This is a genomic window from Streptomyces sp. NPDC027189 (genome assembly GCF_055566975.1).
In genome coordinates, this window is record NZ_JBVHRI010000033.1 from 1 (window position 1) to 55,808 (window position 55,808).

Genomic DNA, 55,808 nt, shown 5'->3' on the forward strand with positions numbered 1-55,808 from the left:
CCTGGTAACAGGCACGGCGGGTTCGGCGAGAGGTCCGGGGAAACGGACCGGGAGCAATCCCGGCACCGCGCCCCGGGCCTACTCAGCGACGAGGCGGGGTTCACCCGGAGGCCGCCGACCGGACGTACTTGGGGACGGCGCGGCATCACCCCGGTCGTGAAGGTGAACGGCCGGGGTTCCGGGCGGGTCTCGGTCGCCGGGCTGATCGCAATGCGTCCGGGCTCGCGGACCCGGCTGTGCCACCGTCTGCGACGCCACACCGGACGCAAGGGCGAGCGCCGCAGCTTGTCCGAGCGCGACTGCATCGCCCTCGTCGACGGCGTGCACCAACTGGTCAAGGCGCCGATCGTGCTCGTGTGGGACCGCCTGAACACCCACGTTTCCCACAAGATGCGCGACCTGATCGACGTACGCGCCTGGCTGACGGTGTTCACCCTGCCCGCCTACGCACCCGAACTGAACGCGGTCGAGTACCTATGGGCCCACGTGAAACACAGCCTCGCAAACTTCGCCAGCGTTGCCCTCGACCGACTCGCCGCGCTCGTGCGCAACCGACTCAAGCGCTTCCAGTACCGCCCCGACGTCCTCGACGGCTTCCTCGCCGGGACCGGACTCGCCATCGACCTCCCGCCACCATCACCCTGAACACTTGGTCAGTTAATTGGTTGCACGCCACCGAGACGGGGTGTCTGATCCCGGCTATGACGATTGTGCTGAGTACGCCGACGGCCGACGGAGTGCGCGAGGCTATTGCGGCGCTGCGGGAGTGGCAGCACGACGAAGCGCCGATGCAGCTGCATCCCGGGGACATCGGCTGGAACTACCGGTTCGGAACGGCCGAGACGGCCGCGGTGGTCCGGACCTGGAGCCGGGACGGACGGATCCTCGCTGTCGGGATGCTGGATTCGCCGACGGTGGTGCGGATGACGGTCGCTCCCGACGCTTTCCATGACGAGGACTTGGCGCGGCGGCTCATCGAGGACTTCTCGCTGCCCGAGCGCGGCGTGCTGCCGGAAGGAGCGGTATCCATCGAGGCGCCGCAGGGCCTGCTGCTCCACGACCTGTTGACCAAGGAGGGCTGGGGCGTCGACGAGCCGTGGACGCCGCTCTTCCGCGACCTCGCCAAAGCGGTGGAGGACCCCGGCGTGCGGATCAAGGAGATCGGCCTGGAGCAGGCACAGGACTTCGCCGACGTCCTGCGGTCCGCGTTCAACACCACGAGGCCCACGCGCGAGTACCGGCACAAGATGTCCGCGGCACCGTTCTACGCCGACGCCCGATGCCTGGGTGCTTACGACGACCAGGGCAACCCCGCGGCGGTGGTGACGGTCTGGTCGGCCAGCCCGGAGAAGCCGGGACTGGTCGAGCCGATGGGCGTCCACGCAGACCACCGCGGCCGCGGCTATGGCCGGGCGATCACCGTCGCCGGGGCGGCCGCACTGCGGGAGATGGGCTCGTCAAGCGTGCGCGTGTGCACGCCGAGCTCCAACGTCGGCGGCGTCGCCACATACAAGGCGGCCGGGTTCGCGGCGCGGCCGGAGATCGCCGACCGGATCCGGAAGGTCTGACGTCGGGGTCTCCGGACCTTCTCACCATGCCGCAGCGCCTCGTACGGCGGCCGTACGAGGTGCTCTGCTCTCGGCTCGATCGGACATCCACTGCTCCAACTCCGAGGGAGTCCGGCCGACGAGGGCGGTTCCATCCGTCATCCGCACAAACCAGCCAACCACCTCGATGCGCCGAAGTCAGTAACGGGCTGGTTGGTCGGCCATTGACGGCTAGTGGCGGTCGGGTGTGGTCGTGGCCACCAATGTGGAAGCAGCCCTCCACACCCGCCAGACCACCACCCGCCCCGATCAGTACCTGGACCCGATCTCGCTCGGCTGGTGGTAGACGTTGGCCATGCCGGGCCGGTTGTTGAGGTCCTGGCTCGCTAGGCGGGATCGCCACTGTGCCCGAAGGCCATCGCCGCACGGCAGATCTCGAGATGGTCAGCGCAACCGAAGTACCAGGGCCCCGGGGAGAGTCCTGATCGTCCATTTTGATCACGGGATTCCGTGGAGGGCAAGGATGGCTTCGGGCTGGGTGTGGGCGCGTCGGCCGCAGGCGATGTTGGCCCAGCCGGCCCGGTGAAGGGCACCACGGGCGAGGTCGCGTAGTGCGCTCATGACGGCGGGGGTGTGATGGCGGCGGACCTGGCTGGCGTCCTCGGCGAAGGTGACGTCCTTGGTCCAGTGGACGGTGTTTTCGATGATCCAGTGGCCGCGGGCCCAGGCCGCGATCTCGGCCGCGCTTGCCTGGTGCGCGGGCAGGTCGGTGACGGCGTAGACGGTCTCGGTCTGCCATTTCGTCGTTCCGATGCGGCACCGCTTGCGGTGGATCCGCACGACTTGGCGGGCGTGGGGGAACAGCAGCCCGTCGACACTGCAGACCTTCACCTCGCGGACGTCTTCCCGGCCGTGTCCGCGGTCGCGGGAGTGGTGAAGCACGGGTACGTCCTTCCAGGGCAGCTCCCTCAACTGCCCTGCCAGCGTGGGCTGGTTGTTCTTCACCGACAGCAGGTAGTGGGCGCCTCGGTCCTCGACGAGGTAGCGGGCGTGCTCCTTCTGCGCGTGCAGGGCGTCCACCGTGACGACGGCATCGGCCAGGTCCGCGTCGTCCATGGCATCCAGCAGCGGGGCGAACTCGGGGATTTCGTTCGTCTTGGCGCCGATCTCGCGCAGAGCGGCGGTGAGGGCGTCGCCATGGCGGACGGCGGTGATGACGAAGGCCCGGCTGCCGTCGGTGCGGACGGCACCGCGCAGGCACTTGCCGTCCACCGCGAACGCCTGGCGGCGCGGTGGTGGCTGCTCGCCCGTGCGGTTGGCCACCCGATGGGCGCGGCGCTGTTCCCGCTCGGGGACGCCATCAGGGTCGAGTACGCCGGCAGACGTGCCGGTCAGTGCCGTCAGGTGGGCGAATCCGGCCGCGGTCAGTGCGCCCGGGTCCACCCGGGCGAACAGGTCGCGCAGGGTCCGTTCCCCCGGCGCCCGGAAGCAGCGCGCGAAAGGATCGAACGGGCTGCCCAGACGGGCGAGTACGTCCTGGTCCAGGCGGCGGACCCACTCGGCAATCGCCGTCAGCGAGTTGTGCCCCGCGCACGTCATGGCACACACGCCCACGGCGAGCAGTGTCACCAGTTTGAAGCGCACCCCGCGCCGATCGCGCGGATCGGGAACCCGGGCCAGCGCATCGAGCAGCCCCGGCGGCACCACCGCCTCGGCCGGAGAGAGTGAGGGCGCCGCGTTCAGCGCAGGAGGCGTAGGCGATGGTGGGATAGCGAGCACGGCCTTGCGGATCTTGAAGCAACGACAGCCAACGGGCGAGTGGTATCAGCTTCACGCCTTCGCACAGCCGGGCTGGATCAGTAACCACACGTGATCAGGGTCCTTCTGTCGGCAACAGTCCACGCAGATCAGTCGCCGTTTCTTCTAGCGAGGAGAGCTCATCCGCCAGATACCTCCCGTCACGCGTTGTTGGGAGTTCAAGCGGACGCGTAAGACATGTTGCCAAGTACGTCGCCTTCCCTTCCAGTTCACGGTCGAGGAGAATTAGCATATGCTGCACATCCGTTTGAAGTAATGGCGGCCAATTGCTCGCCTTCTTCAAACGCTTCACATGGCGGACTCCGACAATCAGTCCTCGCTCACACCACTCCAGCGGTTCAGGGCAGCCTGAAGCGTGAACATAGTCAAGCGCCGAATCACGCGCCTGATGGATAGCCATCGGGAGTGCAATCGCATTAGCCGAGTATCGACCACGCCGCTCCCAGTTCCGTTTCGCACCCCCTCTGTAGGCCGAGCGAAGTTGCCGAACTTCAGGCATAAGCCAGCCAGCCAAGCCCCCCAGCATATTGAGGATGGCCAGATAAGTGCCAGCCAGGATGGGACTGTCCGAAAAAGCCGGAACCCCAAAATCGGCAGTAGTCACCATGATAGAGGAAGCCAGAAACGGCAGTAATTCTCGAGTGGATCTGAGCACCCCTCGCGCCACAGCCCATAGGGATCGCCCCTCGGGGGCGTAATTGATTTCCCGCCTAGCTGTTCTGATGAGTTCATCGACGCCTTGCCGGGCGGCCTCCACCGGGACTCGCCGCCGCAGTGCCCCACGGCGGCCAGCAGCCATCACAGCGTCCGCAGCGTCAGCCACCAGTGCCTCCAATGGTGGTGGAGGATGGTATCCACTGTAAGTAAACATTGCCGGGAGGATCAACCACAGTGCGGTCTGCATCTCAGCTTTCTGCTTTTTGCCGAGCTGATACTTCCCCCTTTCCCGGGAGGCCAAATTTTCCCACACCCCGGTTCGCTCAATAATCTTTTCCACACCCTCAAGGACAATCAGAGATTGCTCTCTCACTATGGGAGATAGCTCACCGGATACGGATTCACCTTCAATCGTCGCACGATCGAGGCCCTCCTGTGAATTGACCAGCTCACTAAATAGCCTCCAAAGCTGGTCCCATTCGTGGTGTTGATCGGATCCAAATCCGGCATCGTTCATTCCCCACCCCCAGTTGCACTGCCCAGTGTGATACCCGCGCGTGGGATGCGCCAAGGAACAGCGCGACGACCACTGGTTGAACACGCTTGAAAGTACGCTTATCCGCCCATCGTTTTGCCACCCTTGGCGTAGACCCTTCAGCTGTAGATCATGGCAGCTGTGGCAGTTCGGTGATCTCCTTCCGGGGGCAATACTGCTAACCTTAAGATCATTTGTCTGTTTTCTGTGAGGATTTCGGTGTCTGTGTGCGTAGAGTTCCGTCGTGGCCATGGATGCTGACGGGGCGTCATCGGGTTCGCTGCAGGAGTTCATGTCGTTCGGGGTGCTGCCCCAGGACCCGGGGAGAGCCGCGTTCGCCCGGTTTGATCGCGTAGAGCGCGGAGGGGCGCGGATATGAGACGAGCACGACACTTGTGGATCATGGAGTTGTCTACGCTTCAAGATCCGCAAGGCCGTGCTCGCTATCCCACCATCGCCTACGCCTCCTGCGCTGAACGCGGCGCCCTCACTCTCTCCGGCCGAGGCGGTGGTGCCGCCGGGGCTGCTCGATGCGCTGGCCCGGGTTCCCGATCCGCGCGATCGGCGCGGGGTGCGCTTCAAACTGGCTGACTTTGAGTTGGAGCAGCGACCTGATGCACGGTTCTCCGGACCGGCGGTGACCGTGTACTGCGGTCGGTCAATCGGCCTGGCAGGCCGTGCGGTCAACGCCCTGCGCGGCCCGCAGGTGGAAGCGCAGCTGCGAAGGGCCATGGAGGCCATGGGCCCGCCGCGGCTCTTCACACTCGGACCTGACGGCTCGCTGATCGAGCGCGACGGCCTTTAGCTCACGACCTCTTCGTCCCGAAGCAACTTGGGCGTGCGATTGGCCTCGGGCTGACGCGCCTCTCACCTGCTGGGATGGTCCGCAGACGTGCGCGGTTGTCTGCCGCTGTTCGTCGGCGTTGTCACGCAGTTAGACACTCACGCGCCCCCTCGATGCGAACTACGGGCGGGACGGTCGCTGAGGTCTCCTCGGCTGGTCAGCCAGGCACCGGCGGCTGGTACCGGTCGGCTGCGGTCACGGCGGTTGCTGTACTTTCCTGCTGTACGTGGCTCGGGCCGAGGGGAGGCGGGCGTGTGGGCGTTGGGCTTCGTCTTCGTCGTCGTGCCGTGTTTCGCGATCATCGGCTTCACCTGCTTCGCGGCGTGCCGCGCCCAGCGACACAAGGTGCTCAGGGCCGCGGCCTACGCCTTTCTGGCCTTCGGCCTGGTCTCGGCTCTTACCCCCATTGGGGTCGTGGTGTGGCTTCTCACCCTCTGAGGACGCTTCGGTCCGCTGGACGCTGCCGCCAGGGCACCAGTTTGGAAGATCGCGTAACCGGACCCGGGCTGACCTGGTGGAGTGCTGACCTGGACGTTCCCGCCCCGCTTGCTGAGGTTCCCCGTTGTTCCCCGCCGCTTGCTGCTCGTTCGGGCACGTAGGGGGAGTGTGGCTCTCTGCCGGGTTCTCGGCCTTTCCGCGTCCCAATCCCACCCCGGGCCTTGGTCGGCTCCCACGCGGCCTGTGAGCCCGTGACAGGGGCTGGCGGGGGCTCGTGCTTCCCGCAGCCGCCCGTGCCGCATGATGTCCAGCATGTCACTGACCTTTGGCCCGGACCGGCAGACCCGCGAGTTTCAGTGTGACTGCTGCCAAGCTCCCATTGAACGAGCGTGGAACTTCATCTACGCCGACGGTGCCGCGTATGCCACCTACTTCGCGAACTGCTACCACCACAAGGACAAGGACCACGATGCGTGGATAGACGTGATCTTCGGTACGTGGGGCTCTGGCTCTGAGCAGTGGACCGATCACGTCGCGTTCGCCTGTCGCGTCGGCCCAGTGGCTGGGCAGAACACCCCGGCTTCGACCCTGGTGACTGCCGGGCTCGCGTTTCCGGACGGTCCGCTGTTCGGCACCAAGCTCGATCGCGATGCCGCTCTTCAGCACCCGAAGCTGTCCGAGTTCTGGGACGTGTCCGACTTCATCCTGGAGCACGACCCGCTAGTACGTGGTCATGTCTACGGGCACTGACCCGCGAAGGTCGGCGGAACGACTTTGGCCGGGAGCTGCTTTGGCGCGAGTGATCATGGCCCCGTAAGCTTCCGGCGCGTCGGGCAGTTTGTGGACCTGCCCGGTAAAGCACGACGTTGGGGCCATGATCTGCGAGGCTCGCGCCAAAGTGGCTGGCTAAAGTCGCTACGCCGACCGCCCCAGCCACAGCGGGTTTCTCTCGTCCGCCCGCAGCACGTAGCGCGCCGCAGGGCGGGGCCGCCGCTGGCGAAGACAGGGCGGCGGCCCCGCCGACAAGGCGGCGCGCGCCCGCGCCGTGCGCGGGCCTTGATGAATGTAGGGAAAGTTTGGCCGCATGGCGCCCTTGTACAGGGGCATCGTCGGCTGCTGCCATGAGTGCTGGGGACAAATGCGCACTTGGGGGGGGCGGAGCCGATGGCAGACCTCACGGTGAATCCGTGGAAGCGACACGGCAAGGACAGGCTCTACGTGAACCTGCCGGACGGCACGCCCGTCGCGTGGGCGGACCGGGATTCCAAGGTCATCACCGTCAAGGTCACCGAGCACCGGCATGAAGCTGTCGCCCTACTCCGTCAACGCCTCGGCGATCCGGTGACCGTGCGCACCGACCGCCCAGACGCCTCGCCTTCTCGTCGGCCTCGGCCGGCCCAGCCTCCTCAGCAGCCTTCACCCCCGGCGACGCTCCGAGATGATCGACGTCCACTGTCTCTGCCCGAACTCACCGTTGCCGATGACTTGGCGAAGAACCCTCCCGGTGCAGCACTCCTCAGCGACATGGCCGTTCGTGGCCCCTCGGTTGTTGCGCGAGCCTGGTCCAAGCTGCTGAAACGCCCCTCGGGCTGGGAGTCGTGGCTTGACGGCCTCGAAGGGGAAAAGAGGGTGGGCCGTGAGCTGGAACGTCTCACCGTTCATGGCTGGCGAGTCCTGCACGGCATCCCCAAGGGCAATGGCGGGGACATCGATCACCTGCTGATCGGTCCCGGCGGGGTGTTCGTCGTCAACACGAAGCGGCACCCCGGTGCTTCGGTCTGGGTCGGCGACGAGGTGGCCAAGGTCAACGGTTCCCCGCACCCGTACCCCGCAGCGAGCAAGGCGGAAGCCGCTTATGTGCGAAGGGTGTTGGAACGCTACGCCGACTTCGCTCCCGACGTGGTGCCCGTCCTCGCCTTCGTCGATGTCGCCTCAGTGGTCCGCGCACCGACGCAGCACACCGTGCGGACCTACCAGGAACGGGAGGTCTCCGCCCTGGCGCCGTTGACTGGTCAACTCACCCTGGAACAGGTCGATTCGCTGTTCGCGGTGGCCCGGCACAAGCGCGCGTGGCTTCGCACGGACCCGCCTTCGGCACCCGGTCAGGCTTCGGGGGCTGGGGAGACGTAACAGACAGCGTCGATCTCCTGCCCTTCGCCGTACGCGTGCCTGGCGGTCCCGATGCGCTGCATCCCTATCCGCTCGTAGAGCCGGATGGCTGCCTTGTCCTTGGTCATCACGTCGAGAACGACCCGTAGTCCGTGGTCCCGGGCGTAGTCGAACGCGGTCCGGATCAGCCGCTCGCCGAGCCCTTCGCCGCGCGCCTCGGGTGCGATGAACAGACGGGCGCCTACGGCTACGTGGTCCGCGGTGTCGCCACTCTGCTTGAGCCACATCTCCACGGCGTCCTCGCCCTGCGGCCGGCTGAGCATGGCATGCCCGACGATCTTGCCGCCCCCCTCCGCCACCCACGCCTGAAGAACGCCCGCGGGGCTTAGCCATTCCAATGGGGCGTCGACACCTTCCACCGGGTATCCGTCAGCGGCGTGAACGGTGACAAGGGCCGCCGCCGCTCCCGGTAGGTCTGCTTCAGTGCGGGGGCGGATGGTTGTGGTCTGCCCGGCTGCGTCGCTACGACCCCCGCCGGCCTGGGCGACAACGGAACTCCTGGCCGACTCGATCCAGGCCGCCGCGGTCCACCAGTACGCCTCCGTGTCCGTGGCCCCCGCTGGGGACCAGCCGGCACGCACCTTCCAGTGGGGCAGGCAGCTCGACATCCGCCCCGTGCGGGCTTTCGGCGACGGCTCCGCGCTCACGGAACAGGCGGTCGCCTCCTGCGTCGCCAAGTACGCGACCAAAGCGGCAGAGACGACCGGCACTCTCGACCGCCCGGTGAGCAACCGCGAAGCTGCCATCCTCTTCTTGCGGGCCATCATGAACACGGCCGTGGATGACGGGCTGATCGAGCGCAATCCGTGCCGGGTCAAGAGTGCGGGAACGGTCACCCACACCGAGCGTCCGTTCCTCTCCGTGCCCGAGGTGTACCGGCTCGCCGACGCGGTCCCGCCGCACTGCCGCGCCCTGGTGCTCCTGGCCGCGTTCGCCGCGCTCCGCTTCGGTGAGCTGGCCGCTCTCCAGCGCCGGGACATCGACCTGGAAGCTCGCACCGTGTCTGTCCGCCGCTCGTACGCCGAAACCCGAACCGAAGGCCTCACGGTCAAGGCGCCCAAGAGCGCGGCGGGTGTCCGCACCGTGGCGTTCCCGGCCTCGCTCGTGCGCGAGCTGGCGCACCACCTGGCGGAGCATTCGGAGGCCGGCCGGACTGGGCTCGTCTTCGTCGGCGCCCGCGGTGGTGTCCTGCGGCGGAACAACTTCCGGCGGCTCTGGCTCCGCGCCCTCGCCGCGACCGGTCTCGGTGACGTCCGCTTCCACGATCTCCGGCACACCGGCAACACGCTCGCTGCCACCGGTGGCGCCACCACCCGCGAGCTGATGCACCGCATGGGCCACTCGTCGGTGCGGGCCGCGCTGATCTATCAGCACCTCGTCAACAGTCGCGACCACCAGATCGCCGACTACGTCGACGGTCAGATCAAGAAGGTGAAGCGGCCTCCGCGCGGTCCATCTGGCACGTGAGTGGCACGGCGGCCCCCACCGGCCGGAAACGACAGAGGCCCAGATCACCGGATTCATACCGGCTGACCTGGGCCTTGTTCGTGTCCTGAGACTGGTGGGCGCGGACGGTTTCGAACCGCCGACATCCGCCTTGTAAGTTCGCTCGCTGTGCGGTGCGGCGTGCCGGAACGGGGCCTGCTGGTCGCTCACCGATCCGGCTGTGGCCGCTTCGGTGCACCATCGTTCGCCGCCGTTGATGTCAGCTGGTGATGTCAGACCGACGGGCTATGCGCTGACGGCCAACTCCCGTGCTCGTTGACGGGCTTGGGATCTCAGTTCCTTGAGGCGGCCGTGGAACGGGTTGTGCCGGTTCTGGTCGAGGTTCAGAGGCAGGTCGAGTTGAGAGATGAGCTCCGACTCCATGGTCCACGGTTCGTCATGCTCGATCCAGCACACTCGGGCGTTCTCCGCCATCCACTGACTGAGGGCGGCTTCCCCGGTCTTGCCGAAGGTCATGCGCTTCCCGCTGCCTACGCGGCGCAGCTCAAGCCCGAGCAGGCAGCCGAGGGTGCGGCGAAGCGTCGATCCGGCCGCACTACCCCGGTAGTGATACCGCACGCGCTTGCGCAGGTTCTGCGTGCTGGTTCGGTTCGCCATGTGTCGCGGGGCTATGCCGACGTAGAGCAGGCGCCCGGCAGCGAGATCTGCACAGGGAGCCTTCTCGAAGTACCACCCGTAGACCCCGGCCGCCGCCGGCACGGGACTGGGACGCAACAGAACCTCCTGTGCCGACCACAGCCGATCCGGTTCGGTGAGAGCAGCACGGGCCACGGAGCCTCCAAGATCGGCGGGCTGTTGGCCGCAGAGTACTGGCTGACCACATGAGCCACGGCTGCAGACCGGGCACCGCGGCCTCGTAAGGGCGGCTGTACGAGCCAGCGAAGGCGCGCAGGTCGCCCAGCGTTCAGCGAGGCCCAGACCAGCGGTGCATCTCGACTGCGGCGAACCGTCGTTGACCGTGACTGACCGCATGATGTGGCACGCCTGTGGCACGCGGCCTTCCGGACCGTAGCTCCAGGGAAGGCTCTCGGGGCCGTGGGCGCTCAGCCTCTGCTTCCCCTTCACGAAACCAAAGACGAATCCAACGACACGGCGGCTGGGGCGGGCGGAGCTTGCAGTCCGCGGCGGCGGCCGTCAGGGACAGCAGCCCCTCGCAGCCACGGTCTGGCTCCGCACATGATCCGAGAAACAGTGTCTAGTGGGCGACGTCAAGCGCTGCCGGGTGCGATCAGTAGCCGAAGAAGTGAAGGGCCGGGTCTCTGACCTGCGGCCGTGCATTCGATCAACGCTGCGACCTGCGACTTGACTGTCGACGGTTGTCAGCGTTGGTCGTCGTTGAGCAGCCTCGCACGGCCCAGGGGCGGCCCGAGCGGGGGTGCTGCGGTGTGCCAATACGCAGCTCGTGTGGTCAGAGTTTTCACTGATGCGCCCGAGGGCAGACAACCCTCTGACTTCAGGCAAGAGTCTGGACATCGGAAGATCTTGTCCATCATGCTTATATGCCTCAGTGTGCCGTCTAGGCTGCATGTCCGGGGGGACTTGGTGAGCTCAACTGCTACACGCCTGACCTGTTTCGCCATCCTTTCTGCTGTTGAAGAGGACTTGCGGAATGCGATTCTAGATGTTTCCTCGGATGAGGACGACGCCAAGTCGTTGCTTAAGGGTGAGCGGTACGAGAAGGCCCTTTCGCGGCGTAGTCGCGACATTGGAGAAACGGCGAAGAAGACTCTCGGCTCGCTCGTCCCATATTTGGATTTTTCTGACGCCTACTAAGTGTTGGCCACTCTTAAGCACAGGCTTCCAGAAGATGCACAGGACGCGCTGTCGAAGTTCGCTCCACGGATCGCAAAACTAACGCAAGTTCGTAACAGGGTGGCACACACGCGCCCGATGGAAGTGGACGATCTGGCCGCCGTTTACGACGCCATTGAGGAGGCGTGTGAGTCATCCACTGAACTGTGGACCAACGCTGGTGTGGCGCTGCGGCGAATTGAAGAGGATCCAGCGTCCGTCCTAGGGCTCACTATTAGCCTAGTAGCGGATCCAGACAATGCGCCCCAGCATAACCTGCCTGCGCCAGAATTCGATGAGACAGGCTTCTTTGGGCGCCGCAAAGAAGTTGATCGCATCAAGAAGGCGATTAAGGGTGCATACCCTGTGGTGTCGATCCTTGGCGATGGAGGAATCGGCAAAACATCGATCGCACTGAAAGCCGCATACGAGCTTCTCGACGACCCAAAGAACACGTTCGATGCTTTTGTGTGGGTGTCGGCGAAGGCTACGATTCTGACAGTCAATGAGATTCAGCGCATCAGTGACGCTATTGAGAGTTCACTCGGGCTGTTTGCCTCAGCGGCCGAGCAGTTGGGGGGCAAGAAGGCGGCATCCGCCAGCGACCCGATGGAGGAGGTCCTTGAATATCTTGCACATTTCCGCGTCTTGTTGATTTTGGACAACTTGGAAACTGTCCTGGACCAAAGGCTTCGTGACTTCTTGCTTGACCTTCCAATGGGAAGTAAGGTGATGATCACTAGCCGTATCGGGCTCGGCATTGAAAACCCTGTCTCTCTCTCGGCCTTGTCAGATCATGAAGCCACCCGTCTTCTATACGCGTTGGCAAGGATTCGTGATGTGAAGGCACTTCAAGGGCTCCCGGCGCCAGCTGTCACAAAGATGGTGCAAGCCATGAAGGGGCACCCCGCCTACATCCGGTGGTTTGTTGCTGGCGTTCAGGCCGGCAAGAGGCCGGAAGAGCTACTTCAGGGAAATGAGCTACTCCTCGACTTCTGCATGTCCAACGTGTACGGGTATCTATCCGATGCGGCGCGTTCAGTGCTTCGCTCTATGCAGGTACTCCCCGGGCGTCGGAGTCAGGCGGAGTTGGCATTCATCAACGATTACTCCGCAAGCGCAATACAGTCGAGTCTCCTGGAACTGATGAGGACCAACTTTGTGCAGATGCAAGGCGCGTCTATGGGGGATACATCAGAGACCACCTACCATCTATCAGATTTTGGGAAGCAGTACCTCGACACTAGGCATGCGGTCAAATCTGAGCAGCGCTTGTGGTTTGAAACTAGAAGCAAAGAACTGACGGAACTCGGCGTCGCCTTGCAAGCCGAAAGTACGGCTTCCCCGTATGACCCGAGGACCATTGACGTGAAAGGCCCCGGGGACTTCAGTGTTGCTCGAATCCTACGGGAGGCTTTGCGCGAGTACGACCGAGGTGAATACGACGCAGCCCTCATCACCTGTCGTGAAGCACAAACGCTGGCGCCCGTCTACCACGAATCGTGGCGCGTTGAGGCTTTCGTCCGCACTGGAACCCGTGATACCGGAGCGGCTCGCGCGGCTTTCGAGCGCGCAATTGAGCTAGCGCCTGACTCGCCAACGTTGAATTATTTCTATGGATCGTTCTTGGTCAATGATGGGATTGATCCACAACTTGGACTAGGGCTGTTGCAGAAATCAGCGATGCTTGCAGATGTGCCGCCGTCGGTGATTCTGGAAATCACTTGGGCTCACATCCAACTCACTGATTTCGACTCGGCGGTTACCAGCGCTGCTCACGCCATGTCGCTTAGGCCCTCCACGGAGGACGCATCAGTCGCACTGACAATGGGCGGCCGGGCAGCCGTGTATGGTTCCCGCAAGCAGAGTAATGAACTCGCTTTCGATAAAGTAGCCGAGCTCATCGAAGCGTTGGTTGAGCTCGCGGAAGGTTCACGTGTCGAGACGCTGAACGGAGAAGGTGCAGACCGTCTCATTCAGCTATCTGCAATCTGCGACGAGCTGCGCGAGAAGGTCGATGACGATTTCCTGGCGGGAAGTTTTGACAATTTTGCGGCTCGCTTGAGGGACAGGATCCGAGCAGTCGATCCGGATCTACTAGGCCGTAGAATCGGTACGGTCAAGAACAAGAATCCAGAGCGAATGTTCGGATTTATTCGTTCATGGAGATCCGACTACTTCTTTCATCTGAGCAATTTGTGCTCGCAGGAGCAGTGGGGCTACTTGATCGAAGGAGTCTCAGTTGCTTTCGACCCAGCCGATGATGGACCACGCGGTGAACGCGCTATCCGCGTGCGTTGGCTGGGGTGATGTTGCCGCTTGAGGCTTGCCGCTGCCGTGAGGTCGGTGGAGTCTCAATAGGCGAGTTAAGCGGTACACGATCTTGAAAACCGTCGTGGCGCGAGTCACCGTGGGTTCAAATCCCACACCCACCGCAGGTGAAAGGCCCCTGACCAGGTAAATCAGTCAGGGGCCGTTCTCGTGAGCGTTGTCCGCCAGCGACCGTGACTCCCCGCTGTTTCCCGACCGAACGGGCACGGGAGGGGCACGTCGTCCGGTGATCTCTAGACGGCGAGCAGCCCGGCGAGCAGCACAGCCGCTACTGCGGAGAAGACCCGTGGCTTCCTCCAGCCCGGTCCCGAGGCTTGGCGGTTCAGCTCCCACATGAACACCAGACCGCCGACAAGGCCCAGCGCGCTCCGCAGCAGGAAAACGGTGGTGTGCACAGGGATCCTCCAGAGACCTTCGAATGGACGGGAAGGCTACATCCCGGTGGGGTCGCGTGGATGGCCGGCCGGTCTGCGGTCGACGACGCTGAGAGGTTGGCTCCGAGACTTTGGGCTGGAGCTGCCATGGGGCGAGTGATCATGGCCCCGTAAGCTTCCGGCGAGTCGGGCAGTCTGTGGACCTGCCCGTAAAGCACGACGTTGGGGCCATGATCTTCGAGGCTCGCCCCATGGTGGCTGCCTAAAGTCTCGGAGTCAACCGGCCCATCAGCGTGCTTACCGTTCTCCACTCAGGCCCGCACTCGCTGCGGCCCAGGGCTTGGCCCCGGCGCCGAAGGCGCAGAGGGGCCAAAGCCCAAGGGCCAGCCCGCGCTCGCGCGGGCACTTGATCCCTGGAGCCTGGACGAGACGCTCGACTTCCTCACTGCCGCTCGGACTGATCCGCTCTACCCCGCTTTCGTGCTCTCCATCGCCCTCGGTCTCCGTCGTGGGGAGGTCATCGGGCTCCGATGGCAGGACGTCGACCTCGACAAGCGCGAGGTCAGGGTCCGAAAGCAGCGGCAACGGGTCGGCGGTGAGGCATACGAGGACGACCCCAAGGGCCGACGCCGTAGGCAGGTACTGCCACTGCCGGCCATCTGCGTGGCCCCACTGAGGTACCAGCGCATGCGGCAAGCCGCGATGCGTGAACGTGCGGGTGATCGCTGGGAGGAGAGCGGCTACGTCTTCACCACGCGGACGGGGCGACCGATCGAGCCGCGCAACGTCTACCGCTCCTTCACCCGGGTCGCCAAGAACGCAGACCTACGGGTCATCCGACTGCATGACGCTCGGCACGGCTGCGCGACCCTGCTCACCGCGGCCGGGGTGGCGCCACGCGTCGTGATGGAGATCCTGGGCCACAGCCAGATCGCCGTCACGATGAACGTCTACACCCACGTGGTCCAGGACACTCAGCGCGAGGCAGTCAGCCACATGGACCGGCTCCTCACGCGGCGCCTACAGCGCGAGTAGACCCGGCGCTGATGTCAGACCTGGATGTCAAAGACCCCCAGCCATGATCGGCTGGGGGTCTTTGGCCTGGTGGGCGCGGACGGTTTCGAACCGCCGACATCCGCCTTGTAAGGGCGGCGCTCTACCGCTGAGCTACGCGCCCAGGACGAGTCGACAGCCTACATTGCCCGAGGGGATGCCCCGCAAACCCGTATCCGGGGGGATGCCCCGCAAACCCGTATCCGGGGAGTGCGGGCGGACGGGCCGGGGCGGGGGTTATCCCCACCTTCGATCCGGGAGCCGCCCGGATCCCCCTGCGGACCCCGGATCCGTACGGTCGAGGAGACTTCGCAGCCAGTCCTTCTCAGGGGGAATCACCATGGCCCGTACCGTTCCTGCCCGCGCGGCCGCCGTCGCCGGCGTCGTCGTGGTCCTCGTCGCGGGCGCTACCGCCTGTGGCGCGTCCGCGGGGGACGACAAGAGTCCCGATCACCGGTCCTTCGCGCTGCACGGGCGCACACTCACCGTCGACTCGGACGACTCCGCGCTCGATCTCGTGGTCTCGGACTCCGCCAAGGCGGACAAGGTCGAGGTCACCCGGTGGTTCCGTGGGCGGGTCGTCGTCGGTGGGGATCCCAGGGTGACCTGGGCGATGGAGGACGGCGATCGGCTCGTGCTGCGGATGAAGTGTTCGGGAGTGGTGGCCGACTGTTCGGCCAGGCACCGGATCGTGGTGCCGCGCGGCATCGCCGTCACCGTGCGGGACGGGGACGGAAGCGTGCGCGCGCAGGGCTTCAAGGAGGCCCTGAGCATTCGTACGTCGGACGGTTCCGTGCGGGTGACGGATTCCTCGGGGCCGCTGGACCTGCACAGCAGCGACGGGTCCATCCGTGCGCTCGGCGTCGACTCGCGCCAGGTGCGCGCCCGTACGCAGGACGGTTCCGTACAGCTCGAACTCGGCGCCGTGCCCGACCTGGTGGACTCCCGCTCACAGGACGGTTCCGTCACCATCGCGCTGCCCCGGGACAGCTACCGCGTGACGACCGGGAGCGGTGACGGCTCAGTGAATGTGTCCGTACCCCGCGACCCGGCCAGCTCCCATGTGGTGTCCGCCCACACGAACGACGGGAAGATCACGGTACGAACCGCGAACTAACCGGCCCGTGTGTTCGTCCTTAACCGGTGGGAGAATGACAGCCGGGCAAGGCGGATGACAGCACGGGAGAGGGATGTGACGGCGACACCTTCGCAGCCGTATTCGCCGTTTGTGCCATGCGCACAGCAAGCGCCTCGTCGCCCCTCGACCGCTCGGCGGTACCGGGCCCGCCGCGCCCTCGGAATCTCGCGCGCCACCCGTGACGCGCTCACCCTCATGACCGTGCCGCTGCTCGCCGTGCTCGTGCTGCCCGCCGCCTTCGCCGGTGGCGGCACCCGGCGGTGGTTCGGCGGTCGCTCCGAGAGTCAGCGGGCCGAGGCGCAGGCCGCCAAGGACGCCGCCGCGGCCGCCTTCTACGAACTCGACACCGCGCAGCGCGATCTGCGGATCTCCATCGAGACGATCACGGCCGTCGACGACTCGCCCGCGGCCCGCCGCGCGGTCTCCGACTTCGAGGCGCTGGGGCGGCGCATCGACGAGGCCAGTCATCAGTACATCACCGCCGTCGACGCCCACGATCTCGACCGCGACGACCTGGAGGCGTCGGTCGCCGTTCGGGCCCGCACCGAGCTGACCGCCGCCAAGGACGAGCTGGGCCGGGTCAAGGGGGATCTGGACCGGTTCGAGCGGGGGCTCGGGCCGCTGCTCGGCAAGGCCGAGACGCAGCTCGCCCGGCTCGCCCCTGCCGTCGAGCGCGCCCGCCAGGCCTTGCTCGCCGCGTCGAATGCGTTGGACGGCGTACGGGGCTCGGGGCTCACGGCCAATGACCTCGCCGCCCGGCTCGCCGCCCTCGGGCCCGAGCTGACCAAGCTCAACCAGGGGGCCGGACAGCACGGCGTACCGGAGACGCTGGAGCGCGCCGAGCGGGTCTCGCGGGAGGCCGGAGCGGTGCGCGCGGAGGCGGAGCGGCTGCCCGAGCGGGCCGCCGAGATCGACCACCGGCTGGTCTCGCTGCGCACCCGCGCGCAGGCTCTGACCACCCGGTCCGGGCAGGTGGAGCCGATCCTGAGCGAGCTGCGGCGGCGCTTCTCGGCCGCGTGCTGGCAGGACCTGCAGCACGTGCCGGAGCAGGCCGCGGAGAACGTACGGCAGGCCGAGCTCAAGCTGAAGGAGGCGCAGGCCGCGCGCGACGCGCAGCGCTGGCCGGACGCGACCTCGCTGCTGTCCACCGTGCGGGCGCTGCTGAACAACACCGACGAGGCCGTCTCGGCGGCCGGCGACCGGCTGCGGCGGCTGAACGCGGTGGCGAAGAACCCTCAGCAGGAGATCGACCGCACCCGGTTCGCCATCCGTGACGCCCAGCGGCTGGCCATGGCGGGCCGCAGCACCCCCGACCAGCGACACGCCCGCCCGCTGGACGACTCCGTCGCCCGTCTCGACCGCGCCATCGCCACGCTGGAGGGGCGCCACCCCGACTACTGGCACTTCCTGACCGAGACCGAGGCGGTACGGCAGACGGTGGCGCGGGTGGTCTCCCAGATCCGTGAGGAGCGGGGCGGCGGAGCCTGAAGTCTCCGCGCTCCGGTGTAGGGGGCCCGAAGTCTCCCGCGCTCCGGTGTTGGGGGTTCCGGGCCTCCCGGGCTCCCGTGTCGGACGTCCGAAGTCTCGCGGGCTCCCGTGTCGGACGTCCGAAGCCTCCCGGGCTCCCGTGTCGGACGTCCGAAGTCTCGCGGGCTCCCGCTTCGGAGATCCGAAGCCTCCGGGCTCCCGTATCGGGAGCCCGAACTCTCCCGCGCTCCGATGTTGGCGGCCCACCACCCCCAGGCGGATGCTGAAAGAACGCACGGCCCCCGCCGACCGGAAAGCACGGCCCCCGCCGACGCGAAAGCACGTCTCCGCCGACTGCCCCACGACAACCCGTACTGGAAGGCCCGCCATCCCAAGCGGATCGAGCAGGAGCAGCGACTGCGCGCCAAGGCCCACGCGCTGGCCCTCCAGCGGGCCAGGGAGCGCGAGCTGCCCGGGCGACCCTCGTCGGCGGCGCGGGGCGCCCGCTAATCTGGGCCTCATGCCTCGCTACGAGTACCGCTGCCGGACCTGCGGCGACACCTTCGAACTGAGCCGACCGATGGCGGAGTCCTCCGCCCCCGCGGACTGCCCCGCCGGACACGACGACACGGTGAAGCTGCTGTCGACGGTCTCCGTGGGCGGAACGTCGTCCGCCGCGCCCGCTCCGGCGCCCCGCGCGGGTGGCGGTGGCGGCTGCTGCGGCGGGGGCTGCTGCGGCTGATCCCCGGACCCCGGACCCCGGGGGGGCGCTCCCCCCGCTATCGCCGCCGCGCCAACGTCATCCCGTCCGCCACCGCCAGCATCACGCTGTCCACGCGGTCGTCCGCCTTCACGTGCTCGTTGAACTCCTTGATCGCCGCGGCGAGGCCGGTCGCCCCGGGGTCGGTGACGCCGCCGTGCAGGAAGACGTTGTCGACGACGAGCAGTCCGCCGGGGCGCATCCGGGGCACCAACTCGTCCCAGTACGCGATGTAGTTGTCCTTGTCCGCGTCGATGAAGGCCATGTCGATGTGCGGCTCGTCCGGCAGCCCGCGCAGCGTCTCCCGCGCGGGCGCGATCCGCAGCTCGATCCGGTCGGCGACACCCGCCTTCGCCCAGGCCTCCCGCGCGTGCTCCGTCCATTCCTCGGAGATGTCGCAGGTCAGCAGCGTCCCGTCGGGCGGCAGCGCCTGAGCCATTGACAGCGCCGACAGCCCCGTGAACGTACCGACCTCGACGATCCGGCGCGCCCCCGTCAGCCGCACGAGGAACGCGAGCAGCGCCCCCTGCTCCTCGGCCACCTGCTTGCCCGCCACCAGCGGGAGTTGGACGTGAGTGACCTCGACCAGCATGCGCTGCACGGGGTCCAGCGGCGGGTTGTGACCGAGCATGTACGCGTAGAGCTCGTCTGTCAGTGGAGTGCTGTTGCCCTTGGCCACGTGGCTCTCCTCACGTCGGCTCCCCTGCCCACGGTAACTCTCGGGCTCAGCCCGACGCCCGTCCGTCGCAGGCGTTCACGAACTCCCGCAGGATCCGCTCCCCCGCGGCGATCCCCCGCTCCGGAAGAGCCGTGATCGCGGGCGCCGTCCAGTCCGCCTCGGCCAGTTCGCCGTGGCCGGGGCGCCAGCCCCGGTCGGCGGCCAGCAGCAGGTCGGCGTCGAGGAGGGAGTCACCGGCGGCGAGGGTCAGGGTCGCGCCGGTGCGGCGGGCGAGCTCGTGCATGGCCGCGCTCTTGGTGAGCGGCTTGGGTACGGCGTAGATCTTGCGGCCCTGCAGGGACACCGTCCAGCCGCGGTTCTCCGCCCACACGGCCAGCTCCTTCACCCACTCCTCCGGGAGCAGCTCGCGCTCCACCACGAGGTAGACGAACAGGTCCTCGGCCACCCGGTGCTTGCGGACCCAGGCGGGATCGGCGGTGGCCGCCAGGTGCTCCCGCACCTCGTCCAGCGGCGCGCACTCGGTGGCGAGCCGCGCCGTCACGCTCCCGTGCCAGTCGCGGTCGGAGACGCCGTCGACGAGCAGGTGCCCGCCGTTGGCGCAGATCGCGTACTTCGGGGCCGGGCCCGGCAGGTTGATGCGCTGGTACTGCTTGCGGGTGCGGGTCGTGGTGGGCACGAAGACCGCCGTGTCACCGAGTTCGGTGAGCAGGGCGGCTGCCGTCTCCGTCATGTACGACAGCGGCTTGCTCTCGTGCACCTCGACGCACAGCAGCCGGGGTGCGCGGGCGTCCGGCATGGTCAGCGCCAGGGCCGCGGAGGAGTAGATCAGCGTACGGTCGAGGTCGCTGGCGACGAGCGTCTTGGGCGCGGACATCAGGCCGTCACCGCCTTGCCGTCGGCACCGGTCGCGCCGCGCGTGTACTTCGGGTGGATCAACCCCACGCAGGTGTACGGGAGTTCGGCGACCTCCTCGACGGGTACTCCGCGCTGCTCGGCGAGCAGGCGTACGTGGTCGAGGTCGGCGCCCGCCCCGGCGCGCGCGAGGATCTTCCAGGGAACGCGGCGCAGCAGCACCCGGGTGGTCTCGCCGACGCCCGGCTTGACGAGGTTCACGTCGTGGATCTCGTGCTCCTCGCTGATCCGCTCGACCGCCGCCCAGCCCTCCCAGGTGGGGGTGCGGTCGGCGGAAAGGAGCTCCTTGGCCTGGGCGCAGGCCGCGTCGGTGACCTCGGCGAAGTGCGCGGCGACGGCGTCCAGGAAGGCGACGGAGACATCGGAGCCGGCGAGTTCGCGATAGAACTTCGCGCCGTGGAAGTCGTGCTCGCCGACCAGGTCGGCACGCAGGACCGTGCGCGAAATCAGCCCGGAGACCGTCGAGTTGAGGCAGGCGGAAGGGATGAGGAAGTCCTCGCGGGTGCCGTACGTCCGCACGCACGAGCCCGGGTCGGCGAGCACCGCGATCTCCGGGTCGAAGCCGGTGATGCCCTCGGACGCCTCGAACTCCCGTATCGCGTCGGCCAGTTCGCGGGTGATCGCGCCCTTGCCGGTCCAGCCGTCGACAAAGACGACGTCCGCCGGGTCGTGGTGGGCGGCGAGCCAGCGCAGCGCGTTGGCGTCGATGCCGCGGCCGCGGACGATGGAGACGGCGTAGTGCGGCAGGTCGAGGTCGTGGCGGTGCTTGGCCCAGCGGCGCATCAGGACACCGACGGGCGTGCCCGCGCGGGCCAGGGACACAAGGACCGGGCGCGGAGAACGTTCGGCAAGCACCAGTTCGGTGACGGCGCCGACGGCCTGGGCGATGCGGGCGGCCGAAGTGTCGAGGGCCGCGTGGAACAGCTCCTGGTACTGGGCGGTCGGCTGGTACTCGACCGGAAGCGACTCCGCGTAGTGGGCGCCGCCGCTCTGGATCGCCTCCTCGCGCTCCTCGGTCGGCGCCTCCAGGCCCACGTCCGAGAGGTCCTGGAGCAGCCAGCCGACCTCATCGGCCGCGTACGAGGAGAAGGCGGGGCCGCGGAGGGGCTCGGGCAGCATGGAGGGCCTTTCGGTAATCGGCCGTGCGGGGACGTACGACGGGACGACGGCGAGCAGGACGCTCGGGGTGTGCGCCGCCAGCTGGGCCAACAGGCCGTCGGGGGCGTGCAGTTCGGGGGTGTCGGCCACCGAGTCGACGACGGCGACGACGGCGTCGAAGCCGGCGCCCGCGACGTTGTAGGCGTAGCGCTCGCCGGGGCCGTCGTCCGGGTCGTCGTGGGCGGGGAAGACGAGTCGGGTGCGGATCGCGTAGCCGGGGTCGTCGAGGGCGAGAACGGGCGAGCGGGTGGTCGTGGAGGAGCGGACCTCGGCGGTCACCACCTGCTCCAGCTCCCGGGCCAGCCTGAGCGGCGCGTACATCAGCTCCTCGAAGCCGAGCACGAGCACGCGCCGGGCGCCGTCCGGCAGCGCGTCGGCGATTCGCGCGGCCATGGCGGGCAGAGCGCCCTCCAGCCGTATTCGCTGGCCCGGCGTGAACCCGTGCCGCCCACCGTCGGGGACGCCGCGGGGCCAGCCGAGCTCGACGCGGGTGGCCTGCCGCCCGGCACGCCCGGGCGCCGCCGGGCCGGGCGCCGCCGGGCCGGGCGCCGCCGACTCGTGGGCGGCGACCAGCGCCTGCCCCTTCTCCAGGACACTCTCCGGGAACTTCACGGTCCCCGACGCCGCGGACACCAGGTCGACCCGCGCGCCGATCTCCCGGGCGAACTCCTCCAGGCGGCCCAGGTCGGCGGCCGAGCGCATGTCGACCAGCGCCACGACCACGTAGCGCTCGCGCGGATAGCGCTCATGCAGGTCACGGATCGTGTTGAGGACGGTGTTGCCGGTGGAGAACTCGTCGTCGACCAGGACCAGCGGGCCGGAGCCCGCCAGCAGACCGGGGTCCTCGGGGAGGAGCAGATGCGAGGTGGCGTGCGAGTGGGACTCCTCGAAGCCGCCCGCCCGGGCGACGCCCGTGACCGGGCGGCGGGTGGAGTGCAGGTAGGGAGCGAGGCCGACACCGTCCGCGACCGAGTGGCCGAGGCCGGTGGCCGTCTCGGCGTACCCGAGGACCACGGCCGCGCGGGCGTCCTCGGTGCCCAGCAGGTCCCGCACCCGGCGGCCGAGCGCGAACCCGTATCCGTACACCACGGACGGTGACTGCGGTACGTGTTTGCCCAGGACGTTCGACACGAGCAGATGCGCGCGCCTGGGGTTGCGGCGCAGCGCGAGCCCCAGCAGGTCGCTCAGCCTCTCGTCACCGACGAGTTCGACGCCGAGCCGCTCGGCGACCCACGTCCCGGTCCACACCGCGTCGTTCACTGCGCCGTTCACTGCGTCGTTCACTGCGTCGTTCATCAATTCCTTGTTGATCGGGTTCCGCATCACTGGTTCGCGCCGGCTCACGCCGGGAGCCCGGCGGCGAGCAGGTCCACGAAGCCGATGTCCTCGTGGGCGACGCCGAAGACCTCGGCGCGCTGGAGGGTGCGCTCGGCCCAGGCGCGATGCGGCTTCACTTCATTCATTTTGTTCGTGTACGCCGACCGGAGCACGCCGCCGCCGCGCTCGGGATTCAGGATGTCCTGCGCGTCGCTGTACTCCTCGTGACTGACGACGGACAGCGCGTGCACGGGCAGCACGTGCGAGGGATGGATGCAGGTCTTGCCGAGCAGGCCGTTGGCCTGGTCGAGGGTGATCTCACGGAGCAGGCCGTCCATGGCGTGCTCGATCAGTGCCTCGCGCAGCTCCTCCGCCTGCCCCTCCAGGAAGGGGCTGCGGCGCAGCTGCGGCTTGAACATGCGCTCCTGGACCCGGAAGTACTCCCACACCGGCCCGGTCACCGTGAAGCCGGTGCCGTCGGCCCGCCCCAGCATGTTCACCACATCGGCGATCACGGAGGCGACGACCTGGACGTCGTACGCCGTCATGTCGGGGGCCCTGCGCAGCGCGTACGAGGAGCAGAAGTCCGTCACGCCGAGACGCAGCGCGAGCACCCGGTCGCGGTACTTGCCGACGGCGCGGGAGATGCCCTCCAGGGTGTCGACGCGCGACTCCCGGTACAGCAGCTCGGGCGATTCCAGCACCGGCATGGCGAACAGACGCCGCCCGCTCGTCGCCTCGGCACCGGCGAGCGCCTCCAGGAACGGCATGCCGCGCTCCTCGGTGAACTTCGGCATCACGAATCCGGACAGCAGCCGGACGGCGGGACCGAGGCGCTGGACGAGGTCGGGGATCTGCTCGGGGAAGCGGACCCGGACGAACAGCAGCGGGGCCTCACCGGCGTCCTGGCGTGCCGCGAGGTCGGTGAACTGCCGGACCAGGTTCTCCTCGGCGTCCACGACCTCCGAGTCGTCGATCGAGTCCTCCAGGCACAGCACCATCGAGACCACACCGCGCCCGGCCTGCTTGATGATGTCGTCGGCCAGCTGCGGCCGGGTCGCCGGGCTGTACAGCGTGGCCCCGAGGGCCGCCGCGAGCACCCGGGCCGGCGAGTCGGCGGTGAAGACGCTGGGCTCCTGGAAGAAGAGGCGCTGCCGCTCTTCAGGGGCGATGTGACCGAAATGACGCATAGAACTCCCCCGTGGCGGCTAGGTGGCCCGATTCAATGTGGCCGGTAATAGTACGTATGGATCCATGTCAGGGGTTCCCACCCGGCATGAAGTTCAGGTAACTCGGCCGTGTCCAACACTCACCGGTTCCGGGGAGACCCCGCGTTGTCGTGACCAGGACCGAGAGGGCAGGATGACCGCATGACGCACGCGATGCTGAAGGGGTCGAACGTCCCGCTGGACGCCACGGCGGTGCGCGCGGTGCTGCGCTGGACGCCCGGGCAGGGTGTCCCCGATGTCGATGCCTCGGCGCTGCTCCTCGGCCCCGACGGTCGTGTGCGATCCGACGAGGACTTCGTCTTCTACAACCAGCCCCGCCACCCCTCCGGCAAGGTCTGGCGGCTCGGCAAGAAACGCGTCGCCGAGGGCCTGACCGACACGATCCAGACGGATTTGGCCGGTGTCGAGTCCGGTGTCGGACAGATTCTCCTGGTCGCATCGGCGGACGACGTCACCTTCGACCGCGTACGGGCCCTGCGCATCCTGCTGTACGACGCCACGGTCGCGGACGGCGAACCGCTGGCGTACTTCGACATCAAGCCGGAGACCGGCGCGGAGACCGCGCTGATCTGCGGCGAGCTGTACCGGCGCGGTGAGGGCTGGAAGTTCCGGGCGCTCGGGGAGGGTTACTCCGACGGTCTGGTGGGGCTCGCGACCGACTTCGGGATCTCGGTCGACGAGACGGAGGCCGCCGCCGCGCCCGTGACCGGATCCGCACCCGAGGCCGCCGCGTGGGCCGCGCCCGTCGCCGCCCCCGAGACATCGGTGCCGCTGCCGCCCGAGCAGCCCGTGCCGGTTCCGCAGCAGCCCGCGTACGGGTATCCGCAGCCGCAGACGGCTCCCGCGGCTGCCGCCCAGCCGGCGTACGGCTATCCCCAGCCCACCAGTCAGCCGGCCTACGGCTATCCGGGACCCCAGACCGCGCCCGCCGCCCAGCCCGCGTACGGCTTCCCGCAGGCTGTGGGCGCCGGCCCCGACCCGGACTTCCGGCTGCCGCCGCAGGGGCCGCAGTTCATCGGGCGTTAGGGGCGCCCCGAAAGGGCCCAAGGAACTGCGCGACCAGCCACCCACAAGCCGCAGCCGCCGCCCCCACAGCTGCGCCCCGGGCTCTTGGGCGATTACCTGTCCACCTTTGACTTGTAGCCGCGGCCCCACTGCAGCCCCCACCCGTAGAGCCGGTCGAGTTCGGCCTGGAAGCCGTAGACGAACTTCACCTCGCGGCGCACGGTCAGCTCGCCCTTGTTGTTCTGGATCATCACGACCGCGCAGGACCGGGCCTGCGGATGGCGCTCCTCGAGGCCTATCTCGATGCGCGGGCCGTTGCTCGGGTAGAGCGTGATGATGGCGTGCGTACGGTCGAAGGCTGGCGTCTGGTCGTAGATGTAGACGAAGACCAGAAGCCGTTTGATGTCGTTGCGGTGGTCGAGGTTGACGAACGCCGTCTCGCCGGACCCGGAGCCGAAGCGGTCGTCGCCGCTGAGCTTCACATACGGCGGGGCGTTGAGTTCGCCGAAGAAACTGCCGAGTGGCTGGACCACGCCCTTGGTGCCGTCCGTCAGCTCGTACATGACACCCAGGTCGAGGTCGACGTTGACCATGCTCTGGGTGTGCGCCTGGACCACTTCCGGCTTGAAGGTGCGGAAGGGGTGGCGCAGCAGGCTGCCGCGCTGCGGGCCGCCGATGTCGGAGCTGCGCATCCGCCAGGACAGGTTGATGCGCAGATTGCCGGTGGCCGCGCCCTGTTTGGTGAGCGAGACCGTGTGGTTCCGTTTGGTCAGCTCGATGGAGTTGGTGGCCGCGCTGCCGGAGTCGAAGTCCGCCGAGCGTCCGCGCCACAGGTCCTGCCAGATGCCCATTCCGCCCCCACGTTCTCGATATGCGGCGGGGCGGCCGTGAGGACTCGTCCTCGACGGCCGCCCCGCTCAGAGCGTTCCTCAACGGGGCCCGGTTCACACGCCGACGAACCGAGCCTCAGCAGAAGGGGCTGTCACACCCCGGACGAGACCTCGGCCTTCTCGTCCGAGGCCTCACCTTTTCCCTCGGCCGCTGCGAGCGCCCTGTTGCGGCGCACGGACGACCAGAAGGACCAAGCGATCAGCAGGACACCGACGAGGCCGGTGATGACCTCGTGGATCTGGTACTGGATGGTGACCATGAGGATCACGGCGAGGGCGCCGATCGCGTAGTGCGCCCCGTGCTCCAGGTAGACGTAGTCGTCCAGGGTGCCCTGGCGGACCAGGTAGACCGTGAGCGACCGGACGTACATGGCACCGATGCCGAGGCCGAGCGCCATCAGCACGATGTCGTTGGTGATGGCGAAGGCGCCGATGACGCCGTCGAAGGAGAAGGACGCGTCCAGCACTTCCAGGTACAGGAACATGAAGAACGCGGCTTGGCCGGCGAGGACGATGGCCGGTTTCTTCTTGCCGGTCCGCTCGGCCTCCTCCTCTTCCTCGTGCTCCCGCTCCTCCTCTTCCTCGAGCTTGTCCTCGAAGTAGCCGGAGAGTCCACCGACGACCATGTACGTGATCAGGCCCGCGATGCCGGCGAGCAGGACCGTCTGCGCCTTGTCGACGTGCGCGCCGCCGTGCTGGTGGGCGTGGGTCGCGAAAGTGAACGAGGTGATCAGCAGGACGACCAGGGCGATGCAGACCGCCAGCATGTCGACCTTGCCGAGCTTGGCCAGCGGACGCTCGATCCAGCGCAGCCACTGGATGTCCCGGTCCTCGAAGATGAAGTCGAGGAAGATCATCAGCAGGAACATGCCACCGAAGGCGGCGATCGCCGGGTGGGCGTCGGTCACGAGTTCCTGGTAGTGGTCCTTGTTGTTCAGCGCGAGATCGACCGCGTCGATCGGGCCGATCTTGGCGCTGATGGCGACGATCACGACGGGAAACACCAGTCGCATACCGAAGACCGCGATCAGCACGCCGACCGTGAGGAAGATCTTCTGCCAGAAGGCACTCATCTTCTTCAGGATTCCGGCGTTGACCACCGCGTTGTCGAAGGACAGCGAGATCTCCAGGACGGCCAGGATCGCCACGATGCCAAAGGCGGTCCACCCCCCGTAGAACGCCGCTGCGACCAAGCCGAGCGCGGTGACCGCAAACGACCAGCCGAAGGTTTTCAGAAGCACTGGCTACCCAATCATCGTGTGTGTACGGGTCTCCCCCGCGCCGTACTCGGCTTTACCTAACGTTGACCACGAAGTCTAGAGGGCTGCCCCTTCGGCTGGCGTGGGTGGGCCCTAGGAAACATTGACCCCGAAGTCGAGGGCGATGCCCCGCAGGCCGGACGCGTACCCCTGTCCGACCGCGCGGAACTTCCACTCCTGGTTGTAGCGGTAGACCTCGCCGAAGATCATCGCCGTTTCCGTGGAGGCGTCCTCGGAGAGGTCGTAGCGGGCGAGCTCCTGGCCGTCGGCCTGGTTGACGACGCGGATGAAGGCGTTGCTGACCTGGCCGAAGGTCTGGCCGCGGTTGTCGGCGTCATGGATGGAGACCGGGAAGACGATCTTGTCCACGTTGGCCGGCACCTTGGAGAGGTCGATCAGGATCGACTCGTCGTCGCCCTCGCCCTCACCCGTGAGGTTGTCACCGGTGTGCTCCACCGAGCCGTCCGGGCTCTTGAGCTGGTTGTAGAAGATGAACCACTCGTCCCCGAGCACCCGGCCCCCGTTGCACAGCAGCGCGCTGGCGTCGAGGTCGAAGTCGGCTCCGGTGGTGGAGCGCGCGTCCCAGCCGAGCCCGATCATCACCTGCGTGAGGTTCGGTGCGGCCTTCGAGAGGGAGACATTGCCCCCCTTGGCGAGCGTGACGCCCATGATGCTGGTCCTCCCCGAGGTCAATCTTTCAGTTGTGCAGCGGGCCCGGCACCGCACGTGAAGGTGCGGCGCCGGACCGAAGAGCCGACGGCTGTACGGCTCAGACGTTCACGCCGAAGTCCTGCGCGATGCCGCGCAGGCCCGAGGCGTAGCCCTGGCCGATGGCGCGGAACTTCCACTCCGCGCCGTGGCGGTAGAGCTCGCCGAAGACCATGGCGGTCTCCGTCGACGCGTCCTCGGAGAGGTCGTACCGTGCGATCTCCGCCTCGCCCGCCTGGTTCACCACGCGAATGAACGCGTTGCGGACCTGGCCGAACGACTGCTGACGGTTCTCGGCGTCGTAGATCGAGACCGGGAACACGATCTTCTCGACGTCGGCCGGAACGCCGACGAGGTTGATCTTGATCTGCTCGTCGTCGCCCTCACCCTCGCCGGTGATGTTGTCCCCGGTGTGCTCGACCGAGCCGTCCGGGCTCTTCAGGTTGTTGAAGAACACGAAGTTGGCGTCACTGCTGACCTTGCCCTCCGCGTTCGTCAGGATGGCGCTGGCGTCGAGGTCGAAGTCGGTGCCGGTGGTGGTGCGGACGTCCCACCCCAGACCGATGATGACCGCGGTCAGTCCCGGGGCCTCCTTCGAAAGCGATACGTTGCCGCCCTTGCTGAGGCTGACTCCCACGAGTCCTCCCAATGGTGTCCGGGGGCGGGAAGCCCCGTAGTGCGTTGGTATCGGATCAACGTCTCGATCCTAGTGACGGGTTCCCGCACCCCGCAGGGCTTGGAACCGAAGAATCACAGGGTGTCGAGCGCCTTGACGTACTCATTCAGGTCACGCGCGTCCGGCAGACCGTTGACGACGGTCCAGCGGACCACGCCCTCCTTGTCGATGATGAACGTGCCGCGCACCGCGCAGCCCTTGTCCTCGTCGAAGACGCCGTACGCGCGCGAAGTGTTGCCGTGCGGCCAGAAGTCGGACAGCAGCGGGTACTCCAGGCCCTCCTGCTCGGCGAAGACGCGCAGGGTGTGGATGGAGTCGTTGGAGACGGCCAGCAGTTGGGTGTCCCGGTCGGTGAACTGCGGCAGGTTGTCGCGCAGGGAGCACAGCTCGCCCGTGCACACGCCGGTGAAAGCGAAGGGGTAGAAGAGCAGCACCACGTTCTTCTCACCGCGGAAGTCGGACAGCTTCACGGTGGCGCCGTGGTTGTCCTTGAGCTCGAAGTCCGGGGCCTTGGTGCCGACCTCGATCGCCATAGTCACTCGCTTCCCTTCCAGGGGGCTGTTCGGGTGAGACCAGCCTACGCAGCGATCACCGCGCCCCGTACGGGAGGCCGACGCGGAAACGCCGGGCGGGCTGAGAAAACTCAGCCCGCCCGGCGTTTCGAGGACGAGGCCCTTCAGGCCGACTGCCCGGGGGGTCGGGGGCGGGAGCCCCCGGAGATCCCCAGACCGACCCAGCGGAGCGTCAGCGCTTCGACTTCGGCGTGGCCAGGCGCGTGCCCGACCACTCCTTGCCCACGGAGATGCTCTTCGTCTGGGAGAGGCCGGCGGTCTGTGCGGCATCACTGATGTCGCTGGGCTCGACGTAACCGTCCCGGCCGGTCTTCGGGGTCAGCAGCCAGATCATGCCGCCGTCCTCAAGGAGACCAATGGCGTCCACCAGGGAGTCCGTGAGATCGCCGTCCTCATCGCGGAACCACAGCAGCACGACGTCGGCGACGTCGTCGTAGTCCTCGTCGACCAGATCCTGGCCGATCTGCGATTCGATGCTTTCACGGAGCTCGTGGTCAACGTCGTCGTCGAAGCCGATCTCCTGGACCACCTGTCCGGGCTCGAACCCCAGCCTGGCGGCCGGGTTGGTCCGCTCCTCCGCGTGGTCCGCGGTCGCGCTCACGGCTTGCCTCCTGATTGTGTTTCGGTAGATGTCCAGCCACGCGCGTGCGCGAAGCATTGGCCGTAGTCCACACGGGCGGGACGGATCGCGCAAGTACCCGGCCGTCGAGACCGCCGAAACGGTGACGATCCCGGCGGTGTCGCCGCAACTCCAGGCATGGAATCGCGACGCTTCGTGACGCACACCACACCTTTCTGCCCGATTTGCGAGTTTCGGAACCCTTGGAGCGTACGAGACCCGAACGACTTTGCGGAACGCGTCATGGAGTGCAGCGTATCGTTACGTTTTGGTCGGGCCCGTCCCAACGGTCTGCAGAAATGTCTCGGTTACCACGTAGTAGAGATGACGATTCCGCCCCCTAGGTACACGATGGGGAACGGTGCAGACATAAAGCAAAGCGGCCCTCTGACAGCGAAGGAACAGCGTGGCTTCCGGATCCGATCGCAACCCGATCATCATTGGCGGCCTTCCCAGCCAGGTCCCGGACTTCGACCCTGAGGAGACTCAGGAGTGGCTCGACTCCCTCGACGCCGCCGTCGACCAGCGCGGCCGTGAGCGGGCCCGCTATCTGATGCTGCGGCTCATCGAGCGGGCCCGCGAGAAGCGCGTGGCCGTGCCGGAGATGCGCAGCACGGACTACGTCAACACGATCGCCACCAAGGACGAGCCGTTCTTCCCGGGCAACGAGGAGATCGAGCGCAAGATCCTCAACGCGACCCGCTGGAACGCGGCCGTGATGGTGTCCAGGGCCCAGCGCCCCGGCATCGGGGTCGGCGGCCACATCGCGACCTTCGCCTCCTCCGCCTCGCTCTACGACGTGGGCTTCAACCACTTCTTCCGGGGCAAGGACGAGGGCGACGGCGGCGACCAGATCTTCTTCCAGGGGCACGCGTCGCCCGGCATCTACGCCCGCGCGTTCCTCCTCGACCGGCTCTCCGAGCAGCAGCTCGACGCGTTCCGCCAGGAGAAGTCGAAGGCGCCGTACGGCCTGTCCTCGTACCCGCACCCGCGACTGATGCCGGACTTCTGGGAGTTCCCGACCGTCTCGATGGGCCTCGGCCCGCTCGGCGCGATCTTCCAGGCGCGGATGAACCGGTACATGGAGGCGCGCGGCATCGCGGACACCTCCAAGTCCCACGTGTGGGCGTTCCTCGGCGACGGCGAGATGGACGAGCCGGAGTCGCTCGGCCAGCTGTCGATCGCGGCGCGCGAGGGCCTGGACAACCTGACCTTCGTCGTCAACTGCAACCTCCAGCGCCTCGACGGCCCGGTGCGTGGCAACGGCAAGATCATCCAGGAGCTGGAGTCGCAGTTCCGGGGTGCCGGATGGAACGTCATCAAGCTGGTCTGGGACCGCAGTTGGGACCCGCTGCTCGCCCAGGACCGCGACGGCATCCTCGTCAACAAGCTGAACATCACGCCCGACGGACAGTTCCAGACGTACGCCACCGAGACCGGCGCGTACATCCGCCAGCACTTCTTCGGTGACGACCACCGGCTGCGCGCCATGGTCGAGAACATGACCGACGACCAGATCCTGCACCTGGGCCGCGGCGGCCACGACCACAAGAAGATCTACGCGGCGTTCTCGGCGGCCAAGGAGCACAAGGGCCAGCCGACGGTGATCCTGGCGCAGACGGTCAAGGGCTGGACCCTCGGCCCGAACTTCGAGGGCCGCAACGCCACGCACCAGATGAAGAAGCTGACGGTCGCCGACCTCAAGGGCTTCCGCGACCGTCTGCACCTGCCGATCACCGACAAGCAGCTGGAAGACGGCCTGCCGCCGTACTACCACCCGGGCCGCGACTCGGAGGAGATCCAGTACATGCACGACCGCCGCAAGGGGCACGGCGGGTACGTCCCGACGCGCGTCGTGCGGTCGAAGCCGCTGGCCCTTCCGGACGACAAGACGTACGCGGGCGTGAAGAAGGGCTCGGGTCAGCAGTCCATCGCCACGACCATGGCCTTTGTGCGTCTCCTCAAGGACCTCATGCGGGACAAGGAGATCGGCAAGCGCTTCGTGCTGATCGCACCCGACGAGTACCGCACCTTCGGCATGGACTCGTTCTTCCCGAGCGCGAAGATCTACAACCCGCTGGGCCAGCAGTACGAGGCCGTGGACCGCGATCTGCTCCTTGCGTACAAGGAGTCGCCGACCGGCCAGATGCTGCACGACGGCATCTCGGAGGCGGGCTGCACGGCGTCGCTGATCGCCGCGGGTTCGGCGTACGCCACGCACGGCGAGCCGCTGATCCCCGTCTACGTCTTCTACTCGATGTTCGGTTTCCAGCGCACCGGCGACCAGTTCTGGCAGATGGCCGACCAGATGGCGCGCGGTTTCGTGCTCGGCGCCACCGCCGGCCGTACGACGCTGACCGGTGAGGGCCTCCAGCACGCGGACGGGCATTCGCAGCTGCTCGCCTCGACGAACCCGGGCTGTGTCGCGTACGACCCGGCGTTCGGCTTCGAGATCGCGCACATCGTGCAGGACGGTCTGCGCCGGATGTACGGTCCGGACTCGGAAGACGTCTTCTACTACCTCACCGTCTACAACGAGCCGATCCAGCACCCGGCCGAGCCGTCGGACGTCGACGTGGACGGCATCCTGAAGGGCCTCTACCGCTTCAGCGAGGGCACGTCGGGATCGATCCCGGCGCAGATCATGGCGTCCGGTGTCGCCGTCCCGTGGGCGATCGAGGCGCAGAAGATCCTCGCGGAGGAGTGGAACGTCCGGGCGGACGTCTGGTCGGCGACCTCCTGGAACGAGCTGCGGCGCGAGGCCGTCGAGGTGGAGCGGCACAATCTGCTGCACCCCGAGGAGGAGCAGCGCGTCCCGTACGTGACGCAGAAGCTGTCCGCCGTCCAGGGTCCGTTCGTGGCCGTCTCCGACTGGATGCGATCGGTTCCCGACCAGATCTCGCGGTGGGTGCCGGGGACCTACCAGTCCCTCGGCGCGGACGGCTTCGGCTTCGCGGACACGCGTGGCGCGGCCCGGCGCTTCTTCCACATCGACGCGCAGTCGATCGCGGTCGCGGTGCTGACCGAGCTCGCGCGCGAGGGCAAGGTCGACCGGTCGGTGCTGAAGCAGGCGATCGACCGCTACCAGCTGCTCGATGTGACGGCGGCCGACCCGGGCGCGGCGGGCGGCGACGCTTAGACATACGTACGACGACGGAGGGGCGGGGGGGGCCTTGGGGCCCCCCTCCCCCCCGTCGTCGGGTCTCCGGGCACTCCGCTTTCTTTCTACGATGCGGGCATGAAGGATGAATCGGCACAGGCCCGTTGGGAGCTGCACACCCAGCGGCCTCTGCTCGCGCTCGCGGTGGCCTTCGCCCTCGCGTACGCCGTGCCGATCGTGGACAGCGACGCGAGCCGCTCGCTGACGCTGACGTGCACGGTGGTGGAGTGGACGGTGTGGGGGTCGTTCGCCGCCGACTATCTCGTACGGCTCGTACTGGCCCGGCAGCGGCGGGACTTCGTCCGCACCCACTGGCTGGACCTGTGCGCGGTGATTCTGCCGATCCTGCAGCCGCTGCGGCTGCTGCGTCTGGTCTCCACGCTGATGCTGGTGGGACGGCGGGCACGGATGGCCTCGCAGATCCGGCTGACGACGTACGTCGGGGGCGCGGTGATCGGGCTGCTGATGTTCGGCTCGCTGGCGGTGCTGTCCGTGGAGCGGGACTCACCGAACGGGAACATCAAGACGCTGGGCGACGCGGTGTGGTGGTCGTTCACGACGATGACGACGGTGGGGTACGGGGATCACGCGCCGACGACCGGTCTGGGCCGCGTGCTCGCGGTCGGGCTCATGCTCTCCGGGATCGCCCTCCTCGGTGTCGTCACCGCGAACATCGCCGCGTGGTTCATCTCCCGGTTCGAAAAGGACGACGTGGAGGAACGCCGGCAGACCGCTGCGATCGAGGCCCTCACGGAGGAGGTACGCGCACTGCGCGCGGAGGTCGCGGCGCTGTCCGGCGGGGCGCCTCCAGGAGTACCGCTCCCGGTGCCGGGCACGGCAGAGGAACACTCACGCTAGCCCCGGGTACGGTCGCACCCGCCCTGGCTGCGCGCATGCCTGCCGCCGGGGGCGGCGCCCTGGACGCCGGGCGCCGTCTCAGCCGTCGTAGCTGTGGGCGTGCGTGCCGCTAGGGGCGGCGCCCATCCCAAAGAAAGCGGCGCCCCGTACAGCGCCGGGCCGCGCGACCCACCCCCGGACCCCCAGCCCCGGTGCCGGGGACCTTTGGCGCAACGGCACGCGGCGTTGTGGCTGTGCCCACCCGTCCCGCCCTGCGGGACGATTGCCCACAGCGGTAACCGCGGCCCGGGTCGATTGCTCACAGCGGTAGCGGCTGCCGGCGGCTGCACGTGATCGCGGGCGCGTGTGCGGCCCGGGTCAGAGCCAGCCGTTGCCCGCGCCCGTTGAACCGGCCAGCCAGATGATCGCCAGGAGGGTGTCCAGCCCGCCCAGGATCAGGGCGATGAGGGCCGGCAACGGGCGGGAGCCCGTCCAGCGACGCCCCAGGGACAGCCAGCCGCAGACGATCGCCAGTGGGCCGAGGACGATGCTCAGCGTGAAGAAACCGGCGATCGCGCAGACGAGGCCGATGATGCCCAGGGTCGCGCGATCCGGCCCGGTCCGTGACCTCATACGGCCACGTGAACGGGGGTACCTGCGCGTACCGTGTCCGAAGCCCGCCATCATCAACTCCTGAACTCCCTTGACCTCTCGGTCGGTTCGGGTCGATGCGCCGGGTACCCCCGTTCCTCGCCTTCAGACCTGCACACGCGCTGCCCCCCTCCGGCAGCGCGCCGCAGCTCCGGCCGCCCTCCACGCCGTCGATGCCGTACGGAGGACTTGACCCACTGTGACCTGCGGCGCGCACCCAGCGGGAGGGTTCTTCAGCTCAGTCACCCTGATAGGCGAAAAGGCGAAACCGGAATAAAAGACGGGCCGTCAGATGTGCCCGGCCCCCGCCCCCGCGGCCTCCGCGTTGTCGCCCCGCTTGGTGAGCATCGCGACGAAGACGGCCACGACGGCGACCCCGGCGGCGACGAGGCACGCCAGGCTCATGCCGGAGATGAAGGTGTCGTGCGCGACGTCGGTGATCTGCGCGGCGATCGCGGCCGGCGTGTCCTTGGTGACCGGCGCGGCACCCACCTGGACCGCCTCGGAGGCCTGGTCGAGCTGGGCCGGGGTGAGCGGCGGCAGCTTGGCGTCCGCCCAGTTGCCCGCGAGGTCGCCGTCGACCTTGGAGGCCATGACAGCGCCCAGCACCGCCGTACCGAGGCTGCCGCCGATCTGCATGGCGGCCTGCTGGAGACCGCCGGCGACACCGGAGAGCTCCATCGGCGCGTTGCCCACGATGACCTCGGTCGCGCCGACCATGACCGGCGCGAGGCCGAGGCCGAGCATGGCGAACCAGAGCGACATGAGGCCGCTGCCCGTGTCCGTCTTCAGCGTGGACATGCCGAACATGGCGATCGCGGTGAGGGCCATGCCCCCGGCCAGCGGGATGCGCGGGCCGGACTTGGTGATCAGGGCGCCCGCGAGGGGCGAGCCGACGATCATCATGCCGGTCAGCGGCAGCAGGTGCAGACCCGCGTCGACCGGGCTCATGCCGTGCACGTTCTGCAGGTAGAAGGTGACGAAGAACAGGCCGCCCATGAAGGCGATGGCCATCAGGACCATCAGGACCACGCCCGCCGACAGCGCCACGGAGCGGAACAGCGCCAGCGGGATCAGCGGCTCCTGCACCCTCGTCTCCCAGAAGGCGAAGAGCGCGAAACCGAGCACCGAGGCGCCCAGGAAGGTCCAGGTCAGACCGTCGCCCCAGCCCCAGGTCGGGGCCTTGATGAGCGCCCAGACCAGGCAGAACATGGCGCCGGAGAGCAGCGCGATGCCGAGGATGTCGAAGGAACGGGGCGCGTTCTTGGCGCGGTGGTCGGTCAGGATCAGCACACCGAGGACCAGCGCGATGACGCCGACGGGCACGTTGATGAAGAACACCGACTGCCAGCTGACGTGCTGGACCAGCAGACCGCCCAGGATCGGGCCGCCCGCGGTGGAGGCGCCGATGACCATGCCCCAGATGCCGATCGCCATGTTCAGCTTCTCGGCCGGGAAGGTGGCTCGCAGCAGGCCGAGCGCGGCCGGCATCAGCAGCGCGCCGAACAGACCCTGGAAGACGCGGAAGGTGACCACGAGGGGGATGCTGTCGGACAGGCCGATGGCGCCGGAGGCGGCGGCGAAGCCGACCACGCCGATGAGGAAGGTCTGCCGGTGCCCGAACCGGTCGCCGAGCTTGCCCGCGGTGATCAGGGTGACCGCGAGGGCGAGGAAGTAGCCGTTGGTGATCCACTGGACGTCGGCGAAGCTCGCGCCGAGGTCCTTCTGGATGGCCGGGTTGGCGATGGCCACGATGGTGCCGTCCAGGGCCACCATCATGACCCCGACGGCCACGGTGATGAGGGTGAACCACGGATGGCCGCGGAGCCCCTTGGCGGGGGCCTGGTCCGACAGGGCGAGCGGTGTCTTGTCCCCCGAGCCCGTCGTGTCGATGGTGGTCTGACTACTCATGCTTTCGAGGTTAGTGACAGCCACTGACAGTTGACAAACCAATTCACAAGTCGGTAACTGTCACGTCACTCACGGATAGGCTGAACCGGGCGAACAGTTCGCAGGAGAGGACCCATGAACATCGCGGACACGGCGGAGGCGGCGCCACACCCGGGGCTGCGCGAACGCAAGAAGCAGCGCACCCGCGACGCGCTGCTGCGGGCCGCCCTCGAACTGTTCACCACCAAGGGGTACGAGCAGACGACCGTCGACGAGATCGCCGAGGCCGTCGACGTCTCCCAGCGCACCTTCTTCCGGTACTTCGCGGGCAAGGAGGACGTCGCCCTCTTCAGCCAGCGGATCGCGGAGTCGCACTTCCTCGCCGCCGTGTGCGAACGCCCGCCCCACGAAGCCCCGTTGGAGGCGCTGCGGCTGGCCGTCCTGGAGGGCTGGGACACCATCGGCGAGGCGGTCGACGCCGTCGTCCCGATCGAACTGCACATGCGCACCTTCCGGTTGATCGAGTCGACGCCCGCGCTGCTCGCCGTCCACCTGCGCCGCTCCGCCGAGCTGGAGGAGGAAATCGCACGGGTGATCGCCGAGCGTGAGGGCCTCGACGTGGACACCGACCCGCGACCGCGTGTCGCGGTGGCCGTGTTCGGCGGAGTGATGCGCGTCACGGGCCGGTTGTGGGGCGCGGGCGAGGACAACAGCGTCGAGGCGATCCGCGAGCTGACGGCCTCGTACCTCGATCATGTGGGGCCCGCGCTGGCGGAGAAGTGGCGTACGGAGTGATCGCCGACAGCAGCGGTGAGCACCGGGGCGGGCAGGGATAAAGCGGCGCACGGAATGATCATTGACGCACACGGAGCGTCACCATTTAACTCAAACTGAACCCGCTTTGACCCAATTACCCCGCCAGAAACGTGATACCGCTCACTCGTTTAACGGGAGGCACCTCACTTCTCCTAGGGTGTCCTCTCAGTGACTTCCTTCGACACATCCCCCCAACTCAGCGTTTGGCGCGCATTGCTCGCGCTGGCCGTGGTGTTCGTGATGCTGGCCACCGGTGGCTGGACCGCGCTGAACAGCCATCGGGCAGCGACGCCGCTCCAAGCGTCACGCTCGGCGTGGGAGCACGGCAGCCTCGGCGGGCACCGGCTCCCGGACCTCGACTCGGCGCCCGGCCGGCTGGCCCGCTTCTTCGCCACGCTCGACGCCCACCAGCGCTCCCGGCTCGCCCACCGCTACCCGCTCACGGTCGGCAACATGAACGGCGCGCCCGTGACACTGCGCTACAAGGCGAACCGCATCGCCCTGGACCAGCAGCGCAAGGTCGAGCGCAAACGCATGCACGACAACCGGCTCTCGACCCTCGGTCAGCACGAGGCGGGCCGGCGTATGCACCGCTATGAGGCGCTGCTGCACAAGGGCCGCAAGATCCTCGCCTTCGACCCCATGGGGACGGGGCGGATCGCCGAGGTCTTCGGCAGCCTCGACAAGGCCCAGCGGATCTCGGTCGTGGTGCCCGGCGTCGACACCGACCTGCTCAACTTCCAGCGGACCAACAAGCCGAACTCGGCGCCCGTCGGCATGGCGCGTTCGCTGTACGCGGCGGAGCACGCGGCGGATCCGAGCACGCGTACGGCCGTGATCGCGTGGGCTGACTACACGTCACCCAGCGGGCTCGGCATGGACGCGGCCACCGCCATGCGCGCCGAGGAGGGCGCGGTCCGGCTGAACGCGCTGCTGCGGGCGCTGCCGGGGAGCTCGCCGGTGGCGCTGTACTGCCACAGCTACGGCTCCGTCCTGTGCGGGGTCGCCGCCCATGAGCTGCCCTCCCGGGTCTCCGACATAGCGGTGGCGGGCAGCCCCGGCATGCGCGCCGAGAAGGCGTCCAACCTGCACACCTCGGCCCAGGTCTGGGCGATGCGGGACTCCGACGACTGGATCGCGGACGTACCGAATCTGGAGGTCGGGGGACTCGGACACGGTGCCGATCCGGTGTCGAAGGGATTCGGGGCGCGGGTGCTGTCGGCGAAGGACTCGAAGGGCCACACCGGCTATTTCGAGCCGGGTACGGAGAGTCTCCGCAACTTCGCGGAGATCGGCATTGGTGCGTACCGCGCGGTGACGTGCGCGCACGACGATGACGCGTGCCGGACGGGTTTGTCCGGCACCGTGTCGGGCTGACGCGCGTAGAGAACGAAAAACTGCGGTCCGCCCAGGGAGGCGACGGAGGCTTGCGTGCCGCATACGATGGCCCGCATGGGTGACGTACTGGCCGGATTTCATGCCGCCTGGGAGTTCGAGTCCGACTCCGTGCTCATCCGCTTCGAACGGGGGATCCGGACACCGAAGCTGTTCCAGGCGCTCGGCGAACGCCGCATCCCCCTGGAGGCGATCGCGGCGGTGACGCTGACGCCGGGGAAGCGTGGCACGGTCGTTCTGCGTGCCGTGCCCCGAGCGGGTGCCGATCCGCTGATGGAGGCGGCCGCGGGGCAGCTCAAGGAGGGGTGCGATCCGTATCGGCTCGTGCTGCCCGCCGAGCGCGAGACGCTCGCCGAGTACTACGCGGACGAGCTGCGCGGACAGCTCACCGAGGACGACGAGCCGGCCGAGCGCTACCTGGTGAGCCCGCCCGAGGCGCCGCTGCAGTTCAAGGCGTACGACGGGAAGGCGTCCTTCGACGGCAAGTCGGTGTCCTTCCGGTGGTTCTGGACGGGTGCCTCCTCCGCGAAGTGGAAGGCCGGCGACCAGAGTTTCCCGGTCGCCGACCTGAGCGGGGTCGAGTGGCGCTCTCCCGAGGTCTTCGAGGGCCATCTGCGGCTGCTGCGCCGTCAGCCGGCGCCCGCGCAGCCCGCCCAGGCCGATCAGGATCCGGCGGCGGTTGTCTTCGGGCTCGGCTACGGGCCGGTGCACGAGTCGCTGCCGTTCGCGGCCGCCGTCCTCTCCGCGGTGCGTGCCTCCGGCTCCGGCGCGCTGCCGTCGGCCGCCGCGCCGCGCCGCGATCCGGCCGACATCGCCGAACGGATCCGGCATCTCGGGGAGTTGCACGAGGCGGGGCTGGTGACGGACGAGGAGTTCACGTCCAAGAAGGCGGAACTCCTGGCGGAGCTGTAGGGGTTCGGCCGGTCGCCCCGACGCCGACAAGCCGGATTCGCCCCCTCCGCCCCTGCCCGTCCCGTCCCTGGGGCTCCGCCCCCGACCCCGTTCGCGCAGTTCCCCGCGCCCCTTTTCAGGGGCGCGGGGAACTGCGGGATCTTTTGGCGAGGGGGCGAAAAACGCGGTTACTCCCGGCCCGCCGACGCGAACGACATGTCCGGGTAGCGGTCACCCGCGACCTTGGCGGCGATCGGCTCCAGCAGGCCCAGCTCGTCATCCGTCAACACGATGCGCGTGGCCGCCGTGTTCTCCTCCACCCGCGTGCGCTTGGTGGTGCCCGGGATCGGCACGACGGCGAAGTCGTGGACGGTCGCCTGCTGTTGGACCCACGCCAGGGCGATCTGGCCCGCCGAGGCACCGTGGGCCTCGGCAACGGCTCGGATCGGGTCCAGCAGCGCGGCGTTCGCGGAGGCGTTCTCCCCCAGGAAGCGCGGGTGCGTGCGGCGAACGTCGTCCGCCGAGAGGTCCTTGTCGGCGTTGGCGAAGGAACCGGTGAGGAAGCCCCGGCCCAGCGGCGAGTACGGGACGAGCGCCACGCCCAGTTCACGGACGGCGGGCACGACGTTCGCCTCGATGTCCCGGCTGAACAGCGACCACTCCGACTGCACGGCCGCGATCGGGTGCACGGCCTGCGCCGCGCGCAGCTCCCCGGCGGTGACCTCGCTCAGCCCCAGGTGTTTGACCTTGCCCTCGCGCACCAGCTCGGCCATGGCGCCGACGCTCTCCTCGATCGGCACGTTCACATCGCGTCGGTGCATGTAGTAGAGGTCGATCACGTCGACGTCCAGCCGCTTGAGGCTGCCCTCGACGGCCTGGCGGATGTACGGCGGGTCGTTGCGGATGATCCGCTTGGTCCGGTCGCCCGCCGGGACCGTGAGGCCGTACTTCGTCGCGATCACGACCTCGTCCCGGTGGGCCTTGAAGAACGGCGACAGGAACTTCTCGTTCTCGCCGCCGCCGTAACCCTCCGCGGTGTCGTAGAGCGTGACACCCAGCTCCAGCGCCCGCTCCAGGGCGGCCCGGGACTCGTCCGCGTCCGAGGGGCCGTACGCCCAGCTCATGCCCATGCAGCCGAGTCCCTGCACACCTACCTCGGGGCCCCCGGCGCCGAGCCGCACCTTGGAGATCTCGCTGTCCGTCATCACGGCCTTTCCGACGCCAGGGCCCGCCCGGCGTCCGCATAGAAGCTGATCTTGTGGTCGAGCACCGCGAGCGTGTCCTGGAGCTCCGCGATCCGGGCCTTGACGTCCCGGCGGGTCGCCTCCAGGAGTTCGTAGCGCGCGGTGTAGGTCTGGTCGCCCTCGCGCACCAGTTCCGCGTACCGCACCATGTCGGCGACCGGCATCCCGGTGAGCCGGAGCTTGCCGACGAGGCTCAGCCAGTCCAGGTCGCGGTTGCTGTAGCGGCGCTGGCCGGTGTGCGAGCGGTCGATGTGCGGCATCAGGCCGATCCGCTCGTACCAGCGCAGGGTGTGCGCGGTGAGGCCGGTGAACGCGACGACCTCGCTGATCGTGTAGTTGTCCTGGCCGTCCGGGCGCCGGTGCCGGTCGGGCGGCGCCGCGCAGACGTCGGTCCTGGTCCTGGCGCCGGTCTCGGTGGCCTCGGCCGTGGTCTCCATCACCGTCATGACCCCCACGCTAAAACCTTGGAGTGCACTCCAAGCAAGCGGAATCCGGGGGAATTCCGGAGACGCCGCCCGGCCTCGGCAACTACCGTGCGGATCATGAGTCTCGTACGCCGTGCCGTGCCCGAGGACGCCGAGGAAGTGCTGCGGCTGCGTCAGGTGATGATCGATTCGGTCTTCGCCGCGGACGGCTCCGCCGAGTGGCACGCGGAGTCGCTGCCGACCATACGCGGCAAGCTCGCCGAACCCGGCGGGAACTTCGCGGCCTTCGTCGTCGACCACCCCGACCGCCCGGACGCGCTCGCGGCGCTCGTCGCCGGGACCCTGGAGTACCGGATCGGGCGTGCGGGCAATCCGCACGGCGCGGTGGGCCACGTCTTCAGCGTCGCCACCGATCCGGACGCGCGGCGCCGCGGTTACGCCCGCGCCTGCATGGAGACGCTCCTCGACTGGTTCCGTGAGCGGGGCGCCGCCCAGGTCGACCTCAACGCGTCCGCCGAGGCCGAGCCGCTCTACGCCTCCCTCGGGTTCGTGCGCAAGCACGACCCCTCGATGCGGCTGAACCTCTGAGCCGCTTAGCCGCCTCACAAGCATCTGCTTGCCGAGTACATCCTCGACCAGCGGTGGCTGGTGGGCCCCGTCCGCACGCTCCAAGCGAAGGCCTTACAAGCCCGGCTCGCAAAGGGCGTCACGGCTCCCAGCACTCGAACACCCGGTGAGATCCACCCGACGTCGCCGGGGCCCTTCGCCAGGAATTAGGCTCGTACGCATGTCCTTGCACAGCCTGGCGTTGATCGAGAACTGGCCCGTTCCCACGGCCGCGGCGGCCGTCGTCCGCGCGGACGGCACGGTGCTCGGGACCCATGGGCCCGTGACGCATCGCTTCCCGCTCGCCTCCGTCACCAAGCCGCTCGCCGCGTACGCCGCGCTCGTCGCGTACGAGGAAGGAGCCATCGAGCTCGACGAGCCGGCGGGTCCGCCCGGTTCGACGGTCCGTCATCTCCTCGCGCACACCTCCGGGCTCGCCTTCGACGAGCACCGGGTGACGTCCGCGCCCGGGGAGCGGCGGCTGTACTCGAACGCCGGGTTCGAGGTGCTCGGGGACCACATCGCCAAAGCGACGGACATTCCCTTCGGGGAGTATCTGCGGCAGGCGGTGCTGCAGCCGCTGGGCATGGCCTCGACCACGCTCGACGGGTCGCCCGCCAAGGACGGCGTCTCCACGGTGGACGACTTGGTGCGGTTCGCCGCCGAGGTGCAGGCACCACGGCTGCTTGACCCACGGACCGTCGCGGAGGCGATGACCGTCCAGTACCCCGGTACGAAGGGTGTCCTGCCGGGGTACGGGCACCAGAACCCCAACGACTGGGGGCTCGGCTTCGAGATCCGTGACTCCAAGTCGCCGCACTGGACGGGGAGTTCGTCCTCGCCCCGGACCTTCGGGCACTTCGGGCAGTCCGGTACGTTCCTGTGGATCGACCCGGACGCGGGGGCCGCGTGCGTCGCACTGACAGACAGGGCGTTTGGGCCGTGGGCCGCTGAGGCGTGGACGTCGTTCACGGACGCGGTCCTGGCGGAGCTGCGGCGCTGAGGTCCCCGGCGGTTTTTCGCCCCGTCCGCCCCTACCCGTCCCGTAACAGCCTTTCGGCTGCGGGTGGGTGGGGGCTTGTCGCGCGGTTCCCCGCACCCCTGTCAGGGGCGCAGCCCCAAGGAACGGGCAGGGGCGGAGGGGGCGAAGAACATCGGTTCAGTCCGCGGTGCCGACACCCCGCACCGTCACCGGAAAGCCCCGGCGTTGCGTTCCGCCCACGCCGCGAAGCTGCCCGGTTCCCGGCCCAGGACGCGTGCGACGTCGGGGCTGACCCGCCGCTCGTCCTCGGTCGGCTCACCCAGGATGGCGAGGGTGCCTTCGACCACGGGCAGCGGCATGAAGCGGGCCATCAGCTCATGGGCCTCCTCGCGGGTCTGCTCGGTGAAGCGCACCGGTTCGCCCAGGGCGGTCGCGATCGCAGCCGCCCGCTCGCGCGGGGTGGTCGCCGCGGGACCGGTCAGGGTGTACGTGGCCCCGAGGTGAGCGTCCTGCCGCAGGGCCGCGGCGGCGACCGCGGCCACGTCGTCGGGGTCGACGAAGGGCAGGCCGACGTCGCCGAACGGTGCCGCGGCCGCCCGCCCGGTGCGGATCGACTCGGCCCACGCGAAGGCGTTGGTGTCCATCCCGCCCGACCTCAGGACCGTCCAGTCCAGCCCGGACTCCCGTACGGCCGCCTCGAACCGGTCCGGGTGCCGGTACGCCTCCGGGCGGGTCGCCACGCCCTGCGAGGACAGCAGCACCACCTTGCGGATCCCGGCGGTCTTGGCCGCGGCCAGGATGCCGTGCGGGTCCTCACCCGCGACCAGCAGGAACAGCGCCTCACCGCCTTCGAAGGCGGCCCCGAGGCCGGCCGGCTCGGCCAGGTCGGCGGCCACCGCGCGGACTCCCGGCGGTACATCGGCCTCCGTGATGTGCCGGGCCACCGCCGTCACCGGCAGCCGGGCCTCGGTGAGCGTGCGCACCAGCGCCTGCCCGACGTTCCCCGTCGCCCCTGTCACTACGAACATGTCGATCTCCCCGAATCCCGAGTAAGTTAGTTGACTGACTAACTCTGTTGGGCAGGACGCTAGCACGGTCCGACCCACCGCTGTCTATAGTTAGTCGGGTGACTGACTCAGAAGAATCCCGGGGTCCCCGGGCGAAGGCGGCCGGCAAGCGGCGGCAACTGACGGCGGCCGCCGCCCGGGTCCTGCACGAGCAGGGCGTGGAGCGCACGACCATCGCCGACATCGCCCGCGCCGCCGAGGTCCCGGCGGGCAACGTGTACTACTACTTCAAGACCAAGGACGAGCTGGTCGAAGCCGCCCTCTCCGAGCACGCCTCCCATCTGGAGACCCTCACCGGCCGGCTCGATCAGCTCGCCGACCCGCGTGAACGCCTCAAGGGGCTCGTCGACGCGTGGGTCTCCCAGCGCGACACCGCGGCCCGCTACGGCTGCCCCACGGGCACCCTCGCCGCGGAGCTCGACAAACGGGCCGAGGGCGGCCTCGACCTCACGGCCGGCCGGGTCATCCGTCAGCTGCTGGAGTGGGTGGAGGTGCAGTACCGCCAGATCGGCGTGGCCGACCCCGAGGACCACGCGCTGGCGCTCGTCGGTGCCTACCAGGGCATGGCGCTGCTCTCCAACGCCCTGCGCGACCCGGAGATCATGACCCGCGAGGGAGCCCGCCTCACGCGCGAGCTCGACAGTCTGGGGTGACGCACGATTGAGTTGACGGTACGTCAGCTAATCGTCATCTCCCACAGCAGCAGCTCCGCCGGAGAGCCCGCCAGCGCCTCCAGGTCCTTCGCCTCCGTGATGCGGGCCGCATCGCCCGGTCCCAGCTCCTCGCCGTCCAGGCGGACTTCGCCGCGGACGCAATGGACGTACACGAAGGGCGCGTCGGGCACCGCCGTCCGCTCCCCCGCCGTCAGGCGGCGCACATGGAACATGGCGCCCGCCTCGGGGACCGCGTACGGAGTGGAGTCCGCGATGCCATGGACGATCTCGTACGACGGGTCGCCACCCGGCTCCAGCGGGGCCAGCCACATCTGCACGAAGGTGAGCGGCTCCGAGCCGTCGTTGCGCTCCACGTGGCGGACGCCGCCCGCCGAGCTGAGGCGCTGGACGTCGCCGGGGCGGACCACCGACTCGTACCCGGCCGAGTCCCGGTGGGTCAGTTCACCCTCCACCACCCACGTGATGATCTCGGTGTGGCTGTGCGGGTGCTCGTCGAAGCCCGCGCCGGGCGCGAGCCACTCCTCGTTGCAGGCGATCACCGCGCCGAAGCGGAGGTTGTCCGGGTCGTAGTGCGGGCCGAAGGAAAAGGCGTGGAGCGAGGAGATCCCGGCCGCCGGGTCCCCTCCGCGGTAGCGCTCGTCGGCGCGGCGGACGTCCATCACGTCCACCACCGTAGCCCCGGCCGGGCACCCTCCCCGCGCTTACTTGCGACCCGCCGCCGCACAGCTCCGTCCTGATAAGGCAGTCTTGTCCCGTGCCCGAACCCGAATCCAGCAACACCGAACGCCCAGCGCATGCCATCCACGCGCACTCCGCGACCCTGAAGCGGCTGGAGAAGTCGTCCGGCAGCCTCGCCGCCCAGGCCATCGCGCGGATGGACGAGACGCTGCCGTGGTACCGGGCCATGCCCCCGGAGAACCGTTCCTGGATCGGTCTCGTCGCCCAGGCCGGTATCGCGGCCTTCACCGAGTGGTTCCGGCACCCCGACGCCCCGCAGGCCATCTCCACCGATGTGTTCGGGACCGCTCCTCGGGAGCTGACCAGGGCCATTACCCTGCGCCAGACCGTCGAGATGGTGCGGACCACCATCGAGGTCATGGAGAGCGCGATCGACGAGGTCGCCGCTCCCGGTGACGAGTCCGTGCTGCGCGAGGCCCTGCTCGTGTACGCCCGCGAGATCGCCTTCGCCACCGCTCAGGTGTACGCGCAGGCGGCGGAGGCACGGGGTGCCTGGGACGCCCGGCTCGAATCGCTCGTCGTGAACGCGGTGCTCTCCGGTGAAGCCGATGAGGGTGCCGTCTCCCGGGCCGCGGCCCTCGGCTGGAATTCTCCCGAACATGTCTGCGTGGTGCTGGGTACGGCGCCCGACGGTGACAGCGAGCTGACGGTCGAGGCGATCCGGCGGGCCGCCCGGCACGCCAAGGTGCAGGTACTGACCGGTGTGCTCGGCGATCGGCTCGTCGTCATCGCGGGCGGCAACGACAATCCGCTCGCCGTCGCCAAGTCGCTGATCGGGCCGTACGCCGCCGGGCCCGTCGTCGCCGGGCCGATCGTGCCCGATCTGCTCGCCGCGACGCGGTCCGCGCAGGCCGCCGCCGCCGGACTCAAGGCGTGTTTCGCCTGGCAGGACGCACCGAGGCCGGTTCTGGCGGACGATCTGCTGCCGGAACGCGCGATCGCCGGAGACCCGTCCGCCCGCGAGCAATTGGTGGAGGAGATCTACAGACCGCTGGAGGAGGCCGGCTCCGCGCTCCTGGAAACGCTCAGCGTCTACCTGGAACAGGCGAGCAGCCTCGAAGGCGCGGCCCGGATGCTCTTCGTCCATCCCAACACCGTGCGCTACCGGCTCCGACGTGTGACTGACGTCACCGGCTGGTCGCCTTCGGATGTACGCTCCGCGTTCACGCTGCGAATCGCACTGATCCTGGGGCGTCTGGCCGATGGAGATCCACAAACCTAGCCTTTTGTCGGGGACCTACAATTCCCCTTCGTGTTCTTCGTCCCTGTCCCCACGGGCGGCCGTGGCCGTCCACAAGAGAGAGTGTGAGAGTGCTCGTACTCGTCGCTCCCGGCCAGGGCGCTCAGACGCCCGGCTTCCTGACTCCTTGGCTCGACCTCCCCGGCGCCGCCGACCGCCTCGCCGCGTGGTCGGACGCCATCGGGCTCGACCTCACCCACTACGGCACGCAGGCCGACGCGGACGCGATCCGGGACACGGCTGTCGCGCAGCCGCTCCTCGTCGCCGCCGGTCTCCTGTCCGCCTCGGCACTCGGTGACATCAGCCCCGGTGCCGTCGCGGGCCACAGCGTCGGCGAGATCACCGCCGCCGCGTTCGCGGGAGTGCTCGACGACACCACCGCGCTGCAGCTCGTGCGCAAGCGGGGCCTGGCGATGGCCGACGCCGCCGCCGTCACACAGACCGGTATGTCGGCGCTGCTCGGCGGGGACCTCGAGACGACGGCCCCGCACCTGGAGAAGCTCGGCCTGACCCCGGCGAACGTGAACGGCGCGGGCCAGATCGTGGCCGCCGGCACGCTGGAGGAACTGGCCGCCCTGGAAGCGGACAAGCCCGAGGGCGTACGCCGTGTCGTGCCCCTGAAGGTCGCGGGCGCGTTCCACACTCACCACATGACCCCGGCGGTCGACGCGCTGGCCGAGGCCGCCTCGGGCCTCGACCCGGCGGACCCGCGGATCACGTACGTGTCGAACAAGGACGGCCAGGCCGTCACGGCCGGCTCCGACGTCCTGGCGCGTCTGATCGGCCAGGTCGCCAACCCGGTCCGCTGGGACCTGTGCATGGAGACCTTCAAGGAGCTCGGCGTGACCGCGCTGGTCGAGGTGTGCCCCGGCGGCACCCTGACCGGTCTGGCCAAGCGCGCGCTGCCCGGCGTCGCCACGCTGGCGCTGAAGACCCCCGACGACCTCGACGCGGCTCGCGAGCTCATCGCAGAGCACAGTGCCTGAGAAGGAGCCCGAGAGCATGTCGAAGATCAAGGCGCCCAAGGGTGCTCCCTTTGCACGCATCCTCGGCGTCGGCGGCTATCGCCCCGTCCGGGTCGTGCCCAACGAGGTGATCCTGGAGACGATCGACTCGTCCGACGAGTGGATCCGCTCGCGCTCCGGCATCGAGACCCGGCACTGGGCGAACGACGAGGAGACCGTCGCCGCGATGTCGATCGAGGCGTCCGGCAAGGCCATCGCCGACGCCGGGATCAACGCCGACCAGATCGGCGCCGTGGTCGTCTCCACCGTGTCGCACTTCAGCCAGACCCCGGCCGTCGCCACCGAGATCGCCGACAAGCTCGGCACGAACAAGGCCGCCGCCTTCGACATCTCGGCCGGCTGCGCGGGCTTCGGCTACGGCCTCACCCTCGCCAAGGGCATGATCGTCGAAGGTTCGGCGGAGTACGTCCTCGTCATCGGCGTGGAGCGGCTGTCGGATCTCACCGACCTGGAGGACCGCGCGACGGCCTTCCTGTTCGGTGACGGCGCGGGCGCGGTCGTCGTGGGACCCTCCGAGGAGCCGCACATCGGTCCCACCGTGTGGGGTTCCGAGGGCGACAAGGCGGGCACGATCAAGCAGACGGTGCCGTGGGACCGTTTCCTCCCCCACTCTCGACTTCGCTCGAGCGGGGGCACCCCCACCGGCGACGTCTCGGAGCTTCCGCTCGATTCCAAGGGCGAGATCAAGTTCCCTGCGATCACGCAGGAGGGCCAGGCGGTCTTCCGCTGGGCCGTGTTCGAGATGGCGAAGGTCGCTCAGCAGGCGCTGGACGCGGCCGGAATCACCCCGGACGACCTGGATGTCTTCATTCCCCACCAGGCCAACGAGCGGATCATCGACTCGATGGTGAAGACGCTGAAACTGCCGGCGCATGTCACGGTCGCCCGCGACGTACGCACCACCGGCAACACCTCGGCCGCCTCGATCCCGCTCGCGATGGAGCGGCTCCTGGCGACCGGCGAGGCGAAGAGCGGCGACACCGCGCTCGTCATCGGCTTCGGGGCGGGTCTCGTGTACGCCGCCACGGTCGTTACCCTCCCCTAGGCACACCGTCCGGATCATCTCCGGCCGGAGTACCGCCACACCCTCTGGATACATACCGAAGGAGCGCCTGACATGGCCGCCACTCAGGAAGAGATCGTCGAAGGTCTCGCCGAGATCGTGAACGAGATCGCCGGGATCCCCACCGAGGACGTCCAGCTGGACAAGTCCTTCACCGACGACCTGGACGTCGACTCGCTGTCCATGGTCGAGGTCGTCGTCGCCGCCGAAGAGCGCTTCGACGTCAAGATCCCGGACGACGACGTCAAGAACCTCAAGACCGTCGGTGACGCGACGAACTACATCCTCAAGCACCAGGCCTGATCTTCCGATCACCTGGGCTGAAGGCCCGGTTCACCCGGGCTGAAAGCCCTTGGTCCGCCTGGGCTGTATGCCCCGCCACCCGGCGGTGGCGCCGCTGAATCCTCGTATCCGTTGGAGAAAGAATTCCCGTGAGCCCGACCAATCGCACCGTGGTCGTCACCGGTATCGGCGCAACCACACCGCTGGGTGGCGACGCAGCCTCTACCTGGGAGGGCCTGGTCGCCGGACGTTCCGGTGTCCGCGCCCTGGAGCAGGAGTGGGCCGCCGATCAGGCGGTCCGAATCGCGGCGCAGATCGCCGTGGAGCCGGGCGAGGTCATTCCCCGCCCGCAGGCCCGCCGCCTGGACCGCTCGGCGCAGTTCGCGCTGATCGCGGCCAAGGAGGCCTGGGCGGACGCCGGTTACACCGACAAGGCGGGCGAGGACCCGAACGTCGACCCCGACCGGCTGGGCGCGGTCATCGCCTCCGGCATCGGCGGCGTGACGACCCTGCTCGACCAGTACGACGTGCTGAAGGAGAAGGGCGTACGCCGTGTCTCCCCGCACACCGTGCCGATGCTGATGCCGAACGGCCCGTCCGCCAATGTGGGCCTCGCCGTCGGCGCCCGCGCCGGCGTGCACACCCCGGTCTCCGCCTGTGCTTCGGGCGCCGAGGCCATCGGCTACGCCATCGAGATGATCCGCACCGGCCGTGCCGACGTCGTCGTCGCCGGTGGCACCGAGGCGGCCATCCACCCGCTGCCCATCGCCGCGTTCGGCAACATGATGGCGATGTCCAAGAACAACGACGACCCGCAGGGTGCCTCGCGCCCCTACGACGTCGCCCGTGACGGCTTCGTCCTCGGTGAGGGCGCCGGCGTCCTCGTCCTGGAGTCGGCCGAGCACGCCGCCAAGCGCGGCGCCCGTGTCTACGCGGAGGCGGTCGGCCAGGGCATCTCGGCCGACGCCCACGACATCGTGCAGCCGGAGCCCGAGGGCCGCGGCATCTCGCACGCACTGCAGAACCTCCTCGACAACACCGACTTGAACCCGGCCGAGATCGTGCACGTCAACGCGCACGCGACCTCGACGCCGGCCGGCGACGTGGCCGAGCTGAAGGCTCTGCGCAAGGTGTTCGGCGACGACGCCGACCACATGGCGGTGTCCGCCACCAAGTCGATGACGGGGCACCTGCTCGGTGGCGCGGGCGGCGTGGAGTCGGTCGCGTCCGTGCTCGCGCTGTACCACCGGGTCGCGCCGCCGACCATCAACGTCGACAACCTCGACCCCGAGGCGGAGGCTGCCGCCGACATCGTTCGCGGTGAGGCGCGCAAGCTGCCTGTCGAGGGACGGATCGCCGCCCTGAACGACTCGTTCGGGTTCGGTGGGCACAACGTGGTGCTGGCTTTCCGGTCTGTCTGAGGCCGTAGTTGTACTGAACGGCGTGTGGCCCGTAGTCCTTGTTCGGGAGTACGGGCCACACGCCGTTTGATGTCTGTTGTTTGCCGGCTGCGGGCCTGTTCGGGCTGGTCGCGCCCACGCGGCGGAGCCGCACATTGATACAGCCCCGCGCCCCTTGAGGGGCGGTCCTGCACAGGGCGCTTGAAAGCCAGACGCTTGCAAGACAGGTGCCTATACGTCAGACCACCTGGTGCAGCCACCGTACCGGGGCACCCTCGCCCGCGTACCTGAAGGGTTCCAACTCGTCGTCCCAGGGCTTGCCGAGGAGCTTGGCGAGTTCGGCCTCCAGGTCGGTTTCGCCTCGCTGGGAGCGGAGGAGGGCGGCGCGCAGGCGGTCCTCGGGGATCAGGATGTCTCCGTGGATTCCGGTGACCGCGTGGAAGATACCGAGCTCGGGCGTGCAGCTGTAGCGCTCGCCCTCGGCCGTGGGGCACGGTTCGGCGGTGACCTCGAAGCGCAGCAGATGCCAGCCGCGCAGCGCGGAGGCGAGCTTGGAGGCGGTGCCGACCTCGCCCTTCCAGGAGAACTCGGATCTCCAGGTGCCCGGTGCGGCGGGCTGCCGGATCCAGTCGAGGTTCACGCGCGTGCCGAGCACCCCCGCGACCGCCCACTCGACGTGCGGGCACAGCGCGCGGGGCGCGGAGTGCACGTAGAGAACTCCACGTGTCGTCACTGGGGCCTCCGGACAGAGCGAGACATCTTGTAACTTAGCGGAACGGCAGTGGCGGGGCGGCCACGGGGCGAGGCTACCGTGCGGCGGCGCAAGGAGTGTGACGTACCGTCGGTCCCGACGCCTGGAAACACCGAGGTTTCACCCAACGGGACGCGCGTGCTGACCGACCGTGTCCAAGGGGTGGCGATCGACCCTGCACATCGAACGAGGGGACCAGGGGATGCGGAACCGCAGCCACCGTTCACGGGCCGTCCTCGCCGTCGCGGCGGCGGCTCTGCTGGGTGTCGCCGGGTGCGACGCCTCCGGTGGCAACTCCCCGGCGCCAAGAGGTACGACGGCGAAGGCGCTGCCCTCCCCGAAGCCCACCTGGGACACCAGCCCGCAGTCGGTGGCCGCGGTCGGCGACTCCATCACCCGCGGCTTCGACGCGTGCACCGTGCTGTCGGACTGCCCGGAGGCGTCCTGGGCGACGGGCAGCGACACGAAGGTCCGCAGTCTCGCCGTACGGCTGCTCGGCACGGCGGGGGCCGCCGAGCGCAGTTGGAACTACGCGATGACCGGTGCGCGGATGGCGGACCTGCCAGGCCAGATGGCCCAGGCGGCGGCCAAGAAGCCGGAGCTGGTCACGGTGATGGTGGGCGCCAATGACGCCTGTCGCACCTCCGCCTCGGCGATGACCTCCGTCGCCGACTTCCGCACCGACTTCGAGGACGCGATGCAGACACTGCGCAGCGCCCTGCCCAAGACGCAGGTGTACGTGTCGAGCGTGCCGGACCTGAAGCGGCTCTGGTCCCAGGGCCGCACCAACCCGGTGGGCAAGCAGGTGTGGAAGCTGGGCATCTGTCCCTCGATGCTGGACGACGCGGACGCCCTGGACTCGGCGGCGACCCTGCGGCGCGCCAGCGTGCAGGACCGGGTGGAGGCGTACAACGAGGTCCTTCGGGAGGTCTGTGCCAAGGACCGGCGCTGCCGCTTCGACGGGGGTGCGGTCTTCGACTACCGCTTCGGCACGGACCAGTTGAGCCACTGGGACTGGTTCCACCCGAGCAAGGACGGCCAGGCCCGGCTGGCGGAGATCGCGTACCGCATGGTGACGGCGAAGAAGCCGGTGGCCTGACCGCTCTCGCACAGATCGCTGGCCTAGGCTTTCGATCATGCACAGCGAAATCTTCGGCACCCTTCCCGACGGCACCCCGGTCCACCGCTGGACATTGGAGCGGTCCGGCGTGCGGGTGCGGGTCCTGACGTACGGCGGGATCGTGCAGTCGGCCGCGGTTCCCGACCGGGAGGGGCGGGCCGCCGACGTGGTGCTGGGGTTCCCGGACCTGGCGGGCTACCTCACCCATCCGGAGCCGCACCTCGGGGCGCTGGTCGGGCGGTACGCGAACCGGATCGCGGGCGGCCGCTTCCCGCTCGACGGACTGACCTACTACCTCGCCCAGAACAACGGGCCCAACTCCCTGCACGGCGGCGAGCTCGGCTTCGACAAGCGCGCGTGGGACGCCGAGCCGGTCGAGCACGGCGTCCGGCTCACCCGGGTCAGCCCGCACGGTGAGGAGGGCTTCCCGGGCCGCCTGGAGGTCTCGGCGACGTACACCCTCGACGAGGACGGCGCGCTGCGGATCGCGTACGAGGCGGTCACCGACGCGCCGACCGTGGTGAACCTGACGAACCACACCTACTGGAACCTGAGCGGCTCGGGAAGCGCGGGCGGGCACGAAGTCCGCATCGCCGCCGCGCGGTTGACGCCGGTGGACGCGGACCTCATCCCGACCGGGGAGCTCGCCCCCGTCGAGGGCACGCGCTTCGACTTCCGGCAGGCGCGGCGGGTCGGCGCCGGGTACGACCACAACTTCGTGCTCGACAAGGGGGTCACGGCGACGGCCGCCGAGGTCGCGGAGCTGCACGACCCGGCCTCCGGGCGCGTGCTGACCGTGGCGACCACCGAACCAGGGCTGCAGCTCTACACCGCGGACCACCTGGGCGACCCATTCGCTCCCGGCGACGGCGTCGCGCTGGAGACGCAGCACTTCCCCGACTCCCCGAACCGGCCGGAGTTCCCGAGCACGGAACTGCGGCCGGGCGAGGTGTACAAGTCGGAGACCCGCTTCGGATTCGGCGTGCGCGACTAGAGCCTTCCGGCCGCTAAGAGCTCTCGCCGCGCATCCGCTTGGTCGCCTTGCCGAGGATCGACATGGCGCCCAGGCAGATCGCGGTGACGGTGCCGCCGACGGCGATGGGAAGCGGGTCGAAGCCCTTGATCCCGTTGAAGAGGATCAGCGCCCCCAGCGCCATGATGATGGAGTACAGGCTCTGGCCGACCCTGGCACCGGCCGGGACGACCTGGAGCAGCTGCGGGATGGTGGTCGCGGCGGCGATCCCCATGCCGAGCGGGATGAACGCGGCGAGCATCAGCCCGCCGAAGCCGAACGAGTTCCCGTACGCGCCCCAGTCGGCGCCCTTGACGAGCAGATAGCAGGCGGCGCTCAGGGACAGCAGGACCAGGACGCCATTGACGTACGCGGCCTGCGTGGCCGCCTTGCGGGCGCTCGGCAGGTGCGCGGCCGGGGAGCGCCAGGCGTCCGGGGTGAGCCGGCGCAGCTGCTCCTTGAGACCTCGCGCCTTCATCAGGGCGAGGACGCCGATGACCAGGCCGACGAGACCGAGCGCGGTCCCGGCGAAGCCGATCGGCTTCTCGGTGATGCCGTAGTGGGCGCCGCCGAAGGTCAGCGGGATGCCCAGGACGAAGCCGAACGCGTACACCTTGCTGGCCTGCTGGATCTTCAGCACCAGCTCGCGCTGACCGGCGCTCAGGTTCGGGTCCAGCGTCATCCGGGCGTCGCCCAGGTTCTGCTGAGGGGCCATCGGCTGCTGCGGGGCCATCGGCTGCTGGGGTCCCGGCTGCGGCGGGTAGGGCTGGTACGGCTGTTGGGGGTATCCCTGCTGCGGGTGGCCCTGCTGGGGCGGGTACGGCTGCTGCGGATAGCCCTGCTGAGGCGGGTACGGCTGCTGCGGATAGCCCTGCTGAGGCGGGTACGGCTGCTGTGGGTGGCCCTGCTGGGGCGGGTACGGCTGCTGCGGGTGGCCCTGCTGAGGCGGGTAGGGCTGGTACGGCTGTTGGGGGTATCCCTGCTGCGGGTGGCCCTGCTGAGGCGGGTACGGACCTTGCTGCTGACCTGGGTACATGCGCTTCTCCCCCGAAACGGCGTGTGTCGGCCCGCGAGTCTGCCACAGGTGTCGGAGAGCCCACGAGCCCCGGCCCGGAGGTCAGGTTCCGGACCGGGGCTGCTCGGTGGGGAGCTTGTCCCGGATCAGACGTTAATCGCCGCCGCGACCCGGCGGTCGGTGATCGAACGGCCCGCCTGAACCTTGTACGAACCCTTCACAAACGCCCACGATTTGGCGTTCTCGTCCCAGATCTCGAACGCGCGGCGTGGGAGTTCCACGACGGCCTCGACGCTCTCGCCCGGTCCGGCCTCGACGCCCGCGAAGCCGGCGAGCCAGCGGGCGGGCCGCTCGGCGTCGGCCTCCACCGGGGCCAGGTAGACCTGGACGACCTCGCGCCCGGCTCGCTCACCGGAGTTGCGCACACGGATCGTGGCGGTCGTCCCCGCGATCTTCAGGGACTCATACGTCCAGTCGGTGTAGCCGAGGCCGTGTCCGAAGGGGTACGAGGGCGTCTTCCCCTCCTTCTCCCAGGCGCGGTAGCCGATGAACACGCCCTCGGTGTAGCGGAGTTCGCCGTCGGCCGGGACCACCTGGGTGACCGGGGCGTCCGCGAAGGAGCCCCAGGTGCTGGGCAGCCGGCCGCCCGGCTCGTGCGCGCCGGTGAGGACGTCGGCGAGCGCGGCGCCGCCCTCCTGGCCGGGGAACCAGCTCAGCAGTACGGCGGCGACCTCGTCACGCCACGGCAGTTCCACCGGGGAGCCGGAGTTGACGACCACGACGGTGTTCGGGTTGGCGGCGGCGACGGCGTGCACCAGCTCGTCCTGGCGGCCCGGGAGTCGGAGGTCCCTGCGGTCGAAGCCCTCGGACTCGACGCGGTCGGTGGTGGCGACCACGACGACTGCGCTGTCGGCGGCGCGGGCGGCCTCGACGGCCTCGGCGATGAGCTCGTCCGGGTCGCGCTGCGGCTCCTGGTGGGCTAGCGCGAAGCCGACGACCTTCATCGGGATGCCCTCGGGGAGGGTGACCACGTGGGTGAGGGAGACCTCGACCGGCCGGCCCGCGGTCAGTTCGGCCTGGGCGCGGGGCACCGGGGCGCCGAAGAACGCCTCGAAGGGGTCGTCCTTGTCGGTGCGCTGGGCGTCGTCGAAGTACGTCGTGCCGTCGACGGTGAGGGTGAAGGCGCCCAGGCCCTTGATGCCGAAGGTGTGCGGGCCGCTGTCGCGCGGGGTGAAGGTGCCGGTCAGTTCGACGGTGTGGAGGGTGTCGTGGGTGACACCTTCGGGGAGGTCGTTGCCCATCCACTGGATCAGGCCGTTGGGCGCGGAGCCGCTGCCGATGATCTCGCCGTTCGTGTCGCGGCAGACGGCGCGCAGCTCGAACCCCTTGTCGGCGACGGCGAGTTCCTCGGTCGGGTCGGCGCCGACTGCGTACGTCAGGCTGCCCTCGGGGAGAGCGGCGGTCAGGCCGTCGAGGGGCGAGACGATCCGGGAGGGGAAGACGGTGGCGGAGCCGCCGCCGAGGACGCGGGCATCGCGGGCCGCGGCACCGATGAGGGCGACGGTGCCGGGCTTCAGCGGGAGGGCCCGCCGCTCGTTCCGTACCAGGACGAAGGCGCGGCGGGCGATCTCGCGGGCCAGCGCCTCGCCGTCGATGGGAGCGGGCGGCTCGGTCACGACCGGCTCGGCGCCCTCCAGGATGCCGACGCGGGCGGCGAGCCGGAGCACGTTGCGGACGGCCTCGTCGACCTTGGCCTCCTCGACCTCACCGGCGCGCACGGCGGCGGCGAGCTGTGCGCCGTACACGGTCTGCGGGCCGGGCATGGCGACGTCGAGGCCGCCCTCGATGTCGGCGGTGGTCGAGCGGGCGGCCATCCAGTCGGAGACGTTGAAGCCGTCGAAGCCCCATTCGCCGCGCAGGATCTCGTTCACGAGGTAGCGGTGCTCGGTCATCGTGGTGCCGTTGACCGAGTTGTAGGCCGTCATGATGCCCCAGGGGTGGGCGTTGTCGACGATGGCCTCGAAGGGGGCCAAGTACAGCTCGCGCAGGGCGCGTTCGGAGACCACATTACT

At 68.7% G+C, this 55,808-nt stretch carries 52 protein-coding genes, 1 tRNA gene and 1 pseudogene (1 of these 54 running past the window's edge); 29 read left to right on the plus strand and 25 right to left on the minus strand.

The window, feature by feature from the left end; translation table 11 throughout:
• The coding region (locus tag ACZ4RZ_RS43470; RefSeq protein ID WP_467753087.1) for a transposase at window positions 1–645 on the plus strand (645 nt) is incomplete at its 5' end.
• Between the two features lie 56 nt (window positions 646–701).
• Window positions 702–1,568, plus strand: a complete 867-nt coding sequence (locus ACZ4RZ_RS43475) for a GNAT family N-acetyltransferase (RefSeq protein ID WP_467753088.1) — start codon at window positions 702–704, stop codon at window positions 1,566–1,568.
• Window positions 1,569–2,045: 477 nt separating this feature from the next.
• On the opposite strand, the gene ACZ4RZ_RS43480 is transcribed toward ACZ4RZ_RS43475, so the two are convergent.
• Together ACZ4RZ_RS43480 and ACZ4RZ_RS43485 are read right to left on the minus strand one after the other, a co-directional pair.
• Entirely contained in the window at window positions 2,046–3,326 is a 1,281-nt protein-coding gene (locus tag ACZ4RZ_RS43480; protein WP_467753089.1) for an ISAs1 family transposase, read from the minus strand.
• Between the two features lie 94 nt (window positions 3,327–3,420).
• On the minus strand, window positions 3,421–4,539 hold the full coding sequence (locus ACZ4RZ_RS43485; protein ID WP_467753090.1) for a hypothetical protein: 1,119 nt from the start codon (window positions 4,537–4,539) through the stop codon (window positions 3,421–3,423).
• 454 nt (window positions 4,540–4,993) lie between these two features.
• Here ACZ4RZ_RS43485 and ACZ4RZ_RS43490 point away from each other — a divergent pair, with 454 nt between their 5' ends.
• The 4 genes from ACZ4RZ_RS43490 (at window position 4,994) to ACZ4RZ_RS43505 (ending at window position 7,969) form a co-directional block, all read left to right on the plus strand.
• The gene (locus ACZ4RZ_RS43490) at window positions 4,994–5,362 is read left to right on the plus strand and encodes a hypothetical protein (RefSeq protein WP_467753091.1); all 369 of its coding nucleotides are present in this window, start codon (window positions 4,994–4,996) and stop codon (window positions 5,360–5,362) included.
• Between the two features lie 291 nt (window positions 5,363–5,653).
• Window positions 5,654–5,839, plus strand: a complete 186-nt coding sequence (locus tag ACZ4RZ_RS43495) for a hypothetical protein (RefSeq protein ID WP_467753092.1) — start codon at window positions 5,654–5,656, stop codon at window positions 5,837–5,839.
• Between the two features lie 312 nt (window positions 5,840–6,151).
• A complete protein-coding gene (locus ACZ4RZ_RS43500; protein ID WP_467753093.1) occupies window positions 6,152–6,589 on the plus strand; it encodes a hypothetical protein in 438 nt (145 codons plus the stop codon).
• 468 nt (window positions 6,590–7,057) lie between these two features.
• A complete protein-coding gene (locus tag ACZ4RZ_RS43505) occupies window positions 7,058–7,969 on the plus strand; it encodes a nuclease-related domain-containing protein (protein WP_467753094.1) in 912 nt (303 codons plus the stop codon).
• Here ACZ4RZ_RS43505 and ACZ4RZ_RS43510 read toward each other — a convergent pair.
• Window positions 7,942–8,346, minus strand: coding sequence for a GNAT family N-acetyltransferase (locus ACZ4RZ_RS43510; RefSeq protein WP_467753095.1), 405 nt, complete (start codon window positions 8,344–8,346; stop codon window positions 7,942–7,944). The two genes, ACZ4RZ_RS43505 and ACZ4RZ_RS43510, sit on opposite strands and share 28 nt — an antisense overlap.
• Before the next feature lie 97 nt (window positions 8,347–8,443).
• Between ACZ4RZ_RS43510 and ACZ4RZ_RS43515 the strand changes: the two genes are divergently transcribed.
• Window positions 8,444–9,475 (plus strand): tyrosine-type recombinase/integrase, encoded by a 1,032-nt coding sequence (locus ACZ4RZ_RS43515; RefSeq protein ID WP_467753096.1) that lies wholly within the window; start codon window positions 8,444–8,446, stop codon window positions 9,473–9,475.
• Between the two features lie 264 nt (window positions 9,476–9,739).
• Here the strand turns inward: ACZ4RZ_RS43515 and ACZ4RZ_RS43520 are convergent, their stop codons facing one another.
• On the minus strand, window positions 9,740–10,228 hold the full coding sequence (locus ACZ4RZ_RS43520; RefSeq protein WP_467753097.1) for a GIY-YIG nuclease family protein: 489 nt from the start codon (window positions 10,226–10,228) through the stop codon (window positions 9,740–9,742).
• A gap of 1,176 nt (window positions 10,229–11,404) precedes the next feature.
• Here ACZ4RZ_RS43520 and ACZ4RZ_RS43525 point away from each other — a divergent pair.
• Window positions 11,405–13,615, plus strand: coding sequence for a cold-shock protein (locus ACZ4RZ_RS43525; protein ID WP_467753098.1), 2,211 nt, complete (start codon window positions 11,405–11,407; stop codon window positions 13,613–13,615).
• Between the two features lie 254 nt (window positions 13,616–13,869).
• Here the strand turns inward: ACZ4RZ_RS43525 and ACZ4RZ_RS43530 are convergent, their stop codons facing one another.
• On the minus strand, window positions 13,870–14,031 hold the full coding sequence (locus ACZ4RZ_RS43530) for a hypothetical protein (protein WP_467753099.1): 162 nt from the start codon (window positions 14,029–14,031) through the stop codon (window positions 13,870–13,872).
• 378 nt (window positions 14,032–14,409) lie between these two features.
• Between ACZ4RZ_RS43530 and ACZ4RZ_RS43535 the strand changes: the two are divergent.
• Window positions 14,410–15,045 (plus strand): annotated as a pseudogene (locus ACZ4RZ_RS43535) (site-specific integrase); the annotation flags it as partial.
• Window positions 15,046–15,112: 67 nt separating this feature from the next.
• Here ACZ4RZ_RS43535 and ACZ4RZ_RS43540 read toward each other — a convergent pair.
• A tRNA-Val gene (locus tag ACZ4RZ_RS43540) sits at window positions 15,113–15,187 on the minus strand.
• Between the two features lie 216 nt (window positions 15,188–15,403).
• Here ACZ4RZ_RS43540 and ACZ4RZ_RS43545 point away from each other — a divergent pair.
• From ACZ4RZ_RS43545 to ACZ4RZ_RS43560, 4 genes are all read left to right on the plus strand, one after another.
• Window positions 15,404–16,180, plus strand: coding sequence for a DUF4097 family beta strand repeat-containing protein (locus ACZ4RZ_RS43545; RefSeq protein WP_467753100.1), 777 nt, complete (start codon window positions 15,404–15,406; stop codon window positions 16,178–16,180).
• 75 nt (window positions 16,181–16,255) lie between these two features.
• Window positions 16,256–17,689, plus strand: a complete 1,434-nt coding sequence (locus tag ACZ4RZ_RS43550) for a hypothetical protein (RefSeq protein WP_467753101.1) — start codon at window positions 16,256–16,258, stop codon at window positions 17,687–17,689.
• Window positions 17,690–17,920: 231 nt separating this feature from the next.
• A complete protein-coding gene (locus ACZ4RZ_RS43555; protein ID WP_467753102.1) occupies window positions 17,921–18,178 on the plus strand; it encodes a hypothetical protein in 258 nt (85 codons plus the stop codon).
• A gap of 10 nt (window positions 18,179–18,188) precedes the next feature.
• A complete protein-coding gene (locus tag ACZ4RZ_RS43560; protein WP_467753103.1) occupies window positions 18,189–18,410 on the plus strand; it encodes an FmdB family zinc ribbon protein in 222 nt (73 codons plus the stop codon).
• 37 nt (window positions 18,411–18,447) lie between these two features.
• Here the strand turns inward: ACZ4RZ_RS43560 and ACZ4RZ_RS43565 are convergent, their stop codons facing one another.
• From ACZ4RZ_RS43565 to ACZ4RZ_RS43580, 4 genes are read right to left on the minus strand one after another with little or no spacing between them, the layout of a single operon-like run.
• The gene (locus ACZ4RZ_RS43565) at window positions 18,448–19,107 is read right to left on the minus strand and encodes an O-methyltransferase (RefSeq protein ID WP_467753104.1); all 660 of its coding nucleotides are present in this window, start codon (window positions 19,105–19,107) and stop codon (window positions 18,448–18,450) included.
• 46 nt (window positions 19,108–19,153) lie between these two features.
• Window positions 19,154–19,981 (minus strand): HAD family hydrolase, encoded by an 828-nt coding sequence (locus tag ACZ4RZ_RS43570; RefSeq protein WP_467753105.1) that lies wholly within the window; start codon window positions 19,979–19,981, stop codon window positions 19,154–19,156.
• Window positions 19,981–22,473: a phosphoribosyltransferase gene (locus tag ACZ4RZ_RS43575; RefSeq protein WP_467753106.1), complete on the minus strand. Its 2,493-nt coding sequence runs from the start codon at window positions 22,471–22,473 to the stop codon at window positions 19,981–19,983. The genes ACZ4RZ_RS43570 and ACZ4RZ_RS43575 overlap by 1 nt, the downstream gene beginning before the upstream one ends.
• A gap of 44 nt (window positions 22,474–22,517) precedes the next feature.
• Window positions 22,518–23,684: an HpcH/HpaI aldolase/citrate lyase family protein gene (locus ACZ4RZ_RS43580; protein WP_467753107.1), complete on the minus strand. Its 1,167-nt coding sequence runs from the start codon at window positions 23,682–23,684 to the stop codon at window positions 22,518–22,520.
• Between the two features lie 180 nt (window positions 23,685–23,864).
• Between ACZ4RZ_RS43580 and ACZ4RZ_RS43585 the strand changes: the two genes are divergently transcribed.
• Window positions 23,865–24,749: a TerD family protein gene (locus ACZ4RZ_RS43585; protein ID WP_467753108.1), complete on the plus strand. Its 885-nt coding sequence runs from the start codon at window positions 23,865–23,867 to the stop codon at window positions 24,747–24,749.
• A gap of 92 nt (window positions 24,750–24,841) precedes the next feature.
• Here ACZ4RZ_RS43585 and ACZ4RZ_RS43590 read toward each other — a convergent pair whose 3' ends face one another.
• The 6 genes from ACZ4RZ_RS43590 to ACZ4RZ_RS43615 all read right to left on the minus strand — a co-directional run bounded on the left by ACZ4RZ_RS43590 (window position 24,842) and on the right by ACZ4RZ_RS43615 (window position 29,434).
• A complete protein-coding gene (locus ACZ4RZ_RS43590; protein WP_467753109.1) occupies window positions 24,842–25,579 on the minus strand; it encodes a TerD family protein in 738 nt (245 codons plus the stop codon).
• 131 nt (window positions 25,580–25,710) lie between these two features.
• Window positions 25,711–26,859 carry a DUF475 domain-containing protein gene (locus tag ACZ4RZ_RS43595; RefSeq protein ID WP_467753110.1) on the minus strand — a complete coding sequence of 383 codons (1,149 nt, stop codon included), beginning with the start codon at window positions 26,857–26,859 and terminating at the stop codon, window positions 25,711–25,713.
• A 111-nt stretch (window positions 26,860–26,970) separates the two neighbouring features.
• Complete coding sequence (locus ACZ4RZ_RS43600) at window positions 26,971–27,546, minus strand: TerD family protein (RefSeq protein ID WP_327428387.1); 576 nt, start codon at window positions 27,544–27,546, stop codon at window positions 26,971–26,973.
• 100 nt (window positions 27,547–27,646) lie between these two features.
• The gene (locus ACZ4RZ_RS43605; RefSeq protein WP_467753111.1) at window positions 27,647–28,222 is read right to left on the minus strand and encodes a TerD family protein; all 576 of its coding nucleotides are present in this window, start codon (window positions 28,220–28,222) and stop codon (window positions 27,647–27,649) included.
• 113 nt (window positions 28,223–28,335) lie between these two features.
• Complete coding sequence (locus tag ACZ4RZ_RS43610; protein WP_467753112.1) at window positions 28,336–28,794, minus strand: peroxiredoxin; 459 nt, start codon at window positions 28,792–28,794, stop codon at window positions 28,336–28,338.
• A 211-nt stretch (window positions 28,795–29,005) separates the two neighbouring features.
• The gene (locus ACZ4RZ_RS43615; protein ID WP_467753113.1) at window positions 29,006–29,434 is read right to left on the minus strand and encodes a DUF3052 domain-containing protein; all 429 of its coding nucleotides are present in this window, start codon (window positions 29,432–29,434) and stop codon (window positions 29,006–29,008) included.
• Between the two features lie 424 nt (window positions 29,435–29,858).
• Between ACZ4RZ_RS43615 and aceE the strand changes: the two genes are divergently transcribed.
• Window positions 29,859–32,591: a pyruvate dehydrogenase (acetyl-transferring), homodimeric type gene (aceE, locus tag ACZ4RZ_RS43620; RefSeq protein ID WP_467753114.1), complete on the plus strand. Its 2,733-nt coding sequence runs from the start codon at window positions 29,859–29,861 to the stop codon at window positions 32,589–32,591.
• Between the two features lie 99 nt (window positions 32,592–32,690).
• Window positions 32,691–33,470, plus strand: a complete 780-nt coding sequence (locus tag ACZ4RZ_RS43625; protein WP_467753115.1) for a potassium channel family protein — start codon at window positions 32,691–32,693, stop codon at window positions 33,468–33,470.
• A gap of 357 nt (window positions 33,471–33,827) precedes the next feature.
• Here ACZ4RZ_RS43625 and ACZ4RZ_RS43630 read toward each other — a convergent pair whose 3' ends face one another.
• Together ACZ4RZ_RS43630 and ACZ4RZ_RS43635 are read right to left on the minus strand one after the other, a co-directional pair.
• On the minus strand, window positions 33,828–34,136 hold the full coding sequence (locus tag ACZ4RZ_RS43630) for a small hydrophobic protein (RefSeq protein WP_467753116.1): 309 nt from the start codon (window positions 34,134–34,136) through the stop codon (window positions 33,828–33,830).
• Window positions 34,137–34,388: 252 nt separating this feature from the next.
• Window positions 34,389–36,011 (minus strand): MFS transporter, encoded by a 1,623-nt coding sequence (locus ACZ4RZ_RS43635; RefSeq protein WP_467753117.1) that lies wholly within the window; start codon window positions 36,009–36,011, stop codon window positions 34,389–34,391.
• 114 nt (window positions 36,012–36,125) lie between these two features.
• Between ACZ4RZ_RS43635 and ACZ4RZ_RS43640 the strand changes: the two genes are divergently transcribed.
• From ACZ4RZ_RS43640 to ACZ4RZ_RS43650, 3 genes are all read left to right on the plus strand, one after another.
• A complete protein-coding gene (locus tag ACZ4RZ_RS43640; RefSeq protein WP_467753118.1) occupies window positions 36,126–36,785 on the plus strand; it encodes a TetR family transcriptional regulator in 660 nt (219 codons plus the stop codon).
• A gap of 189 nt (window positions 36,786–36,974) precedes the next feature.
• On the plus strand, window positions 36,975–38,183 hold the full coding sequence (locus ACZ4RZ_RS43645; protein ID WP_467753119.1) for an alpha/beta hydrolase: 1,209 nt from the start codon (window positions 36,975–36,977) through the stop codon (window positions 38,181–38,183).
• Window positions 38,184–38,249: 66 nt separating this feature from the next.
• Window positions 38,250–39,113, plus strand: coding sequence for a DUF4429 domain-containing protein (locus tag ACZ4RZ_RS43650; protein WP_467753159.1), 864 nt, complete (start codon window positions 38,250–38,252; stop codon window positions 39,111–39,113).
• 167 nt (window positions 39,114–39,280) lie between these two features.
• Here the strand turns inward: ACZ4RZ_RS43650 and ACZ4RZ_RS43655 are convergent, their stop codons facing one another.
• Window positions 39,281–40,297, minus strand: a complete 1,017-nt coding sequence (locus ACZ4RZ_RS43655; protein WP_467753120.1) for an aldo/keto reductase — start codon at window positions 40,295–40,297, stop codon at window positions 39,281–39,283.
• Window positions 40,297–40,782: a MerR family transcriptional regulator gene (locus ACZ4RZ_RS43660; protein ID WP_467753121.1), complete on the minus strand. Its 486-nt coding sequence runs from the start codon at window positions 40,780–40,782 to the stop codon at window positions 40,297–40,299. Before ACZ4RZ_RS43660 ends, ACZ4RZ_RS43655 begins: the two co-directional genes overlap by 1 nt.
• Before the next feature lie 96 nt (window positions 40,783–40,878).
• On the opposite strand from ACZ4RZ_RS43660, the gene ACZ4RZ_RS43665 reads away from it, so the two are divergent.
• Together ACZ4RZ_RS43665 and ACZ4RZ_RS43670 are read left to right on the plus strand one after the other, a co-directional pair.
• On the plus strand, window positions 40,879–41,349 hold the full coding sequence (locus ACZ4RZ_RS43665) for a GNAT family N-acetyltransferase (RefSeq protein WP_467753122.1): 471 nt from the start codon (window positions 40,879–40,881) through the stop codon (window positions 41,347–41,349).
• A 199-nt stretch (window positions 41,350–41,548) separates the two neighbouring features.
• Window positions 41,549–42,370 (plus strand): serine hydrolase domain-containing protein, encoded by an 822-nt coding sequence (locus ACZ4RZ_RS43670; RefSeq protein ID WP_467753123.1) that lies wholly within the window; start codon window positions 41,549–41,551, stop codon window positions 42,368–42,370.
• A 185-nt stretch (window positions 42,371–42,555) separates the two neighbouring features.
• Here the strand turns inward: ACZ4RZ_RS43670 and ACZ4RZ_RS43675 are convergent, their stop codons facing one another.
• Window positions 42,556–43,377 (minus strand): NAD(P)H-binding protein, encoded by an 822-nt coding sequence (locus ACZ4RZ_RS43675; protein WP_467753124.1) that lies wholly within the window; start codon window positions 43,375–43,377, stop codon window positions 42,556–42,558.
• A 98-nt stretch (window positions 43,378–43,475) separates the two neighbouring features.
• Here ACZ4RZ_RS43675 and ACZ4RZ_RS43680 point away from each other — a divergent pair, with 98 nt between their 5' ends.
• Window positions 43,476–44,069 (plus strand): TetR/AcrR family transcriptional regulator, encoded by a 594-nt coding sequence (locus ACZ4RZ_RS43680; RefSeq protein ID WP_467753125.1) that lies wholly within the window; start codon window positions 43,476–43,478, stop codon window positions 44,067–44,069.
• A gap of 23 nt (window positions 44,070–44,092) precedes the next feature.
• Here ACZ4RZ_RS43680 and ACZ4RZ_RS43685 read toward each other — a convergent pair whose 3' ends face one another.
• A complete protein-coding gene (locus tag ACZ4RZ_RS43685; RefSeq protein ID WP_467753160.1) occupies window positions 44,093–44,749 on the minus strand; it encodes a pirin family protein in 657 nt (218 codons plus the stop codon).
• Window positions 44,750–44,844: 95 nt separating this feature from the next.
• Here ACZ4RZ_RS43685 and fasR point away from each other — a divergent pair, with 95 nt between their 5' ends.
• From fasR to fabF, 5 genes are all read left to right on the plus strand, one after another.
• A complete protein-coding gene (gene fasR / locus ACZ4RZ_RS43690) occupies window positions 44,845–46,050 on the plus strand; it encodes a fatty acid biosynthesis transcriptional regulator FasR (protein WP_467753126.1) in 1,206 nt (401 codons plus the stop codon).
• 89 nt (window positions 46,051–46,139) lie between these two features.
• On the plus strand, window positions 46,140–47,054 hold the full coding sequence (locus ACZ4RZ_RS43695) for an ACP S-malonyltransferase (RefSeq protein ID WP_467753127.1): 915 nt from the start codon (window positions 46,140–46,142) through the stop codon (window positions 47,052–47,054).
• A gap of 16 nt (window positions 47,055–47,070) precedes the next feature.
• Window positions 47,071–48,138: a beta-ketoacyl-ACP synthase 3 gene (locus ACZ4RZ_RS43700; RefSeq protein WP_467753128.1), complete on the plus strand. Its 1,068-nt coding sequence runs from the start codon at window positions 47,071–47,073 to the stop codon at window positions 48,136–48,138.
• A 72-nt stretch (window positions 48,139–48,210) separates the two neighbouring features.
• Window positions 48,211–48,459, plus strand: a complete 249-nt coding sequence (locus tag ACZ4RZ_RS43705; protein ID WP_189185313.1) for an acyl carrier protein — start codon at window positions 48,211–48,213, stop codon at window positions 48,457–48,459.
• A gap of 128 nt (window positions 48,460–48,587) precedes the next feature.
• Complete coding sequence (fabF, locus tag ACZ4RZ_RS43710; protein ID WP_467753129.1) at window positions 48,588–49,859, plus strand: beta-ketoacyl-ACP synthase II; 1,272 nt, start codon at window positions 48,588–48,590, stop codon at window positions 49,857–49,859.
• Window positions 49,860–50,076: 217 nt separating this feature from the next.
• On the opposite strand, the gene ACZ4RZ_RS43715 is transcribed toward fabF, so the two are convergent.
• A complete protein-coding gene (locus ACZ4RZ_RS43715) occupies window positions 50,077–50,571 on the minus strand; it encodes a DUF3145 domain-containing protein (RefSeq protein WP_467753130.1) in 495 nt (164 codons plus the stop codon).
• Between the two features lie 220 nt (window positions 50,572–50,791).
• Between ACZ4RZ_RS43715 and ACZ4RZ_RS43720 the strand changes: the two genes are divergently transcribed.
• Both ACZ4RZ_RS43720 and ACZ4RZ_RS43725 read left to right on the plus strand, forming a co-directional pair.
• Window positions 50,792–51,688, plus strand: coding sequence for an SGNH/GDSL hydrolase family protein (locus ACZ4RZ_RS43720; RefSeq protein WP_467753131.1), 897 nt, complete (start codon window positions 50,792–50,794; stop codon window positions 51,686–51,688).
• Window positions 51,689–51,725: 37 nt separating this feature from the next.
• Window positions 51,726–52,703 (plus strand): aldose epimerase family protein, encoded by a 978-nt coding sequence (locus tag ACZ4RZ_RS43725; RefSeq protein WP_467753132.1) that lies wholly within the window; start codon window positions 51,726–51,728, stop codon window positions 52,701–52,703.
• A 13-nt stretch (window positions 52,704–52,716) separates the two neighbouring features.
• On the opposite strand, the gene ACZ4RZ_RS43730 is transcribed toward ACZ4RZ_RS43725, so the two are convergent.
• Together ACZ4RZ_RS43730 and ACZ4RZ_RS43735 are read right to left on the minus strand one after the other, a co-directional pair.
• Window positions 52,717–53,757 carry a hypothetical protein gene (locus ACZ4RZ_RS43730; protein ID WP_467753133.1) on the minus strand — a complete coding sequence of 347 codons (1,041 nt, stop codon included), beginning with the start codon at window positions 53,755–53,757 and terminating at the stop codon, window positions 52,717–52,719.
• 125 nt (window positions 53,758–53,882) lie between these two features.
• Window positions 53,883–55,808 carry the 3' portion of a glycoside hydrolase family 3 protein gene (locus ACZ4RZ_RS43735; RefSeq protein WP_467753134.1) on the minus strand. Its footprint extends 504 nt past the window's final position, so only the last 1,926 of its 2,430 coding nucleotides appear in the window; its start codon lies beyond the right edge, outside the window; its stop codon occupies window positions 53,883–53,885.

Coding starts and splice junctions, on each gene's coding strand:
- ACZ4RZ_RS43585 (WP_467753108.1), top strand. CDS start 23,865: ATGACGCACGCGATGCTGAAGGGGTCGAACGTCCCGCTGGACGCCACG.
- ACZ4RZ_RS43500 (WP_467753093.1), top strand. CDS start 6,152: ATGTCACTGACCTTTGGCCCGGACCGGCAGACCCGCGAGTTTCAGTGT.
- ACZ4RZ_RS43675 (WP_467753124.1), bottom strand. CDS start 43,377: ATGTTCGTAGTGACAGGGGCGACGGGGAACGTCGGGCAGGCGCTGGTG.
- ACZ4RZ_RS43545 (WP_467753100.1), top strand. CDS start 15,404: ATGGCCCGTACCGTTCCTGCCCGCGCGGCCGCCGTCGCCGGCGTCGTC.
- ACZ4RZ_RS43485 (WP_467753090.1), bottom strand. CDS start 4,539: ATGAACGATGCCGGATTTGGATCCGATCAACACCACGAATGGGACCAG.
- ACZ4RZ_RS43630 (WP_467753116.1), bottom strand. CDS start 34,136: ATGATGGCGGGCTTCGGACACGGTACGCGCAGGTACCCCCGTTCACGT.
- ACZ4RZ_RS43635 (WP_467753117.1), bottom strand. CDS start 36,011: ATGAGTAGTCAGACCACCATCGACACGACGGGCTCGGGGGACAAGACA.
- ACZ4RZ_RS43725 (WP_467753132.1), top strand. CDS start 51,726: ATGCACAGCGAAATCTTCGGCACCCTTCCCGACGGCACCCCGGTCCAC.
- ACZ4RZ_RS43625 (WP_467753115.1), top strand. CDS start 32,691: ATGAAGGATGAATCGGCACAGGCCCGTTGGGAGCTGCACACCCAGCGG.
- ACZ4RZ_RS43665 (WP_467753122.1), top strand. CDS start 40,879: ATGAGTCTCGTACGCCGTGCCGTGCCCGAGGACGCCGAGGAAGTGCTG.
- ACZ4RZ_RS43600 (WP_327428387.1), bottom strand. CDS start 27,546: ATGGGCGTCACGCTCGCCAAGGGGGGCAATGTCTCCCTCTCGAAGGCC.
- ACZ4RZ_RS43560 (WP_467753103.1), top strand. CDS start 18,189: ATGCCTCGCTACGAGTACCGCTGCCGGACCTGCGGCGACACCTTCGAA.
- ACZ4RZ_RS43475 (WP_467753088.1), top strand. CDS start 702: ATGACGATTGTGCTGAGTACGCCGACGGCCGACGGAGTGCGCGAGGCT.
- ACZ4RZ_RS43655 (WP_467753120.1), bottom strand. CDS start 40,297: ATGACGGACAGCGAGATCTCCAAGGTGCGGCTCGGCGCCGGGGGCCCC.
- ACZ4RZ_RS43610 (WP_467753112.1), bottom strand. CDS start 28,794: ATGGCGATCGAGGTCGGCACCAAGGCCCCGGACTTCGAGCTCAAGGAC.
- ACZ4RZ_RS43660 (WP_467753121.1), bottom strand. CDS start 40,782: ATGACGGTGATGGAGACCACGGCCGAGGCCACCGAGACCGGCGCCAGG.
- ACZ4RZ_RS43575 (WP_467753106.1), bottom strand. CDS start 22,473: ATGAACGACGCAGTGAACGACGCAGTGAACGGCGCAGTGAACGACGCG.
- ACZ4RZ_RS43730 (WP_467753133.1), bottom strand. CDS start 53,757: ATGTACCCAGGTCAGCAGCAAGGTCCGTACCCGCCTCAGCAGGGCCAC.
- ACZ4RZ_RS43590 (WP_467753109.1), bottom strand. CDS start 25,579: ATGGGCATCTGGCAGGACCTGTGGCGCGGACGCTCGGCGGACTTCGAC.
- ACZ4RZ_RS43650 (WP_467753159.1), top strand. CDS start 38,250: ATGGCCCGCATGGGTGACGTACTGGCCGGATTTCATGCCGCCTGGGAG.
- ACZ4RZ_RS43720 (WP_467753131.1), top strand. CDS start 50,792: ATGCGGAACCGCAGCCACCGTTCACGGGCCGTCCTCGCCGTCGCGGCG.
- ACZ4RZ_RS43555 (WP_467753102.1), top strand. CDS start 17,921: ATGTTGGCGGCCCACCACCCCCAGGCGGATGCTGAAAGAACGCACGGC.
- ACZ4RZ_RS43700 (WP_467753128.1), top strand. CDS start 47,071: ATGTCGAAGATCAAGGCGCCCAAGGGTGCTCCCTTTGCACGCATCCTC.
- ACZ4RZ_RS43670 (WP_467753123.1), top strand. CDS start 41,549: ATGTCCTTGCACAGCCTGGCGTTGATCGAGAACTGGCCCGTTCCCACG.
- ACZ4RZ_RS43685 (WP_467753160.1), bottom strand. CDS start 44,749: ATGGACGTCCGCCGCGCCGACGAGCGCTACCGCGGAGGGGACCCGGCG.
- ACZ4RZ_RS43515 (WP_467753096.1), top strand. CDS start 8,444: ATGGTTGTGGTCTGCCCGGCTGCGTCGCTACGACCCCCGCCGGCCTGG.
- ACZ4RZ_RS43570 (WP_467753105.1), bottom strand. CDS start 19,981: ATGTCCGCGCCCAAGACGCTCGTCGCCAGCGACCTCGACCGTACGCTG.
- ACZ4RZ_RS43640 (WP_467753118.1), top strand. CDS start 36,126: ATGAACATCGCGGACACGGCGGAGGCGGCGCCACACCCGGGGCTGCGC.
- ACZ4RZ_RS43705 (WP_189185313.1), top strand. CDS start 48,211: ATGGCCGCCACTCAGGAAGAGATCGTCGAAGGTCTCGCCGAGATCGTG.
- ACZ4RZ_RS43580 (WP_467753107.1), bottom strand. CDS start 23,684: ATGCGTCATTTCGGTCACATCGCCCCTGAAGAGCGGCAGCGCCTCTTC.
- ACZ4RZ_RS43525 (WP_467753098.1), top strand. CDS start 11,405: ATGGAAGTGGACGATCTGGCCGCCGTTTACGACGCCATTGAGGAGGCG.